The sequence below is a fragment of the Streptomyces sp. NPDC016640 genome (assembly GCF_043076215.1).
Lineage (GTDB): Bacteria > Actinomycetota > Actinomycetes > Streptomycetales > Streptomycetaceae > Streptomyces.
Window position 1 is genome coordinate 90,827 of the sequence record NZ_JBIBRG010000007.1, and the last position, 56,926, is coordinate 147,752.

The 56,926-nt window shown below is 71.5% G+C and carries 46 protein-coding genes, 5 pseudogenes and 1 riboswitch (1 of these 52 only partly in view); of the genes and pseudogenes, 30 read left to right on the forward strand and 21 right to left on the reverse strand.

Translation table 11 applies throughout. The features are described from left to right. The 3 genes from ACF07S_RS16295 to ACF07S_RS16305 all read left to right on the forward strand — a co-directional run. Positions 1–42, forward strand: partial view of an enoyl-CoA hydratase family protein gene (locus ACF07S_RS16295; protein ID WP_391964762.1) — the final stretch only. The gene continues 786 nt to the left of window position 1, outside the view; the window shows 42 of its 828 coding nt (coding positions 787–828); its start codon lies off the left edge, out of view; it ends in the stop codon at positions 40–42. Beyond that, positions 39–2,405, forward strand: coding sequence for a bifunctional salicylyl-CoA 5-hydroxylase/oxidoreductase (locus tag ACF07S_RS16300; protein WP_391974423.1), 2,367 nt, complete (start codon positions 39–41; stop codon positions 2,403–2,405). The genes ACF07S_RS16295 and ACF07S_RS16300 overlap by 4 nt, the downstream gene beginning before the upstream one ends. A gap of 443 nt (positions 2,406–2,848) precedes the next feature. Beyond that, positions 2,849–3,763: a YceI family protein gene (locus tag ACF07S_RS16305; protein ID WP_391964764.1), complete on the forward strand. Its 915-nt coding sequence runs from the start codon at positions 2,849–2,851 to the stop codon at positions 3,761–3,763. A gap of 500 nt (positions 3,764–4,263) precedes the next feature. Here the strand turns inward: ACF07S_RS16305 and ACF07S_RS16310 are convergent, their stop codons facing one another. Continuing rightward, positions 4,264–4,722 (reverse strand): MerR family transcriptional regulator, encoded by a 459-nt coding sequence (locus ACF07S_RS16310; RefSeq protein WP_391964765.1) that lies wholly within the window; start codon positions 4,720–4,722, stop codon positions 4,264–4,266. A gap of 133 nt (positions 4,723–4,855) precedes the next feature. On the opposite strand from ACF07S_RS16310, the gene ACF07S_RS16315 reads away from it, so the two are divergent. After that, the gene (locus ACF07S_RS16315; RefSeq protein ID WP_391964766.1) at positions 4,856–5,557 is read left to right on the forward strand and encodes an SDR family oxidoreductase; all 702 of its coding nucleotides are present in this window, start codon (positions 4,856–4,858) and stop codon (positions 5,555–5,557) included. A gap of 349 nt (positions 5,558–5,906) precedes the next feature. On the opposite strand, the pseudogene ACF07S_RS16320 reads toward ACF07S_RS16315, so the two are convergent. Further along, positions 5,907–6,497, reverse strand: a pseudogene (locus tag ACF07S_RS16320) (transposase); the annotation flags it as partial. A 165-nt stretch (positions 6,498–6,662) separates the two neighbouring features. Between ACF07S_RS16320 and ACF07S_RS16325 the strand changes: the two are divergent. Next, positions 6,663–7,067: a type II toxin-antitoxin system PemK/MazF family toxin gene (locus tag ACF07S_RS16325; protein ID WP_391964767.1), complete on the forward strand. Its 405-nt coding sequence runs from the start codon at positions 6,663–6,665 to the stop codon at positions 7,065–7,067. Positions 7,068–7,194: 127 nt separating this feature from the next. On the opposite strand, the gene ACF07S_RS16330 is transcribed toward ACF07S_RS16325, so the two are convergent. Next, a complete protein-coding gene (locus ACF07S_RS16330) occupies positions 7,195–8,205 on the reverse strand; it encodes an aldo/keto reductase (RefSeq protein ID WP_391964768.1) in 1,011 nt (336 codons plus the stop codon). 108 nt (positions 8,206–8,313) lie between these two features. Here ACF07S_RS16330 and ACF07S_RS16335 point away from each other — a divergent pair, with 108 nt between their 5' ends. Together ACF07S_RS16335 and ACF07S_RS16340 are read left to right on the forward strand one after the other, a co-directional pair. Continuing rightward, positions 8,314–9,357, forward strand: a complete 1,044-nt coding sequence (locus tag ACF07S_RS16335) for an AraC family transcriptional regulator (protein WP_391974424.1) — start codon at positions 8,314–8,316, stop codon at positions 9,355–9,357. 36 nt (positions 9,358–9,393) lie between these two features. Continuing rightward, on the forward strand, positions 9,394–9,699 hold the full coding sequence (locus ACF07S_RS16340; protein ID WP_391974425.1) for a hypothetical protein: 306 nt from the start codon (positions 9,394–9,396) through the stop codon (positions 9,697–9,699). 302 nt (positions 9,700–10,001) lie between these two features. On the opposite strand, the gene ACF07S_RS16345 is transcribed toward ACF07S_RS16340, so the two are convergent. Together ACF07S_RS16345 and ACF07S_RS16350 are read right to left on the reverse strand one after the other, a co-directional pair. Next, a complete protein-coding gene (locus ACF07S_RS16345) occupies positions 10,002–10,814 on the reverse strand; it encodes a PaaX family transcriptional regulator C-terminal domain-containing protein (RefSeq protein WP_391964771.1) in 813 nt (270 codons plus the stop codon). 34 nt (positions 10,815–10,848) lie between these two features. Continuing rightward, entirely contained in the window at positions 10,849–12,459 is a 1,611-nt protein-coding gene (locus ACF07S_RS16350) for an AMP-binding protein (RefSeq protein ID WP_391964772.1), read from the reverse strand. A 117-nt stretch (positions 12,460–12,576) separates the two neighbouring features. Between ACF07S_RS16350 and ACF07S_RS16355 the strand changes: the two genes are divergently transcribed. The 10 genes from ACF07S_RS16355 (at position 12,577) to ACF07S_RS16400 (ending at position 21,863) form a co-directional block, all read left to right on the forward strand. Then, positions 12,577–13,704, forward strand: a complete 1,128-nt coding sequence (locus ACF07S_RS16355) for an acyl-CoA dehydrogenase family protein (protein WP_391964773.1) — start codon at positions 12,577–12,579, stop codon at positions 13,702–13,704. Beyond that, entirely contained in the window at positions 13,701–14,099 is a 399-nt protein-coding gene (locus ACF07S_RS16360) for a RidA family protein (RefSeq protein ID WP_391974426.1), read from the forward strand. Before ACF07S_RS16355 ends, ACF07S_RS16360 begins: the two co-directional genes overlap by 4 nt. A gap of 135 nt (positions 14,100–14,234) precedes the next feature. Beyond that, positions 14,235–14,678, forward strand: a complete 444-nt coding sequence (locus ACF07S_RS16365) for a DUF6299 family protein (RefSeq protein ID WP_391964775.1) — start codon at positions 14,235–14,237, stop codon at positions 14,676–14,678. Between the two features lie 98 nt (positions 14,679–14,776). Beyond that, positions 14,777–15,115, forward strand: coding sequence for a hypothetical protein (locus tag ACF07S_RS16370; RefSeq protein WP_391974427.1), 339 nt, complete (start codon positions 14,777–14,779; stop codon positions 15,113–15,115). 195 nt (positions 15,116–15,310) lie between these two features. Next, entirely contained in the window at positions 15,311–16,105 is a 795-nt protein-coding gene (locus ACF07S_RS16375) for an SGNH/GDSL hydrolase family protein (RefSeq protein WP_391974428.1), read from the forward strand. Between the two features lie 251 nt (positions 16,106–16,356). After that, positions 16,357–16,493: riboswitch (cobalamin riboswitch) on the reverse strand. Between the two features lie 227 nt (positions 16,494–16,720). Continuing rightward, on the forward strand, positions 16,721–18,310 hold the full coding sequence (locus ACF07S_RS16380) for an ABC transporter substrate-binding protein (RefSeq protein WP_391974429.1): 1,590 nt from the start codon (positions 16,721–16,723) through the stop codon (positions 18,308–18,310). Positions 18,311–18,330: 20 nt separating this feature from the next. Then, positions 18,331–19,299: an ABC transporter permease gene (locus ACF07S_RS16385; RefSeq protein ID WP_391974430.1), complete on the forward strand. Its 969-nt coding sequence runs from the start codon at positions 18,331–18,333 to the stop codon at positions 19,297–19,299. 5 nt (positions 19,300–19,304) lie between these two features. Further along, positions 19,305–20,201, forward strand: coding sequence for an ABC transporter permease (locus ACF07S_RS16390; RefSeq protein WP_391974431.1), 897 nt, complete (start codon positions 19,305–19,307; stop codon positions 20,199–20,201). Next, positions 20,198–21,184 carry an ABC transporter ATP-binding protein gene (locus ACF07S_RS16395; protein WP_391964781.1) on the forward strand — a complete coding sequence of 329 codons (987 nt, stop codon included), beginning with the start codon at positions 20,198–20,200 and terminating at the stop codon, positions 21,182–21,184. The genes ACF07S_RS16390 and ACF07S_RS16395 overlap by 4 nt, the downstream gene beginning before the upstream one ends. Then, complete coding sequence (locus ACF07S_RS16400) at positions 21,177–21,863, forward strand: ABC transporter ATP-binding protein (RefSeq protein WP_391974432.1); 687 nt, start codon at positions 21,177–21,179, stop codon at positions 21,861–21,863. The genes ACF07S_RS16395 and ACF07S_RS16400 overlap by 8 nt, the downstream gene beginning before the upstream one ends. A 101-nt stretch (positions 21,864–21,964) precedes the next feature. On the opposite strand, the gene ACF07S_RS16405 is transcribed toward ACF07S_RS16400, so the two are convergent. Beyond that, entirely contained in the window at positions 21,965–22,987 is a 1,023-nt protein-coding gene (locus ACF07S_RS16405; RefSeq protein ID WP_391974433.1) for a hypothetical protein, read from the reverse strand. A gap of 315 nt (positions 22,988–23,302) precedes the next feature. On the opposite strand from ACF07S_RS16405, the pseudogene ACF07S_RS16410 reads away from it, so the two are divergent. After that, positions 23,303–24,174, forward strand: a pseudogene (locus ACF07S_RS16410) (class I SAM-dependent DNA methyltransferase); the annotation flags it as partial. Positions 24,175–24,199: 25 nt separating this feature from the next. On the opposite strand, the gene ACF07S_RS16415 reads toward ACF07S_RS16410, so the two are convergent. Further along, on the reverse strand, positions 24,200–24,649 hold the full coding sequence (locus ACF07S_RS16415) for an ATP-binding protein (RefSeq protein ID WP_391974434.1): 450 nt from the start codon (positions 24,647–24,649) through the stop codon (positions 24,200–24,202). Positions 24,650–25,634: 985 nt separating this feature from the next. Here ACF07S_RS16415 and ACF07S_RS16420 point away from each other — a divergent pair. From ACF07S_RS16420 to ACF07S_RS16440, 5 genes and pseudogenes are all read left to right on the forward strand, one after another. Beyond that, positions 25,635–26,189 carry a tyrosine-type recombinase/integrase gene (locus ACF07S_RS16420; RefSeq protein WP_391974435.1) on the forward strand — a complete coding sequence of 185 codons (555 nt, stop codon included), beginning with the start codon at positions 25,635–25,637 and terminating at the stop codon, positions 26,187–26,189. Continuing rightward, complete coding sequence (locus ACF07S_RS16425) at positions 26,186–26,515, forward strand: helix-turn-helix domain-containing protein (protein WP_391974436.1); 330 nt, start codon at positions 26,186–26,188, stop codon at positions 26,513–26,515. The genes ACF07S_RS16420 and ACF07S_RS16425 overlap by 4 nt, the downstream gene beginning before the upstream one ends. A 4-nt stretch (positions 26,516–26,519) precedes the next feature. Further along, positions 26,520–28,181: a hypothetical protein gene (locus ACF07S_RS16430; protein WP_391974437.1), complete on the forward strand. Its 1,662-nt coding sequence runs from the start codon at positions 26,520–26,522 to the stop codon at positions 28,179–28,181. A 365-nt stretch (positions 28,182–28,546) separates the two neighbouring features. Beyond that, positions 28,547–28,915, forward strand: coding sequence for a hypothetical protein (locus ACF07S_RS16435; RefSeq protein WP_391974438.1), 369 nt, complete (start codon positions 28,547–28,549; stop codon positions 28,913–28,915). 261 nt (positions 28,916–29,176) lie between these two features. Further along, a pseudogene (locus ACF07S_RS16440) lies at positions 29,177–29,761 on the forward strand (DUF4158 domain-containing protein); the annotation flags it as partial. 116 nt (positions 29,762–29,877) lie between these two features. Here the strand turns inward: ACF07S_RS16440 and ACF07S_RS16445 are convergent. Then, a pseudogene (locus tag ACF07S_RS16445) lies at positions 29,878–30,113 on the reverse strand (response regulator transcription factor); the annotation flags it as partial. 173 nt (positions 30,114–30,286) lie between these two features. Between ACF07S_RS16445 and ACF07S_RS16450 the strand changes: the two are divergent. Beyond that, complete coding sequence (locus ACF07S_RS16450; RefSeq protein ID WP_391974439.1) at positions 30,287–30,664, forward strand: hypothetical protein; 378 nt, start codon at positions 30,287–30,289, stop codon at positions 30,662–30,664. 412 nt (positions 30,665–31,076) lie between these two features. Here ACF07S_RS16450 and ACF07S_RS16455 read toward each other — a convergent pair whose 3' ends face one another. Then, a complete protein-coding gene (locus ACF07S_RS16455) occupies positions 31,077–32,441 on the reverse strand; it encodes a hypothetical protein (protein ID WP_391964786.1) in 1,365 nt (454 codons plus the stop codon). 287 nt (positions 32,442–32,728) lie between these two features. Between ACF07S_RS16455 and ACF07S_RS16460 the strand changes: the two are divergent. After that, a pseudogene (locus ACF07S_RS16460) lies at positions 32,729–33,316 on the forward strand (serine/threonine protein kinase); the annotation flags it as partial. Positions 33,317–33,824: 508 nt separating this feature from the next. Here the strand turns inward: ACF07S_RS16460 and ACF07S_RS16465 are convergent. From ACF07S_RS16465 to ACF07S_RS16475, 3 genes are all read right to left on the reverse strand, one after another. Further along, positions 33,825–34,199 carry a hypothetical protein gene (locus ACF07S_RS16465; protein WP_391964787.1) on the reverse strand — a complete coding sequence of 125 codons (375 nt, stop codon included), beginning with the start codon at positions 34,197–34,199 and terminating at the stop codon, positions 33,825–33,827. A gap of 224 nt (positions 34,200–34,423) precedes the next feature. Further along, on the reverse strand, positions 34,424–34,891 hold the full coding sequence (locus ACF07S_RS16470; protein WP_391974440.1) for a hypothetical protein: 468 nt from the start codon (positions 34,889–34,891) through the stop codon (positions 34,424–34,426). An 89-nt stretch (positions 34,892–34,980) separates the two neighbouring features. Continuing rightward, the gene (locus tag ACF07S_RS16475) at positions 34,981–35,205 is read right to left on the reverse strand and encodes a DUF397 domain-containing protein (RefSeq protein ID WP_004979976.1); all 225 of its coding nucleotides are present in this window, start codon (positions 35,203–35,205) and stop codon (positions 34,981–34,983) included. A gap of 320 nt (positions 35,206–35,525) precedes the next feature. Between ACF07S_RS16475 and ACF07S_RS16480 the strand changes: the two genes are divergently transcribed. Next, positions 35,526–36,413: a Scr1 family TA system antitoxin-like transcriptional regulator gene (locus ACF07S_RS16480; protein WP_391974441.1), complete on the forward strand. Its 888-nt coding sequence runs from the start codon at positions 35,526–35,528 to the stop codon at positions 36,411–36,413. Beyond that, positions 36,410–36,601 (forward strand): DUF397 domain-containing protein, encoded by a 192-nt coding sequence (locus ACF07S_RS16485; protein ID WP_391974442.1) that lies wholly within the window; start codon positions 36,410–36,412, stop codon positions 36,599–36,601. The genes ACF07S_RS16480 and ACF07S_RS16485 overlap by 4 nt, the downstream gene beginning before the upstream one ends. Positions 36,602–36,812: 211 nt before the next feature. Here ACF07S_RS16485 and ACF07S_RS16490 read toward each other — a convergent pair whose 3' ends face one another. The 5 genes from ACF07S_RS16490 to ACF07S_RS16510 all read right to left on the reverse strand — a co-directional run bounded on the left by ACF07S_RS16490 (position 36,813) and on the right by ACF07S_RS16510 (position 44,245). Next, a complete protein-coding gene (locus ACF07S_RS16490; RefSeq protein WP_391964791.1) occupies positions 36,813–38,078 on the reverse strand; it encodes an ABC transporter substrate-binding protein in 1,266 nt (421 codons plus the stop codon). Then, complete coding sequence (locus tag ACF07S_RS16495) at positions 38,075–39,097, reverse strand: hypothetical protein (protein ID WP_391974443.1); 1,023 nt, start codon at positions 39,095–39,097, stop codon at positions 38,075–38,077. The genes ACF07S_RS16490 and ACF07S_RS16495 overlap by 4 nt, the downstream gene beginning before the upstream one ends. Further along, entirely contained in the window at positions 39,094–40,482 is a 1,389-nt protein-coding gene (locus ACF07S_RS16500; protein ID WP_391974444.1) for a vWA domain-containing protein, read from the reverse strand. The genes ACF07S_RS16495 and ACF07S_RS16500 overlap by 4 nt, the downstream gene beginning before the upstream one ends. Before the next feature lie 84 nt (positions 40,483–40,566). Further along, the gene (locus ACF07S_RS16505) at positions 40,567–42,876 is read right to left on the reverse strand and encodes a tetratricopeptide repeat protein (protein WP_391964794.1); all 2,310 of its coding nucleotides are present in this window, start codon (positions 42,874–42,876) and stop codon (positions 40,567–40,569) included. Positions 42,877–42,922: 46 nt separating this feature from the next. Beyond that, positions 42,923–44,245 (reverse strand): serine protease, encoded by a 1,323-nt coding sequence (locus ACF07S_RS16510; protein ID WP_391964795.1) that lies wholly within the window; start codon positions 44,243–44,245, stop codon positions 42,923–42,925. 91 nt (positions 44,246–44,336) lie between these two features. Between ACF07S_RS16510 and ACF07S_RS16515 the strand changes: the two genes are divergently transcribed. Continuing rightward, entirely contained in the window at positions 44,337–44,690 is a 354-nt protein-coding gene (locus ACF07S_RS16515) for a trypco2 family protein (protein WP_391964796.1), read from the forward strand. Positions 44,691–45,067: 377 nt separating this feature from the next. On the opposite strand, the gene ACF07S_RS16520 is transcribed toward ACF07S_RS16515, so the two are convergent. The 3 genes from ACF07S_RS16520 to ACF07S_RS16530 form a co-directional block, all read right to left on the reverse strand. Continuing rightward, complete coding sequence (locus ACF07S_RS16520) at positions 45,068–45,544, reverse strand: hypothetical protein (RefSeq protein WP_391974445.1); 477 nt, start codon at positions 45,542–45,544, stop codon at positions 45,068–45,070. Positions 45,545–45,908: 364 nt separating this feature from the next. Further along, positions 45,909–47,438, reverse strand: a complete 1,530-nt coding sequence (locus ACF07S_RS16525) for a helix-turn-helix domain-containing protein (RefSeq protein WP_391974446.1) — start codon at positions 47,436–47,438, stop codon at positions 45,909–45,911. A 64-nt stretch (positions 47,439–47,502) separates the two neighbouring features. Then, positions 47,503–47,712, reverse strand: a complete 210-nt coding sequence (locus tag ACF07S_RS16530; RefSeq protein ID WP_391964799.1) for a DUF4236 domain-containing protein — start codon at positions 47,710–47,712, stop codon at positions 47,503–47,505. Positions 47,713–48,012: 300 nt separating this feature from the next. On the opposite strand from ACF07S_RS16530, the gene ACF07S_RS16535 reads away from it, so the two are divergent. Then, positions 48,013–48,879: a GyrI-like domain-containing protein gene (locus tag ACF07S_RS16535; RefSeq protein WP_391964800.1), complete on the forward strand. Its 867-nt coding sequence runs from the start codon at positions 48,013–48,015 to the stop codon at positions 48,877–48,879. Positions 48,880–49,322: 443 nt separating this feature from the next. Beyond that, a complete protein-coding gene (locus tag ACF07S_RS16540) occupies positions 49,323–52,136 on the forward strand; it encodes an aconitate hydratase (protein WP_391964801.1) in 2,814 nt (937 codons plus the stop codon). A 652-nt stretch (positions 52,137–52,788) separates the two neighbouring features. Here ACF07S_RS16540 and ACF07S_RS16545 read toward each other — a convergent pair. Continuing rightward, on the reverse strand, positions 52,789–56,592 hold the full coding sequence (locus tag ACF07S_RS16545) for a GH92 family glycosyl hydrolase (protein ID WP_391974447.1): 3,804 nt from the start codon (positions 56,590–56,592) through the stop codon (positions 52,789–52,791). Positions 56,593–56,926 lie beyond the last annotated feature (334 nt).

Below are 56,926 nucleotides of genomic sequence, written 5' to 3' on the forward strand. Positions count from 1 at the left end.
GCCTTCACCGAGAAGAGGTCACCCCGGTGGAGGGGGCGGTGAGGGTGCCGAACCGGGTGAGCGTGCCGGCCGACGCGGCGCGGGCGACCGCGCGAGGGGCCACGACGCGGCCGCCTCACGGGGCGGGCCGGCCGCCCCGGCGCATCGCGGTCATCGGCGGCGGCCCCGCCGGCCTGTACGCGGCGGCGCTGCTCAAACGCCTCGACCCGGCCCGCGACATCACCGTCTGGGAGCGCAACGCCCCCGACGACACCTTCGGCTTCGGCGTCGTGCTCTCCGACGAGACCCTCGGCGGCATCGAGCACGCCGACCCCGTGGTGCACGCGGCCCTCCAGCGGGACTTCGTGCGCTGGGACGACATCCACATCGTGCACCGGGGCGTGCGCCACACCTCCGGCGGCCACGGCTTCGCCGCACTCGGCCGGCACCGGCTGCTCGAGATCCTGCACGAGCGCTGCCGCTCCCTCGGGGTGGAACTGCGTTTCCGGGCGCAGGCACCCGATGCGGCCCTGCTGGCGCGGACGCACGACCTGGTGGTGGCCGCCGACGGGGTGCACAGCACCACGCGCCGGGCGTTCGCGGACGTGTTCCGGCCGCGGATCACCGCCCACCGCTGCCGCTACATCTGGCTGGCCGCCGGCGTCGCCTTCGACGCCTTCCGCTTCGAGACCGCCGAGACCCGGCACGGCGTGATGCAACTGCACGGCTACCCCTACGCGGCCGACGCCTCCACCGTGATCGTCGAGATGCGCGAGGAGGTGTGGCGCGCCGCCGGGTTCGACGCGATGGACGGGACGGAGTCGGCCGGACGCTGCGCGAGGATCTTCGCCGACGCGCTCGGCGGACGCCCGCTGAAGTCCGGCGACTCGGCGTGGACCACCTTCCGCACCGTGGTCAACGGGCGCTGGTCGTACGGCAACGTCGTGCTCCTGGGCGACGCCGCCCACACCGCCCACTTCTCCATCGGCTCCGGCACCAAGCTCGCCGTCGAGGACGCGCTCGCACTCGCCGCGTGCCTGCGCGAACAGCCCTCCCTGCGCGACGCGTTGACCGCGTACGAGACGGAACGCCGGCCGGTCGTCGCCTCCACGCAGCGGGCGGCCCGGGCCAGCCTGGAGTGGTTCGAGGACCTCCCGCTGTACCTCGGCCGGCCACCCCGCCAGTTCGCCTTCAACCTGCTCACCCGCAGCCGCCGCGTCACCCACGGCAACCTGCGGCTGCGCGACGCCCGCTTCACCGAGTCCGTGGAGCGCGAGTTCGGCTGCCCGCCCGGGACGCCCCCGATGTTCACCCCGTTCCGGCTGCGCGGCCTGACCCTGCGCAACCGGGTCGTCGTGTCCCCGATGGACATGTACTCGGCGGTCGACGGCGTCCCCGGCGACTTCCACCTCGTCCACCTCGGCGCGCGCGCACTGGGCGGTGCCGCACTGGTGATGACCGAGATGGTGTGCGTCGCCCCCGAGGGCCGCATCACGCCCGGCTGCACCGGCCTCTACACCGGCCGGCAGGCCGAGGCGTGGCGGCGGATCACCGACTTCGTGCACCGGCGGGCACCCGGCACCGCGATCGGTGTGCAGCTCGGCCACAGCGGACGCAAGGGCTCGACCAAGCCGATGTGGGAGGGCATGGACGAACCGCTCGACGAGGGCAACTGGCCCCTCGTCGCCGCCTCGCCGCTGCCGTACCGGCCGGGCGGCCGGACCCCCCGCGAACTGTCGCGGGCGCAGCTCACCGACCTGCGGCAGCAGTTCACCGAGGCCGCCGTACGGGCCGCGCGGGCCGGGTTCGACCTGCTCGAACTGCACTGTGCCCACGGCTATCTGCTCTCCGGGTTCCTCTCCCCGCTGACCAACCGCCGCACCGACGCCTACGGCGGCTCGCCGGAGAAACGGCTCCGCTTCCCGCTGGAGGTCTTCGACGCGGTGCGCGAGGCCTGGCCCGGGGAGCGGCCGATGACCGTCCGCATCTCCGCCACCGACTGGGCGGAGGGCGGCACCACCGCCGAGGACGCGGTCGCCCTCGCCCGCGCCTTCGCCGCGCACGGCGCCGACGCGATCGACGTGTCGACCGGACAGGTCGTGGCCGACGAGAGACCGGAGTTCGGCCGCTCGTACCAGACCCCGTTCGCCGACCGGATACGGCACCGGGTGGGCGTCCCGGTGATCGCGGTCGGCGCGATCTCCTCCTGGGACGACGTCAACTCCCTGATCCTGGCCGGACGTGCGGACCTGTGCGCCCTGGCCCGCCCGCACCTCTACGACCCGCACTGGACGCTGCACGCGGCGGCCGAACAGGGCTACGAGGGCCCGGGCGTCGTCTGGCCCGCCCCCTACCGGGCGGGCAGCAGGCGGCCCCGGACCGGCCGTACGGACGCACCCGGGCCCCGGCTCGGGCCGGGACCCTGACCCGGCCCGGCGAGCCCCGCCCACCGGGCCGGCCCCCGCCCGGCCGGCATCGCGCGGACCGCGTCCGCGGACTCCCGCGGGAGTCCGCGGCTCCGCGCTCCCGGCGACATGTGCGCGGAACGTGTGTGATGTGCACCGTAATCGTGCATGCTGCATGAATATCGCTCCACGTTCCCGGTCGTTCGCCGGAGCGCTGCTGCAAAGTTCCGCCCCTTCAAATACGCATATTTCCCTCTGTAACAGTCCGCTCCTGGTGGCTCGTGCGGCGCCGCACGGTACTCGTACCGGCCTTGGGAGCAGGCGTTCTGTCCTCCTGGCGGCTTTAGAATCAAGATCAGGCCACTCTCTCGTACTGATGTCCTGTTTTCCCGGTTCGTTGGCAGCCGCGAACGCGATGGGGAGTACGGACCGCGCGGAAACACGCGTGAAGAAAGGTGAACACCATGGTCCTCGGACTGCTTCGACGCCTGCGCCCGCACGGCGCCTCCGGCGCCGCGCCGGGCCTCGCGGTCCCCCTGCCGGCCGGCGCGGGGGCGTTCGGCTGCGAGGCCGTCGATGTCCTGGGGCAGCCCCTGGGCGGGGCCGAGGTCACGGTGACCGCGCTGGACAGCCACCGTGTCGCGGCCCGCGGCACCACCGACCCGTACGGCTACTTCGTGGCGACACTGCCCCCGGGAAGGTACAGCGTGATGCTGGCCGCGGAGGGCCTGGCCCCCGTCCGCGAGAGCGTCGACATCACCGCCGGGGTGGCTCTCGCCCCCGTGCGCGTGACGCTGGAACCCGGACGCCAGCCGGAGCTGCCGCCCGCCGGCACCTGGTTGTTCGACCCTCCGCACACCGCGATCCGGTTCATCGCCAAGCACGTGGGCATGGCCCATGTCCACGGCCGCTTCACCCGGTTCGAGGGCGGCATCCGGATCACGGAGAACATGAGCGACTCCCAGGTCTCGGTGCGCATCGACGCCTCCAGCCTCACCACGGGCAACCGGACCCGCGACAACCACCTGCGGTCCGCCGACTTCCTCGACGTCGAGAACTACCCGTACATCGACTTCACCAGCACGCGGTTCGCCTACCACGGCGGCTCCAGGTGGACCGTGCACGGCACCCTCACGATGCACGGCACCAGTCGCTCGGTGGGGCTCGACACCGAGTACCTCGGCACCGTGAACGGCGGCTACGAGCAGGAGCTGCGCTGCGCGGCCCTCGCGAAGGCCGAACTGCACCGCGAGGACTTCACCCTCAACTGGCGTTCCATGCTCGCCCGTGGCATCGCCGTCGTCGGGCCGACGGTCCAGCTGGAGCTCGACGTACAGGCCATGTACCGCACCCACGACACACCGGTCCCGCCCCAATGAGATCGTCTCATCTCGAGCTCGCAGGCCGCGGTACTGGTGTGAGCCCGTGATGCGGTCCTCGTGCCGGCAGGCGGAGTGATCGTCGTCGGGTGACCGTCTGCCACCGCTGGACTTCGCAGTTCGCCGGAACGAGCAGGGCTCGTAGCAGCATGGTGGCGTGATGGGCGTTCCTGCCGGCCTTGGTCGGGACGCGCCAGGTCTTCAGGTTCGCGAAGCCGTGCCCGACGGCGGCGCGTTCGCGGCTGACCAGCCGGTTCGCCTTCTTCCCGCCCCGGTGCGGCGGCGGGTGCGCACGAGGGCGCCGTCCAGCAGGACCACCCCGCCCCGCCGGGCGGTCTTCTTCAGGGCGCGGTCCAGACGTGGGGCCCGGGCGGGTCTTCGGATCCGCGGGTGGGAAGGATTTCCGCAGCGCGACCCGGGTGGTCCCTTCACGCCCTCGGAAACCGCAGGCCGTCGGCGACGGTGGGCGGCCGGCTCCGCGAGAGTTCAGGAACTTGTGCTCACGCGACGCGGACCTTGCGCGCAGGACGAAGTGACGTCCTCCTCGGCGTCGGTGCCCCATCAGTGACTGCCTCATCGAGGGACGCCGGGCACGACGCGTCGTCGGGGTGATCGACGAGGCCGATCAGTGCGGCGAGGCGGCGGCCGGCCGCCTGCAGATCGGCGACCTCCGACTCCAGCCGTGCGTGCTCGACCAGCAGTCGCGCCGACAACTCGGCATCGACGTGGCGGGCATCGATGGCCGGCAGGAGCGTGGCGAGCAGTGGGCTGTTGAGCCCGGCGGTGAACAGCTGCTGGATGAGCCGCACCCGCGCCACGGCCGAGGCCGGGTAGAGGCGCTGGCCGCTGGCGGTGCGCTGCGGCTCCAGCAGTCCCTGCTCCTCGTAGTAGCGCAGGGCGCGGGTGCTGACCCCGGCCCGCTGAGCCACTTGCCCGATGCGTAGGTGCTCGATCGGCACGGCTCACTCCTTTCGACTCACGACGGAACGGTCATCGACTTGACCTTCACGTCGACGTCAAGTCTTAGCGTACCCAGCGCCGGCGAGGGGACGTTCCCCCGCCACTCCCACGTACGACGTCGAGAGGACGATCATGCAGATCAACGGGTCCATCGCGCTGGTGACCGGTGCCAACCGGGGCATCGGCCGGCGCTTCGTCGAGCAGTTGCTGGCTGAAGGAGCACAGAGGGTCTACGCCGGCACCCGCCGGCCCGACCTGCTGGACGTCAGCGACTCCCGCGTCGTCCCGCTGCACCTGGACCTGCTGGACGAGACGTCGATCTCCCAGGCGGCGGTCACCGCCTCGGACGTCACCGTGCTGGTCAACAACGCCGGCATCACCACCGGGGCGAACTTGCTGACGTCCCCGGTCCAGGACATCCGCACGGACCTGGAGACGCACCTGTTCGGCACGCTGAGCGTCATCCGCGCCTTCGCTCCGGTCATGGCCGGCAACGGTGAGGGGGCCATCGTCAACGTCCTGTCGGTCCTGTCCTGGGTGGCCACCGCTGCCGGGTCGGGGTCGTACTCGGTGGCCAAGGCCGCGGAGTGGAACATGACCAACGGTGTCCGGGTGGAGCTGGCCGGCAAGGGCATCCTCGTCCAGGGAGTTCACCTGGGGGCTGCTGATACCGACATGATGGCCGGCAGCGACGGACCCAAGATCGACCCCGTCGAGGTCGCGAGAGCCAGCCTCGCCGGGATCGAGGCCGGAGCCGTCGAGGTCCTGGTCGACGACCCTGCGCGTTTCGTCAAGGCCGCCCTTGGGGGCGACCCTGCGCAGCTGTACAGCTGACTTCCCGAGAAACCGGCGACCGATCCCACGTTCCGGGAATCCGTCGGACTCGACGCGGCGAATCGTCTCCCTCGGCGGTCCGCGCAGCCCTTGGTTCTGGGCGTGAGGGCGGCCGCTGGGGGCTACGGACCTGGCCGACGCCGACGCCGGTGTTCAGGTGACGGCCGAGACAGGCGCGGTGCGTTCCACCGCGCAGTCACTGCACACCACCTGCGCCGCTGACCGTTCGCCCACGGCGCGCGCCATCGCTGACGAACTGCTGGGACTGAACGGTCCGCAGCTTGTTGCCGTTGACCGTTTCGATTCCGGCGCCGAGCACCCACGCGGGCTGCTGCGCCTGACAATCCAGACCCGTCCACCTGCTGTGGTTGCGTGCCGCGGCTGTGGGGTGGTCGCGGCCGACCACGGTCGTCGCGGGCACCGCCTGGCCGACGCGCCCTGCTTCGGCATCCCGGTGCGGCTGATCTGGCGCAAGCGCCGCCGGCGCTGCCGCGAACAGCGACGTCCGGTCGGGGTCGGAGGTCCAGGAGCGCGGGACGTACAGTTCCCGGTCCACTGCCGCGTGCCCGCGCCGGCCGGTGCAGACCGGGTAGACGGCGGCCTGAGTGTTCTCGGTCCTGCCCGCGGTGCCGGTGTACCGGCGCTGGACGCCGACCGTGCCGGTGCCCTTCTTCACGTCCCCGGTCTCGTCGACCACCAGCACCGCCTGGTCGCCGTGCGGGTGCTCCACCACGTACTCGCGCAGGCCGTCGCGTACCTGGCCGGCTTCCCACTTGGCCCGGCCGAGCAGGTGCTGCATGCCGTCCGGGGTGGCCTCCCCGGCCCACTCGGCGATGGTCCAGCGGTTCCTGCGCGGCAGGTCCGACAGCAGCCCGAGCACCAACTGCCCCGCTCGACACCGGGGTTCGACCCGCGCAAACCGCCCCGCTATCCGGCTCATCAGGTCCTCGAACGCCTCCTGCCGGCGGGCAGGGTCTACGCTGTGGCCTGCGGCCACCGCATGATCTTCAGTCCTCACACACCGATGATCAACGGTGGCCGCACCGTCTCCCCAGCGCGTCAGGGTCGCGCAGCGTCCGCCTGCCGTCCCGTGTCAGGAGGACATGTGCAACGTGGCGAAGTCTGGTGGGTCGAGTTCGACGAGCGGCGGCTGGTCGTACTGCTGTCGGGAGACGACGCGTCCGGGATCCGGGTGATGCAGGTCGTCGCTCCGGCGGGCGTCGACATCAGCGGTCTGGGCGTCGAAGTGGTGGTGGGCGCCATGGAAGGACTGCCCTTTGAAGGCGTGCTGCGGTTCGCGTTCCCGCGTCCAGGCCTTACCCCTTGCACGTGGCTGACCACCGTGTCCCGAGACGACCTGATCGAGCGGGCGGGCGTCCTGTCCTCAGCGAAGCTCAGCGAGATCGAGGATGCCCTCCGACTCGGTGAACAGGAGAAGGAGTGGACCCCGGCGACGACCGCGAAGCTCAGCGAGACAAGGGACGCCCTCCGCCTCGGCGGACTCGCGTAGGCCGAGAGGGAACGGACGCCCCCGATGGCGTGGCCGATCTCGTCCAGACGATCGACGCCGGCCACCCGTCTCCTCGGCGCCCCTCACCATCGACCTCACCATCGAGATCACGATCCGTGGATGGTTCTTACGGCTGGGCGAATCGATTCTTTTCTACCCGTTCGTGCTCTGTCCACATTCCGTGGGGGTATCCCAACTGTGGCGCGCTCACCTCATCCAGCCATTCAAGCTGACGCGCTGACACATCCAGATCGCCGGCCGCGAGGTTCGACGTGAGCTGATCCACGCTCCTCGGTCCGATGATGGGGATCACCCCCTTCGACATGGACCACTTGATCGCTACCCGCTCTGGAGTCGTATCGAGGTCCCGGGCGACGCTCTCGACAGCATCCAGGATTTTCGCCTTGGCGGGGTCGTCCTCCGTGTGAAGGAACTGGCTGATCGAACTCTGTGCGCGACCTGTTGCGCCCCGCCGATACTTTCCCGTCAGAAGACCACCGCCGAGAGGCGAGAACCCGAGGACGCCCAAGCCGAAGGCTTCTGCCATCGGCATCAACTCCCGGTCGGCGCCGCGTTCGACGAGACTGTACTCGGCCTGGATTGCCACGAGAGGGGCCCAGCCCCGCTGCTGCGCCAGGGTGACTCCCGTGGCCACACGCCATGCGGGGAAACTGGAGAGACCGGCATACAGAATCTTGCCGGCGCGAGTCAGATCATCGAAGGCTCGCAATATTTCTTCGATGGGTGTGGATGCGTCGGCCACATGGGCCCAGAGCATGTCCACCCGGTCGGTGCCCAGTCGGCGCAAGCTCTGCTCCAGGGACTGGACCATCGCTTTTCGGCTGTTCCCGGTCAACTGGAGGCCGCTGCTTGCTGAAGACCCCATGGTGTACTTTGTCGCCAGAATTATCTCCTCGCGATCCGAGGAGATGATATCCGAGAGGTACTCCTCGGCCTCCCCCGACTGATAGTTGGAAGCGGTGTCGATGAAGTTTCCTCCCGCTTCTCTGTAGGTGTCATACATCGCCTGAGCCTCGGGCGCATGCGCCCCGTGCCCCCAGCCCATGCCAAAATTACCTGTCCCCAGCGACAGTTCCGATACTCGCAGCCCCGATTTTCCGAGAAATCGATATCGCATACGTCTCTGTACTCCTCGCGTCGATCCGGCATGAGCAGGCTCCTCACGCCTGGCGGTTCCCGCCGCCAGACACCCATCATTCCCGTCGCTGAGCGTATGATCCATAACATGGAGTCCAGTGATGTTTACCGATCGTCCAGTGCTGAGGTCACCCTCGATGCACACGACCCCGTCCGGGACGTCCTCGCGCTGGCACGGCCCCAGACCGTCGCTCCCGTCCCGCTCCACGCGGCGGCGCCGTGGGGAGCCCGGTTCTCCCCCTTCCCGCACATCAAGCTCGGCGTGATAGTGGAAGGCGAGTGCTGGCTGTGCGTCGACGGTCTGGAACCTCTTTTCCTGAGCACGGGAGATTTCTATCTCCTTGGAAATCCACCCCCTTATGGCCTCGGAAGCTCGATTGAGGCAGCCCGGGCTCGCGACTCGAACGGGCCGCTCCACAAGGAGAATCCCGCGAGTGGACCCCATATCTCTCAAGGCTCCGTCACGTACACGTGCAGCGTCGACTTCGAGTTTCAGGATTCCGATGCGTCGACCCTCTTTTCATCGCTCCCCCCGGCTATGCTTGTCAAAGCAGACGATACCGGCGGAAGGGTGCTCTGGAATATTGCGGCCCTCCTCGTCCACGAGATTGAGACGCAGAAGGCGGGCCAGTCTCTCGTCCTTGAGCATCTAGCCCAAATTCTTCTGGTGCATATGCTGAGGTCGCACGCCGATTCGTCCCACGAGCCCCTGGGATGGCTTGCGTCGGTTGCCGACGACGGGATTGGGGCAGCGCTACGAGCTGTACATGCCGACCCGCGCCATCGCTGGACGCTCGAAGAGCTCGCTAAAATTGCGATGATGTCGAGGTCGGCTTTCGCTGTGAATTTCAGAAACAGAGTAGGGAGACCTCCTGCAGATTACCTCATTGAGTGGCGAATGCAGCTGGCGCGTGCCGCACTGCGTACAGGGGACTCCCTCACGACCATAGCGAGGGCCATCGGATACCAGTCCGAAAGTGCTTTCAGTACCGCTTTTCGGCGCATTGTCGGGATGTCGCCACGAGATTTCCGCGTCTCACTGCGTGCGCAGCCGAGGGACCGTAGGTCCGGTGATTCCGTGCAGACGGGGTCGTCCGAGGTTCACAATCCGGAGTCCAGAGACGACGACTGAGCCCGGATCGGGAGCCGGCTTACCTCTGATCGTCAAGTGACTCTTCGCGTACGCCGGCGCCGCAAGCAGATGGGCACGCGCCGGCGCAAGGCCGCTCCGGGCACGCAGGCGAGCGTCGTGCCGGCCGTCCTGCGCCACGGCCGGCGCCTGACCGACAGGGCCGGCGGCAACTCCGTCTCGGCCGCAACCGTCCGCCGCCGGGTCCTGGAAGTCCTCGACCTGCTCGCCGCCCGGGCCCCACGTCCGGACCGCGCCCTGACCAAGGCCGGCAGGAACGCCCATCACGCCACCATGCTGCTACGAGCCCTGCTCGTTCCGGCGAACTGCGAAGTCCAGCGGTGACAGGCGGTCACCCGACGACGATCACTCCGCCTGCCGGCACGAGGACCGCATCACGGGCTCACACCAGTACCGCGGCCTGCGAGCTCGAGATGAAACGACCTCGATGACGGACGGACCGGCGGAACGGGAGCGGTGTCCCGCCCGCGGCGGCCGGCGCGGGGCGCCGAGCCGCTCCGCCCGTCCGCTCCGCCCGTCCGCACCGCCCGTCCGCACCGCCCGTCCGGGCGAGGGAAGCGGGAAGACGGGGCGCGAACGGCTGAGGGTGCGCCGGGCGGACCCCGCACACGGGCGGGGTCGTGCCGTCACAGGCCCGCGAACACCGCCCCCGCGTCCCGCAGCCGCTCGTGCAGGGAGTGGAAGACGGTCGCCGAGCGGGTGCCCGGCCAGCCGGCGGGGAGCAGGGCGGCGGGCAGACCCGGGTCGGCGTAGGGGAGATGGCGCCAGGAGTCCAGGGCCAGGAGGTAGTCGCGGTAGGCCTCCTCGGGCGGGGTGTCCGTGCGCGCCTGCCAGGCGCGCAGCACCACCGCGTGCCGGTCCAGGAACGCCTCGTGCCGCTCGGCGATCCCCGCCAGGTCCCACCAGCGGGCGACCGCCTCGGCGGTGGGCGCGAAGCCGAGGTGCTCACCGCGGAAGAAGTCGACGTACGTGTCGAGCCGCAGCCGCTCCAGGGTGTGGCGCGTCTCCTCGTACAGCCGGGCGGGGGCGATCCACACCCCGGGCGCCGCCGTGCCGAAGCCGAGGCCGGACAGCCGGGAGCGCAGGACGTGCCGCTTCTGCCGTTCGGACTCCGGCACGGAGAACACGGCGAGCACCCAGCCCTCGTCCCCGGGCGGTGCGCCGGCGTAGACCCGCCGGTCGCCGTCGTCGAGCAGCTGGCGTGCGGCCGGTGACAGTTCGTATCCGGCGGCGCCCCGCGCGGTGCGCGCCGGGACGAGCAGCCCGCGCCGTTTGAGCCGGGACACCGAGGAACGGACGGAGGGGGCGTCCACGCCGACCGCGGCCAGCAGCCGGATCAGCTCGGCGACGGGCACCGGGCCCGGCACGTGGCGGCCGTAGGCGCCGTAGAGCGTGACGATGAGGGACCGTGGAGCATGATCGTCGGACACGTTGATCATCTTAGGTCGTGCGGACGGGTGCGGTTCCCCGGCATCACCCCTGGTCATCTCCCGTCCCCGCGGCGGCGCGGAGCCGGAACCGCTGGAGCTTGCCGGTGGCCGTGCGCGGCAGCGCGTCCATGAAGACGATCTCGCGGGGGCACTTGTAGGGCGCGAGTTCGCACTTGACGAAGGCGCGCAGCGCCCCGGCGTCGCGCTCGGCGCCTTTCCTGAGCACCGTGTAGGCCACCACGACCTGGCCGCGTGCCGCGTCGGCCCGCCCGACCACCGCCGCCTCCACGACGTCCGGGTGGCGCAGCAGGGCGTCCTCGACCTCGGGGCCCGCGATGTTGTACCCGGCCGAGACGATCATGTCGTCGGCGCGGGCGACGTACCGGAAGCAGCCGTCGGGGTCGCGGACGCAGGTGTCGCCGGTGATGTTCCAGCCGTCGCGCACGTACTCCCGCTGACGCGGGTCGGCGAGGTAGCGGCAGCCGACCGGGCCGCGCACCGCGAGCAGTCCCGGTACCCCGTCGGGCACGGGCGTGCCGTCGGTGTCCTGCACGCGCGCCTGCCATCCGGGCACCGGGACGCCGGTCGTGCCCGGCCGGATCCGCTCGTCGGCGGCGGAGAGGAAGATGTGCAGCAGTTCGGTGGCGCCGATGCCGTTGATGACGCGCAGCCCGGTGCGCTCGTGCCAGGCGTGCCAGGTCGCGGCCGGCAGGTGCTCGCCCGCCGACACGCAGCGCCGCAGCGACGAGACGTCGTGCGAGTCCAGCGCGCCGAGCATCGCCCGGTAGGCGGTGGGTGCGGTGAACAGCACCGACACCCGGTGTCCGGCGATCGCGGACAGCAGCTGCTCGGGACGCGCCTGCTCCAGGAGCAGCGCGCTCGCGCCGGCGCGCAGCGGGAACACCACGAGACCGCCCAGGCCGAAGGTGAAGCCGAGCGGGGGACTGCCGGCGAACACGTCGTCCGCGACCGGCCTCAGGACGTGCCGGGAGAAGGTGTCCGCGATGGCCAGCACGTCCCGGTGGAAGTGCATGCAGCCCTTGGGGCGTCCGGTGGTGCCGGAGGTGAAGGCGATCAGCGCCACGTCGTCGGCCGCGGTGGGCACCGCCTCGTACGGGGTGCCGGGCGCCGGGAGGTTCAGCAGGTCCTCGGGGGAGCCGCCGCCGTACGTGGTGATCCGCAGGCCCGGGACCCGGGACCGGGCGAGGTCGTCGACGGCCCGGATGTCGCACAGGGCGTGGCGGACCCCGGCGATCGAGCAGATGGTGCTCAGCTCGCGCGGGCGCTGCTGGGCCAGCACGGTCACCGCGATCGCTCCCGCCTTCAGCACCGCCAGCCAGCAGGCGGCCAGCCAGGGCGTGGTGGGGCCGCGCAGCAGCACCCGGTTGCCGGGGATCACCCCGAGACCGCCGGTGAGGACGTGCGCGAGCCGGTCCACCCGGGCGCGCAGCTCGCCGTACGTCCACGAGGTGCCGTCGGGCGTGTGGAACACCGGGCGGTCGCCGGGCGGGCCGTGCAGCAGTTCGGCCGCGCAGTTCAGCCGCTCGGGGTAGCGCAGCTCCGGCAGGTCGAAGCGGAGCTCGGGCCACTGGCCGGGCGGCGGGAGGTGGTCGCGGGCGAAGGTGTCGACGTGCGCGGTGGCCCCTGGCTTCATGGCGGTCCGCCCCCTCGGCGTGGTGGGCTCGCACCAGGAGCGTATCGCGTCGGTGACGGCAGTCAACGGTTCGCGATAGTCTCGGGAGTGGCCCGGCGGCGAGGGAAGGGACCGGCGATGACCGCATTCTCGCTCGAACCGGCACACGCCGCCTGGTGCGCCGAGCTGCGCGCGCTGGCCGCACAGCGCCTGCGCCCGCTCGCCGGGCAGGGGGAACCCGGCCGGGTCAACCGCGCCCTGGTCGCGGAACTCGGCGCCCTCGGCCTGCTGACCCGCCTGTTCACCTCCGGCGCGCTCGAGCTGTGCCTGATGCGGGAGTCCCTGGCCCGCTCCTGCACCGAGGCCGAGACCGCCCTCGCCCTCCAGGGCCTGGGCGCCCACCCCGTGCACGCCCACGGCACCCCGCCCCAGCGTGCCCGCTGGCTGCCCCGGGTGAGCGAGGGCAGCGCGGTCGCGGCGTTCGCGCTCAGCGAGCCGGGCGCCGGCTCCGACGCGGCGGCGCTGTCGCTCACCGCCCGCCCCGACGGCCCGTCCGGCTGGCGGCTGACCGGGGAGAAGCGCTGGATCTCCAACGCCCCCGAGGCCGACTTCTACACCGTCTTCGCGCGCACCACCCCCGGCGCCGGCGCCCGCGGCGTCACCGCGTTCCTGGTGCCCGCCGACCGCCCGGGCCTCACCGGAACGGGCCTCGACATGCTCTCCCCGCATCCCATCGGCGCCCTCGCCTTCGACGCCGTACCGGTGGGTGCCGACGACGTCCTCGGCGAGCCGGACGGCGGTTTCCGGGTCGCCATGGACACCCTCAACCTGTTCCGGCCCAGCGTCGGCGCCTTCGCGGTCGGGATGGCCCAGGCCGCCCTGGACGCGACCCTCGGCCACACCGCGCGGCGGGACGCCTTCGGCGGCAAGCTGAGGGACCTGCAGTCCGTCGCCCACCAGGTCGCCGAGATGGCCCTGCGCACCGAGTCGGCCCGGCTGATGGTGTACGCGGCGGCGACGGCGTACGACGAGGGCGCCGACGACGTCCCCCGGCGCGCCGCGATGGCGAAACTGCTGGCCACCGAGGCCGCGCAGTACGTCGTGGACCGGGCGGTGCAACTGCACGGCGCGCACGCCCTGCAACGCGGGCACCTGCTCGAACACCTCTACCGCGAGGTCCGCGCGCCCCGGATCTACGAGGGCGCGAGCGAGGTCCAGCGGGGCATCATCGCCAAGGAGCTGTACAGGAACCTGGAGGACCGGTGAGCGCCGAGCGCGTCAACCCGCCCGGGCTCGCCCCGCCGGCCGGTTTCTCGCACGCCGTCGTGGCGACCGGCTCCCGGCTGGTGTTCCTGGCCGGCCAGACCGCCCTCGACGCGGACGGCGAGGTGGCCGGGGACACCCTGCCCGAACAGTTCACCCGGGCCCTCGCCAACCTCCTCGCCGCCCTGCGCGCCGCCGGCGGCACCCCGGCCGACCTGGCCCGCGTCACCGTCTACGCCACCGATGTCGGCGCGTACCGCTCCCACGCCCGCGAACTCGGCCGTGTCTGGCGGGAGCTGGCCGGACGCGACTACCCGGCGATGGCCGTCGTCGAGGTGGTCCGGCTCTGGGACGAACGGGCGCTGGTGGAGCTCGACGGCTTCGCGGTGCTGCCCTGAGGATCTCCGGGATCGGCCGGTCCGGTGCGTCGGGCGTCCGGCGTGGCCGCCGAAGGGGTGACGTCGAGTGGTCCGGGAGTACCGCGCCGGGTACGAGTGGAAAGCCTCATTCCCGTCTCTTTCCGGAGGTTTCCCATGTCCCCAGGTCCCCTTCTCGGCGCGGTCGCCGGTGCCGCCCTGCTGCTCGGCTCCGCCGTGGCGGTCCCCTCGGCGGCGGCCGCGACCGCCCCCTCCGTCCCCTCGGCGTCCGTGACGGTCGACGCGGAAGGACGGATCGCCGGCGGCACCGTCACCCTCTCCGGCACCTACCGCTGCCAGGACAGCACCGGCCGGGTCTTCGTCAGCTCGGCGGTGAACCAGTCCTCCTCCCCGGTCCACTACGCCATCGGCGGCACCAGCGCGGTGTGCGACGGCAAGGAGCACCGCTGGGAGAACACCGGGAGGGCGCCCGCCGGCGCGGTGACGGCCGGCCCGGCCCGCGTCGAGATCACCCTGATGGAACTGCGGCCCAGCGGCATCGTCCTGCTGCCCGTCCCGCACGCCGTCCACCGTCAGGACATCACCCTGGTCGAGGGCTGACCGGCAGCGGCCCGGCGGCTCACCCCGCGCCGAGCCGCCGTTCCGGCTCCGGGGCTCCCGTCGCGACACGAACGGGATCGCCCGGCGGCCGGCCCGTGATGAACGACGCCGAACCGGCCGCCGCCGTCGAGGAGCACCGCACGGCCGGGGCCCGGACCCTCACCGGCGGCGCCGGGGCGAGCCCGCTGAAGCTCGCGGAACTGCGCGGCACGCTCACCGCCGGCCGGTCCGCCCGCTGGAGCGAGCCGAAGTCCGCCCACGTCCGCACCCTGGCCCCCGGCGGCCCCGACGAGGCCGCCCCGCCCCGCGCGGTGGCCGCCCCGGCCCTCCTCGCCGGCCGCGTCGCCGCCGTGGAGCCGGCCCCCCACCGCACGGCCGGCCCACGCCGTCGTACGGCCGGCCCCGGGGGCCCGCCCGACCAGGGGACGGGGCCCTGAAGTACGACTGGAATTCCTGCGTTTGACGGTCCGCCGGGGGTTTGTCTACGCGCGGAGCACGGTCGGCGGAACGATCATTCGGGCATTCCGGATGACTTTCCGTCCGGGTGTTACCGGCTGGTACCGGAGCCTGCTACAACCATGGCGGCTCCATCGGTCACCCCCACATCCCTCACCTGTGAAGGACGGATTGTCATGTCCATGCGGTCATTTGGGACATCCCTCGCGGTCTTCGTGCTGGGCGCCGCGACCGTGCTCGGCCTGGCCCAGCCGGCCGCCGCGGCCGGCGACAACTACGTGGCGCTCGGCGACTCCTACTCCTCCGGAGTGGGTGCGGGCAGCTACACCTCCGAGAGCGGTGACTGCAAGCGCAGCACCCAGGCGTACCCGTCCCTGTGGGCGGCCGCCAACGCACCGGCGTCGTTCCGGTTCGTCGCCTGCTCGGGCGCGACGACGTCGAGCGTGTCCAGCGGCCAGCTGGGCGCGCTGACCTCGTCGACCACGCTCGTCAGCGTCACGGCGGGCGGCAACGACGTCGGCTTCGCGGACGTCATGCAGACCTGCGTGCTGCAGAGCGAGGCCACCTGCGTCAGCAGGGTCGGCACCGCCGTCTCGCAGATGCGCAACTCCCTGCCGGGCAGGCTCGACTCGCTGTACGCCGGGATCCGCTCCCGCTCCCCGCGGGCGCACGTGGTGGTGCTGGGGTACCCGCGCTTCTACAGACTCTCGGGCAGCTGCATCGCGGGGCTCAGCGAGACCGAGCGCGGCGCGATCAACGACGCCTCGGTCGTGCTGAACGACGTGCTCGCGAAGCGGGCGGCCGACGCCGGGTTCACCTTCTCCGGCGTGGCGGACGAGTTCACCGGGCACGAACTGTGCTCGGGCGACGCGTGGCTGCACAGCGTGACGTTCCCGATCGGCAACTCCTACCACCCGAAGGCCGTCGGCCAGTCGAACGGGTACCTGCCCGCCTTCCGGTCCGTGGCCTAGGGGCCGGCGAGGCTCCTCACGGCCGGGCGGACCGCCGGTCGCCCGGCCGTGAGGCCGCTGTCCGGACCCGGGCAGTGGCAGCGCCGCCGCGCCGAGGCGGAGGCGGCCGGCCGGTACGCCCGGTCCTCCTCCCGCCCCGTGGCCTCCGGGCGCCCCGGCCGCGGGCGCGGCGTCGGCGCTCCGCCACCACCGTCGCCGCCGGTTCCTCCGGAGTGCGGGGGCCGACGGCCGTGCCGGTCGGCGCGGCCCCCGCGTCCTGGCTGACGGGTACCACCCGCCCGTGCTCCGCCTTCCCGGGTCCCGAAGGACCCGGTGGCCGTCCGTACGGACCGGAGCCGGACTTCCCGGTCGCAGTGGCGAGGGCCGCACCGGTGCCGCACCGGTTTCCCGTCACCGAGGCGTGGTGACAGTGGTGCGCGTTCCGGTCCGGTGGCAAGCGGTCACAGGGGACGCGCGGACCACGCCCGGCAGCTCGCGCCCCGGCGCACACCTGCGCCCTTGACGCGGAGGGCGCCGCCCGGCGGAGCCGGGGACTGAGGGGGTGCCGTCCTGGGTAGAGCCCTGCTGCACTTAATATGCAACAACGATTTTCGGGCAACAGGGATGTGAGGTTCGATGACGACCCGAGGTATACGGGGCGCCGCCGTCGCACTCGCGACGGCCGGCGCGGTCGCCGCCTGCTCGGCGCCGGGCGACGGCGGCGCGGACAGCGGGGCCCCCGCCGAATCCGTCGTGATCGGGGTCCCCTCCGAACCGGACACCCTGAGCCCCCTGCTCGGCTACGGCAAGGACGGCAACTCCAAGATCTTCGACGGCCTGCTCGCCCGGGACGCCGGCCTGGAACTGAGACCAGCCCTGGCGAAGGCGCTCCCCGAGGTCACCGACGGCGGCCGCACCTACACGTACACCCTGCGCGACGGCGTGAAGTTCAGCGACGGCGAACCGCTCACCGCCGACGACGTGGTCTTCACCTACCGCACCGTGCTGGACGAGAAGACCAACAACACCGCCAGGAGCGAACTGGACGCCGTCAAGGACGTCCGCGCCGAGGGCGACGACAAGGTCGTCTTCACCCTCGACCACCCCTACGCGGCCTTCGCCGCCCGCACCGTCCTGCCCATCGTCCCCGAGCACGTCGCCGGCGGGCAGGACCCCAACACCGGCTCCTTCAACACCGAGCCGATCGGCACCGGACCGTACGTCCTCACCGGCTGGAGCAAGGGCGAAAAGCTCACCTTCAAGGCCAATCCGCACTACTGGGGCGGCGTGCCCGAGGTGAAGAAGCTCACCATGGCGATCATCGCCGACGACGACGTCCGCGCCACCCGGCTGCGCTCCGGAGACCTCGACGGCGCGACCCTCCCGCCCAGCCTCGCCGCCACCTTCAAGGGCGACGACGACAGGAAGACGTACCGGGCGACGTCCTACGACTTCCGCGCCGTCACCCTCCCCACCGGCAACCCGGTCACCGGCGACACCGCCGTCCGCCGCGCCCTGGACCTCGCCGTGGACCGCCGGGCCATGGTCGACAAGATCCTCGACGGCGCGGGCCGCCCCGCCTACGGTCCGCTGCCCCTCGACGACCCCTGGTTCGCGAAGGACGTCGAACGCCCGCAGGACCTCACCAAGGCCCGGGACATCCTCGACGAGGCGGGCTGGAAGCCCGGCGGGGACGGCATCCGCGCCAAGGCCGGCCGGCCCGCCCGCTTCACCCTCTACTACCCCTCGGGCGACAAGGTCCGCCAGGACCACGCCCTCGCCTACGCCTCCGACGCCAAGAAGGCCGGCATCGACGTCCGGGTGGAGAGCGCCACCTGGGAGGTCATCGAACCCCGGATGAAGCAGGACGCCGTGCTCGCCGGCTTCGGCAGCACCGGCGACCCCGACTTCGGCCTCTACACCCTGCTGCACTCCTCCCTCGCCGGAGACGGCTTCAACAACATGGCCCGCTACGACAACCCGGCCGTCGACCGGGCCCTCGACACCGGCCGCCGGGGCCAGGACCCCGAGGACCGCAGGGCCGCCTACCACGACCTCCAGCGCGAACTGGTGAAGAACCCCGGCTACACCTTCCTCACCCACATCGACCACGTCTACGTCCTCGCCGACCGCTGGAAGGACCTGACCACCCAGACCGAGCCGCACGAACACGGCTTCGCCAGCGGCCCCTGGTGGAACGTCGAGGACTGGCAGCCGAGCACATGACACCCCCGCCCTGGGGAGCGATGGCACGACTGGCGGCACGGCGGGCCCTGTCCGCCGTGCCGGTCCTCCTGATCGTCACCTTCGGCGTGTTCGCCGTCGCCGCCGCGTCCCCCTTCGACCCCGTCAAGGCCTACGCCGGCACCGCCGCGCTCGGCGCCGACCAGGAGACCCTGGACCGGCTGCGCGACAACCTCGGCGTGGACCGGCCGTTCGCGGCCCGCTGGTGGGACTGGCTGACCTCCGCGCTCGGCGGCGACCTCGGCCGGTCCACCGTCATGCGGCAGCCCGTCGCCGAGGTCATCGGCGAACGCCTGGTCTGGTCGGCCCTGCTGTGCGCCGTCGCGTTCGCCGCCGCCGTCCTGCTCGGGACCGTGCTCGGCGTCCTCGCGGCCCGCCGCCCCGGCTCGCTCCTCGACCGCACGGTCACCTCCCTCGCCTACGCCCTGGAGGCGGCGCCGGTCTTCTGGATCGCCCTGCTCGCCATCTGGCTGTTCGCCCTGCACCTGGACGTCCTGCCGGCCGGCGGCCTCACCGACACCGGCAGCGACCACGTCAGCGCCGGACAGGTCGTGAGCCACCTCGTGCTGCCCGCCGGCGTCCTCGCCGTCTCCCAGCTGCCCTGGTTCACCCTCTACGTCCGTCAGGGCGTCGGCGACGCCCTCGCGGAGGACCCGGTGCGCGGCGCCCGCGCCCGCGGCCTGGGCGAACGCACCGTGCTGCTCGGTCACGCCCTGCGCTCCGGGCTGCTGCCCGTGCTCACCCTGATCGGCTCCCGGGTCCCCGAACTCATCACCGGCGCCCTGCTGGTGGAGACCGTCTTCAGCTGGCCGGGCATCGCGGCGGCCACCGTGGAGGCGGCCACCGCCGTCGACTTCCCGCTGCTCGCCGCGCTGACCACCCTCGCCACCGCCGCCGTCCTCGCCGGGAACCTCCTCGCCGACCTGCTCTACGGGCTCACCGACCCGAGGGTGAAGCTGAATGAGATGTGACCCCCATGGCTGACACCACCGCCGGGAAGGCGCCCGCCACCACCACGGCATGGCGCTCGCACGGCACCGCCCGCCGCTCCACCCACACCCTCCGGCTGCGCGTCAGCGCCGCCCTGGTCGCCGTGACCGTCCTCGCGGTCCTCCTCGTACCCCCGCTGGTCCGGCTCGACCAGCAGGCCGTCGACCTGGCCGCCAAACTCCTGCCGCCGTCCTGGTCCCACCCCTTCGGCACCGACGACGTGGGCCGCGACCTGCTGCTGCGCTGCGTCTACGGACTGCGGGTCTCCCTGCTCGTCGGCGTGGTGGCCGCGCTCACCGCCACCGTGATCGGCACCGCCGTCGGCGCCGCCGCCGGGGCGCTCGGCGGCTGGGCCGACCGCCTGGTGATGCGGCTCGTCGACACCTTCTCCTCCGTCCCGCACCTGCTGCTCGGCATCTTCATCGTCGCCATGTTCCGCCCGGGGGTCTGGCCGGTGGTGGTCTCCGTCGCCCTCACCCACTGGTTGTCCACCGCCCGGATCGTCCGCGCCGAGGTCCTCTCGCTGCGCTCCCGCCCCCACATCGACGCGGCCGTCTCCGGCGGCGCCTCCCGGTGGCGGGTGGCGGTACGGCACCTGCTGCCCGCCGTGCTGCCCCAGGCCGGGCTCGCCGCCGTACTGATGGTGCCGCACGCCATGTGGCACGAGTCGGCGCTGTCCTTCCTCGGCCTCGGCCTGCCCACCCACACGGCCAGCCTCGGCACCCTCATCCAGGGCGCCCGCGGCTCCCTGCTCGCCGGACAGTGGTGGCCGACGCTCTTCCCCGGTCTCTTCCTGATCATCCCCACCCTCGCCCTCGCCGGTCTCGCCGGCGTCTGGCGGGAGCGGATCAGTCCCCGCCGCCGATCGGAGCTCATGCTGTGACCGAGCGACCCCCCGTCCTGTCGGTCCGCGGCCTGTCGGTGCGCTTCCTGCTGCCCGGCGGGCGCCGGATCGCCGCCGTCACCGACGCCCACTTCGACGTGGCGCCCGGCGAGTGCCTCGCCCTGATCGGCGAGAGCGGCTGCGGCAAGTCGGTCCTCGCCTCCGCCCTGCTCGGACTCCTCCCGGCCAACGCCCAGACCGCCGGGCACGCCCTGCTCGGCGACCTCGACCTGCTCACCGCCGGCGAACGCACCCTCGCCCGCGCCGTACGGGGCCGCAGGGTCGGCCTCGTCCCGCAGAGCCCCGCCGCCCACCTCACCCCGGTACGCACCATCCGCTCCCAGCTGGAGGAGACGGTCGCCGAACTGACCGGCGTCCGCGGCCGCGCGGCCCTGCGCACCGCGGCCGAACAGGCCGCCGAGCGCGCCGCGTTCCCGCCGGACCACCTCGACCGTCACCCGCACGAACTCTCCGGCGGCCTCGCCCAGCGCGCGGCCACCGCGCTCGCCCTCGTCGGCGAGGCACCCCTGCTGCTCGCCGACGAACCCACCACCGGCCTGGACCGCGACCTGGTGGACCGCACCGTCGACGAACTGCGCCGCCACGTCGACGCCGACGGCGACCGGGCGCTGCTGGTGATCACCCACGACCTGGCGGCGGCCGAACGCATCGCCGACCGCGTGGCCGTCATGTACGCGGGCCGCATCGTCGAACTCACCGACGCCGACTCCTTCTTCGGCGCCCCCGGCCCCCGCCACCCCTACAGCCGGGGCCTGTTGGAGGCACTGCCCGACCGGGCCTTCACCCCCATCCCGGGGATGCCCCCCGAACTCGGCGCGCTCCCCGCCGGCTGCGCCTTCGCCGCCCGCTGCGAGCGGGCCGACGAGGCGTGCACGGTGCTCCCGCCCCTCACCGGACCGGTCGCCTGCCACCACCCGGTCCCGGCGGCCCACACCCCCGCGACGGAGGACCTCCGTGCTTGAACTGCGCGCCGTCACCGCCGGCTACGACCGCCGCGCCCCCGCCGTACGGGACGCCTCCCTCACCGTCGCCCCCGGCGAGGCCGTCGGCCTGCTCGGCCCCAGCGGATGCGGCAAGTCCACCCTCGCCCGCGTCGCCGCCCTCCTGCACCGCCCCGACGCCGGAACCGTCCTCCTCGACGGCACCGCGGTACGCCACTGGCGCCACCGCGCCCCCCGCTCGCTGCGCACCGCCTTCGGCGTCGTCTTCCAGCAGCCACGCCTCTCCGCCGACCCCCGGCTGCGCCTGGCCGACCTGATCGCCGAACCCCTGCGCGCCACCGGCCGGCGCGCGGCCGTCCCGGACCGGGTGGCCGAACTGGCCGGAACCGTCGGCCTGACCCCGGACCTGCTCACCCGCCGCCCCCACGAGGTCAGCGACGGCCAGCTGCAACGCGCCTGCCTGGCCCGCGCGCTGGTGCTGCGCCCCCGCTGGCTGATCTGCGACGAGATGACCGCGATGCTGGACGCCTCCACCACGGCCGCGCTGGTCGCGGTGGTCGAGGACTACCGCGCGTCGACGGGCGCGGGCCTGCTCGCCGTGGGCCACGACCAGACCCTGCTGAACCGCTGGTGCGACCGCACGGCCCACTGGGACACGGTGGCGTCCACCGCCGCCGCGGAGCCGGCCGCCGGAAGGTGAGGCCGCGCCCCCGAACACTGCCCGGGTGCCCCCGCCCGCCGGACGGCCGGACCGTCGGCCCGGCCGTCCGGCGGGTGCGAGGGTGGTGTGCCCGCCGGGCGTCAGCCCTGCGGCACGTCCGTGAACTCCTCCTCCGCGAAGCCACCGCCCGCCGCACCGCCGAAGAAGCCCTCCATGAGCTCGTCGATGCGCACCTCGGTAGCTCCCGCCGGAGCCGTGGCCTGCTCGCCCTCGCCCAGGCGCAGCACCAGCGCGAACTTCTTGACCTTCGCCTTCTCCGCCAGCTTGGCCAGGTCCACGGAGACCTCGGACAGCTCGCCGTTCTTCAGCGTGAAGTCGGCCGTGACCTTCTCGTCCGGCGCGTCCTTGAAGTCCTTGGCGGTCGGCAGCTCGGCTCCCGGCGGCAGTTCGTCCGCCAGCGGGCGCAGCTTGTCGAACAGCTCGGTCAGCAGGGTGCGGAAGGGGGCCGTGGCCTCGATGTGCTCCGTGCCGTCCTCTCCGCCGGAGGTCTTGAAGTCGACCTCCCGGGCGATGACCTGCCGCAGCGCCTTCACGAGCTTCTTCTGCGTCCCGGCGTCCAGCGTGGGCTCGGCCGAAGACGTCCCACCCCCGGCCCCCGCCATCTGCTCGCCGGTCTCCTCGATCTCCTTCGTCGAGACCTTGATCCAGTCACCGGTCAGGAGCTTCTTGAACGCCCCGGCGCTGTCGGGCAGTTCGTCGGCGGACGGCATGGGGCTGCCCGACATCTCGGCGAACGCGTCCACGTCGGCGCGGACATAGGTGTAGTCGCCGACCAGCCGGTACTCGAACAGGGCGCCGTCCGGGCCGCCGAACTTCACCGCCATGGCGGTGAAGTCCTTCTCACCGGACTTCTCGAGCGGCTTCCTGGACTGCACGGAGACGGAGATCCGCGCGTCGCTGAGCCACTCGGCGACCCCGTCGGGCATCTGCTCGCCGGGCTCCGTCTCGGCGCCCATCGCCTTCAGCGTCGCCGCGTCGGTGTCCAGGGCCAGCTCGAGGGAGAGGGAGCGCTCCTTCCCGAGCTTGTCGAAGGCACGGTCGAGCTTCTGGCCGGCGGACAGGTTCTCCACCGTGCCGCAGGCGGCGGAACCGGCCAGGACCACGGTGGCGACGGCGGTGGCGGTGAGGGTCTTGCGTATGGCGGTAATGACGGTCTCCTCGTAAATGCGACCAGGGCGGTCGCTGAAGAGACCGGCCGACTCCCCAGAAGGTTGTACGTCTCGAGGAGACCGCCGGTCGGCCCCCTCGTCACCGGGTCCGAGATCGCCCGGTTGGCCGGGGTCACCCGGGCTGCCGTCTCCAACTGGCGTCGGCGCTACGACGACTTCCCCGTGCCGGCGGGAGGCGCCGTCAACAGTCCGCTCTACGCGCTCGCCGAGGTCCAGGAGTGGCTGGACAGGCAGCGCAAGGGCCAGGAGGTGTCGCCCGGGGTCGAGCTGTGGCAGGCCATGCGGGCCGCGTTCGGGGAACAGATGGTCACGGGCCTGGCCGGGGTGGCCGCGATGCTGGCCGGAGAGCGTGAGCCCGGGCTGCCGGACGAGGTCGCCACCCGGCTGCGGAGACTCGCCCGGACCGAAGCGCCCGTCGATCTGGTGAAGGGGCTGACCGAACGGTTCATGGACTCCGCCCGGCGGGCCGGATCCGAGCAGGTGACTCCCGAGTGCGTGGTGCGCGCCGTGCGCCACTTCGCCCCGACCTGCCGGCCGGCGCCACGGTCTTCGATCCCGCCTGCGGAATCGGGGTGCTGCTCCTGTCCGTCGCCGCCGAAACGGGAGTGCGCTGCCACGGCCAGGAGGCGGACGCCGACAGCGCCCGGTTCGCGCAACTCCGTGCCGGCCTCCTGGGCCGCTCGGACGTGCGCATCGTGGCGGGCGACTCCCTGCGCGCGGACGAGTGGCCGGACCTCAGGGCGGACCTGGTCGTCTGTGACCCGCCGGCCGGAGTGACCGAGTGGGGACGGGAGGAACTGCTGCTCGACTCCCGCTGGGAGCTCGGAACCCCGTCGAAGGCCGAAGGAGAGCTCGCCTGGCTCCAGCACGCCTACGCGCACACCGGGCGCGGCGGCCAGGTCCTCATGGTGATGCCGGCCTCGGTCGCCTACCGCAAGGCGGGCCGCCGTATCCGGGCCGAGCTCGTGCGCCGGGGCATCGTGCGCCAGGTCGTCGCCCTCCCGCCGGGGACGGCGACCTCCCACGCGCTGCCCGTCCACCTGTGGTGCCTGCGGCGCCCGGAGAACACGGAGACCGCGGAGGCGAACCGCACCGTGCGCATGGTCGACCCGACCGGCAACAGCCGAAGCGCTCGGGCCGCCGCCGTCACGCGTCGGCCGATGTCGTCAGCACCGCCCGGACGGTCTTGCCGCTGGGTGGGTAGGGGACGCAGTCCCAGTGGTCGGCGAGGGCGGCGACGAGGGTCAGGCCGCGTCCGCCGGTGGAGAGTGCGTCGAGTGCGGTGGCCGTGGGGCAGGGGAGCGGGCGGAGGTCTCCGCGGGCGTCGCTGACCTCGATGCGGAGGCGGCGGGTGGACGGGTCGAGGACGAGGGTCAGCCGGAAGCAGCGGCCGGGAACGCGGCCGTGCAGGACGGCGTTGGCGGCGAGCTCCGCGACGACGAGTTCGGCATGCTCCGTGAGCTCCTGCGAGGCGCCCCGGGAGCGCAGCTCGGTCACCGCGAGGAGCCGGGCGAGACGGGCGCCGCGCCGCGTGGACGACAGCAGCTGGGTGAAGGTGCCGGCGGGGGCGCCCGCTTGGGGTGTTGCGTGGTTCATGCCGTCAGAGTGGCGGCCGGGCGCGGGCGGGGGCGAGTGCCGCGCCCCGTACGGAGAGTAGGCGTACGGGGGGGAAGCGGGCGGTACGCCGGATTCCCGCGACGCTGTGTGAGGAACGCGGGAAGACGGCAGAGGGTTCCCGACGCCCCGGAGTGCGTCCGCGACCGGGGCGGTCGAGCGGTCCGGCGGTCGGTGGGGAGCCTTCGCGGCACCGCGGCGCGCCGACCGACCCGCCGTCCACGGCCCACTCGTGCGGCACCCCGTCCGGAGCGTCCGCCCCGGCGCGGCGGACGGTATGTGCGACATCCCGTGGGTTGCTCTGAGCCACGCTGAGTCCACGACCTCGTGGCCAGGGGGTTCCTCTTCTCTCCGGCAGTGGTTCGCGGGCTGACGTAACTTCGGGATTCCTGAAGCGTTCTCACCATGCCTGATCGGTTCACGATCGGGGTGAAGGTGAGGGGGCTCGGGTTGGCGCTGGCTGTCGTACGAGACCTACGCGATGTCCGGCTGCCGGCCACGGCGGAGGAGCTGGAGCAGTTCGAGACCGACGTGCTGGCAGGGTTCGTGCTGGCGCGGGCCTCAGCCAGGCTGGCGGACGGCACGATCCGCGGCGACGTCGGGCACCTGGAGCAGATGCGGTCCTGGTTCGGCCGACCGCTGTGGGAGATGGAGCCGCCCGACGCCGACGCGTACTTCGGGAAGGTACTGCGAGCATCGCCGAGCGGCACCCGGCTGGGGCGCTCTCAGGCGCTGACCACGTACTTCCTGTTCCTGGAGCTGCGGCACAAGGTCGAGGTCCACCGGATGACCGGCCGGGTGATCGAGTGCCCGATCGACGAGATGAACCGGCCGCGCGGGTCGAAGGATGCGGCACTGCGGATTCCGCCGTCCGGGCCGGAGGTCAAGACGCTGTTCACCGGGGGGCGAGCTGGCAACCTGCCGGAAGTTCGCCCCGACCGCCCGGAACTACACCGCCGCCAAACTGATGTCCCAGGTCGGGCTCCGGGTCAGCGAGGCGTGCAAGCTCGATCTGGCGGACATCAAGTGGGACCTGGGGCGCTTCGGCAAGCTCCACGTCCGGCACGGAAAGGGAGCCCGGGGTTCGGGCCCGCGCGAGCGGATGGTCCCCCTGATCAACGGCGCCGACCGCACGCTCCGCTGGTTCGTCGAGGACGTCTGGGGCCAGTTCGACGACGACCACACCCGCCCCGGCGCTCCGTTGTTCCCCTCCGAACGCAGACGCGCCGACGGCTCCTCGGGCCGGGTCGGCGACGATGCTCTGCGCAATGGGCTCAAGGCCGCGGCCATGGCGCATCTGCCGGGCTGGGGTGACAAGCTCACCCCGCACGTCCTGCGGCACTTCTGCGCGTCCGAGCTCTACCTCGGCGGACTCGACCTGATCGCGATCCAGGAAGTCCTCGGACATGCCTGGATCGCCATGACCATGCGATACGTCCACGTCCAGCAGACCCGGGTCGAGGACGCCTGGGTGGCCGGGCAGCAGCGGGCCGCGAAGCGGTTGGAAGGACTTCTGCGATGAAGTGGAACCTGCGGCTGACCGCCGCGAACAAGGGGATCTGGAAAGCCTCCGAGCTCCAGCGGAGCCTGGCCGAGCACGGCCTGGTGATCTCGGCCGGGAAGATGTCCGGGTTTTGGTCCGGCCAGCCGGTCTCCCTGAAGCTGGAGGACCTGGACGTCATCTGCGTCGTCCTCGGCTGCGAGATCGGCGACCTCCTGATCTCGGAGCCGGAGAAGGTGCACCGTCCTGGCCAGGAGGAGACGGTCCGGGCGGCTGTCGGCTCGGGGGCCGCCGCACCGAAGGTGATCCCCAAGCGCCGGGACGGCCGGTCGCTGCCGCCGGAGTGATCCGGTGGCACGCTTCCCGAAGGGCTACGTCAAGCCCACCAGTTCCTGCCCTGGCTGCCTGGCCTGGGGCGACTTCCGCGGACGACTCTGCCACACCTGCTACATGTTCAGCCGCGGGCACGACGCGGCGGAATGCACCGACTGCCGTCGCGTCCAGCCGCTGAAGTGGAACTACTGCCGCTTGTGCTGGTGCCAGGCCCGTCTCAGTGCGAAGACGGCTGACGGCCGACCCTCAGACGAGGCGGACGTGCGGGAGCGGCTCGCCGGCGTCCGGCACCATCAGCTGTTCTTCGTTCAGATGCACTACCGCAGAAGACGGACGCCCCTGGCCCGGCGGAAGGGAGGACGGCGTGGTGCCCCGCGCAAACCACCTCCCGCGCCGGCCTGGCGCCCGGACCCCGGCTGGCGGCAGCCGCCGCTGTTCGAGCAGATCCTCCGGGACTTCGGCCGACTCGACCCGGCCGACGCCGACCTGGCCAGCCCGTGGCTGGCCTGGGCGAAGTACCTCGCCCACCGATTCGCCGAGGCCCGCGGCTGGGGACGCAACATCCGCTTCGCCGTCAACCGGGGCCTGGCTGTCGTCCTCACCGGCCACGTCGAAGGCGACGTGATCCGGCACACGGAGATCTTCGCCCCGCTACGGGCCTGGGACCTGCCCGTCGGCCACGTCGTCACGGTCCTGGAGGAGATGGGGATCTTCGAGGACGACAGCGAACCGTCTTTCGAACGCTGGCTCGTCGGGCGCCTGGAAGGACTCGCACCCGGCATCCGCTCGGAAGCTGAGCCCTGGACCCGCGTCCTGCGCGACGGCGGCCCCCGCAGTCTCCCGCGACGGGAAGGAACCGTCTGGCTCTCCCTCAACCAAGTCCGCCCAGCCCTGCTGGAGTGGTCGAACCGCTATCACCACCTGCGGGAAGTAACCCGCGACGACGTCCTCACCTACGTCAAGACACTGCACGGTCACCAGCGGCATGACCAACTCGTCGCCCTGCGCTCGCTGTTCACCTGGGCCAAACGGCACGGGCTGGTCTTCCGCAACCCCATCAGCCGCATCAAAGTCGGGCAGAACGAGTACAGCGTGCTCCAACCGCTCCTTCCGGAGCAGGTCGAGAGCTCTGTCGCGGCGGCCACCACCCCGGCGGCACGGCTCGTCCTCGCGCTCGCGGCGGTCCACGCCGCCCGGGTCGCCCAGATCGCCACCCTCACACTCAACGACGTCGACCTCGGTAACCGCCGGCTGACCATCGCCGGACGCGCGCGCCCGCTCGACGACCTCACCTTGAAGCTCCTGACGGACTGGCTGGACCACCGACGCCGCCGGTGGCCGAGCACAGCGAACCTCTACCTACTGATCAACAACCAGACCGCCAACACCACCAGCCGGGCCAGCAACCACTGGATCAGCGCTCCGATGCGTGGGCAGGACGCCACCCTGGAGCGGCTTCGCGTCGACCGGCAGCTCGAAGAAGCCATGGTCCATGGCCCTGACCCCCTCCACCTCGCGGAGGTCTTCGGGCTCGACGAGAAGACCGCGATGCGTTACGCGGACTCCGCACGGGCCCTGTTGGAGCAGGTTGCCGAGACCGCCCCAGAGACTCCACTACCAGGCCGACGTCCCCCTGACATCGAGCCACCGAACTCGCGGGCTCCCTCGAATCACACCTGACTGTCAACGGATTCGAGACAATGCGCCGTACGGGAAAATAGGCTCCGAGAGAGGCTGATATGCCTGAGGACCCAAATGCATCAACGCCACAGCCTGACAGTGACGCAAGGCAGGAACCGGAACCGCAGCCTGAGCCGGGCCCAATACAGCCATGGGCGCCGTTACGCGACCGGACGCATTGGGCGACGCTCGTAGTTCTGCCGCTGCTAGGGGCCATCTCATTCTGGGCAGTTCAAGGCCTGTGGGGATGGGTCTGGGGCGAGATCTCCGGACCACCCGGGCTGACCGCGTACACATCAGGCCCCACCCCCTGCACACCAGCCACGCTTCCCCTCGTACTGCAAGCGAAGACCGATGAGGCCATCGTGGTCACCGGCATCAGAGTCAACGTCCTGTCCGCAGAGGCTCTCCCGAAGGACGAAGAAGAGCATTCCCATCCGGACAATTGTGCAGTTACTGCACATGAACCCACGTTTGATGTGAACCTCACGCAAACCCCTGTCTCGGTTGTGCCAACGGCCAGAAGGGCCGAACCCGATCGCACAGACTTCCCCTTCACGGTTTCCGCCGACCATCCGAAACAACTGACACTCAGGATCAATCCTGGAAAGCATGATGTCCGATTCTCCCTAAGGGTCGAGTGGGTCGCCGACGGTGAGTACGGCAGCGCAATTCTCGACAACAGCTCTGATCGTGATCCCCGCAAAGGCCACGGCTACCGCGTAACAGGGTGAGACGATCGGCTACGGGACGCGCCCCAGCGAGTTGATCGCGAACCTGCGGGTTCATCCCCGGAAGCGGAGCATCGCACCTGCGGGTTCGGGCTGAAGGGCCTTCAGTTTCCTTGAACCCGCGGGTCTCTCCGGGTGTGAGTAATTGAGGTACAGGAAATCCCGGTGAAATTGATCTTGATCGGATAGCACACCGGCCGGGGACACCGCTGGAGTTCGATGGAAGCGCGTCGGGCGGACTTCGGCGGTGGCTACCGTCCGGGCGTGCCGATGGAATTTCTGACTGATGAGCAGGCCGAGGCGTACGGGACGTTCACCGAGGTGCCCACGCGCCCGGAGCTGGAGTGGTTCTTCTTCCTCGACGATGATGACCGTGATCTGATTGCGCTGCGGCGTACGGACGCGCACCGGCTGGGGATGGCGGTGCAGATCTGTACGATCCGCTACGTCGGCCGGTTGCTGGGCGAGGACCCCCTCGCCGTACCGTGGGAGGCCGTGGAGTGCCTGGCTGGGCAGCTCGGCATCCAGGACGTCTCGTGCGTGAAGCGGTACCCGGAGCGCAGGTCTACGGTGTACGAGCACCCGGCGCAAATCCAGGAACGATTTGGGTACCGGGACTTCACCGATCGGCAGTGGGGCCGGGAGTTCCGCGGCTTCCTGTACGGGCAGGCGTGGACACACGCCGAGGATCCGGTGGCGCTGTTCAACCACGCGGTGACGTGGCTGCGGAAGAACCGTGTGCTGCTGCCGGGCGTCTCGGTGCTGACCCGGCAGGTGTCGGAGGCCCGCACGGCGGCCGAGCGGCGCCTGTACGAGGCGGTGGCCAGGGCCACCGACCGTGCTGATCCAGGAAGACGACGGCATCCTGAACTGACAGGCCCGGCCCGCCTCGTCAGTAGACCGATCGGCATTCACCCCGAGGAACAGGGCGACGAACGATACAGCCGCCGGTCACAACCCGATCCTCAGCCCGGGGAGACAAAGCCGGACTCGTATACCGCGATGACCGCCTGGGTGCGGTCCCGTGCGCCAAGTTTCGCCAGTAAGGAGCTGACGTGCGACTTTACGGTTTCGGTCCCCACCACCAGACGCGCGGCGATCTCCGCGTTCGACAGGTCTTGCGCCAGGAGACGCAGCACCTCCCCCTCGGCTCGGTCAATGCGGCACGTTCCATGGCGGTCCGGGCCGCGGTATTGCCACCGGCCGTGGGTCGCGCCCTGGAAGGCGCCGTAGTCGGCCGTGCGGTCGATGCGCCACATCTTCTGATCCGGCCTTGGGGAACATCGGTACAGCGCTGCCGTGCGCGCTTCCAAGCAGACCGTTGTGGGGCACCATACCCAAAAGTGCACATTTTGGAGCGTACGGAGGGATTACGTGGAACCCATCACAGCAGGACTGCTCGTGGCTCTCGCTTCGGGGGCGGCCGGCGCGGCCGGGGAGCAATTGTGGACCTCCCTGCGTGACCTGGCCACCCGAAGGGGGTCCCATCCCGGCGAGAGCGAGCTGGAGGTGTCGGCCGAGCCTCCGCCCACCGAGGAGCGGGCCGGGCAACTCGCCGCGCTGCTCAACGAACGTGCCCGGCAGGACCCGGACTTCGCAGCCGCGTTGGAGGTCTGGCGACGGCGGGTGAACGCGGAAGTAGCCACACGGTCCGGGGACGTCACGAACGAGATCTCGGGCGGTACCCAAGGAACGGTCGTCCAGGGCCGGGACTTCCACGGCGGCATCACGCTCGGCGGCAGTCACCCTTAGGTTCCGGGCCGGGCGGGGAGGAAGCGGGCGTCGCTACGCCCGGCGCGGGCCCGGCGCCGGGGCTGCTGCTCGGCGGTGGACCCGGAGTCCTTGCCCCGCCGCTCGCCCGGTCCCGGTCGCGCTGGAGGGTCTCGACGGTGTAGGCGAAGTCCTCCGCCGGCTCGCGCGGCTGCTCACCACGGCCGGACATGTTCTCGCCGCGGACGTCGTCCGCCACGCCGCCGCGCTGCCGCGCACCGACGAGGGCCCCTCCCCGGGGTGTACGGAGAACTGAGGCGGTCCGTGCATCCCGGGGGCCACCCCTCCCGCACCCGCGGTTCAACCCCGTCCGCCTACGCCTACCGGGTGGTGGGGGCCGGTGCTCGGCGGGGACGTCGTGGTGATGGTGACCCATCTGGCCGCACTCAATGACTCAGCCGGGGTCCGCGTCTCTGGCGGACGGCAGGGGTGGCATCGGCTGTTCGTGGACGTGCACGTCCCCGTGGATGGTCCCGGCCTGGAGGATGGTCCCGGCCGACGTGTGGTGTACCGCGTTCCCCCCGGCACCGATCGTACGGCCGCCACGCCGCTGCGGGCCGTTTTGCTCCGCTGGGACCAACACCTCGACCGGCCAGGTGAGTTCTCGCCAGGCTGGTACGTTCACGGTGGTGGTGGTGGGGGCCAGGCCGAACCGTTGTGCGGCGGCGACGACGGCGGATCCCAGGTACAGGCGCCGCCCCAGATCGTCGATCTCCGCCTTCAGCTGTCCGATCCGCGTCTCGACCGCCCGCTCCTCCGCGGCATACGCCACCTGCTGGGCCGCCAGTTCGGCGTTGCCGAAGTCTCCGGCCCTGTGTACGGCGAGTGCACGCCGCAGTCGCCGCGGCAGGCGGCGGTGATCTCCTGAGCGGGCGAGGAGGTGTGCGAGGGTTTGCGCCGACCGATCCTCCTGCTCTGTCAGCGGCCCGTGGTCAGGGAGCCGCGAGGCCATCCAGCGGCACAGTTCGGCCTCGTTGTCGGGAAGTCGGTCCGCGATACCGCTCAGGTCGGCGGCGAGGCGCTTCATCCGCACCGACCACTGCCACTGCTGCGCGCGGGATCTGGCAGGCAGGTTGCTGCGGGCGCCGGCCGAGCGCAGGGCACGACGGGCCTCCCGTGCTCGAGCCAGTTCCGCATCCCGGCGGTCGATCTCCGTGGTAACCGGCTCCAGCTCGACACGCACCCGTTTCAGCAGGGCGTATAGGCCGGGGACGTCGTCCAGCGCCACGGCGTACGCTCGCTTCTCCAGCAAGGAGACGACGACGGCACACGGCAGCAGCTCCTCGGAGACGCCGAAGAACCTCCGCATCTCCCCGGCCGCTGCGGTCAGCGCGTCCTGGTGCTCCCGCAAGGGGTGGGTCAGGGCCGGAAGGAGGGTCACGTCCTCCATGACGGCACCGTCAGCCGGGCCCCCACCCTCCACGTCCCTGCGCGGCGGCCACGCGTCCATGCGGAGCGTCGACCTCGCCTGCGGCCACGGCGTATCCAGCCTGCTGCTCTCCCCCAGGCACGACACACCCTCGACGGCGGTCGCGTAGTCCTCGGATCGCCAGTGGCCTGCGTCGATGACCAGCCCGGAGCGGGGGGCCGGGGTGATTACGCCGAGGTAGCGGCACGTGACGTCGTGAGTGTCCGGCCACTCCCGGAACAGCCTTCGGTGCAACTCCGGATTGTCGGCCGAGCGCGCCAGCACGAAGACCAGACCTGCGTAACCGCCATCGCCCAGCGAACGGAACGGCCGCCGCAGGAAGGCGCCCACCGTCATCCGCCCCATCGCGTAACCCACTGCGGCCTCCCCCGGTCGACACCGGTTCTCTTACGAAATCTGCCCGATCTGCGCTGCCGCGCCCGTCTCCAGGGCCGCCCACGTCCCGCTGTCCGGGTCGGCCGAGACCCCCCTCTCTGCCTAGGCGGCCCGATCACTGAGGGGAGTTGTTCGGTCACGGTATCCCGGTCGCGCAGGAGCATGACGGTGGTTGCGGGGATCTGGGCGCGTCCGGGACGGCGGCGGCATGCGGGATCCGCGCGTAAAATCCACGCGACCACATCGGGGCCGGCAGGCCCGAGTTGCTGCACCTGGGGCCGGGGGACGTCGTCGACTTCGGTCGCGGTCTGCCCGGTGGCGGGGGAGTGGCCGTTCCCCTGACCGATCCCGGCGTCTCACGCCGGGCGGGGCGGCTGGAGGCGGCCGGGGATTACTGGCGGCTGTCCAACTTCAGCCGGAGCGTCTCCTACGTGGTGGAGAACCTGGAGGGCGCCGGCGAGTACATCACCGTGGCCCCGGGACGCCTCGGCGCGCCCGTGCCCTTCGAGTTCTCCCGAGTGGTGCTGCCCTCGCTGTCAGGGACCGCCACCTTCAAGGTGTTCGCCCCGCAACACGCCTACCTCAGCCACGAAGTCGCCGACGGCGCCGGGCAACAGGCCGTCCACCCCTTCGCCCTGGACCCCACGGCCAAGTACTTCCTCGTCCTGGTCGCCCTGTGCGAACAACGGCTGCGTGACGCCTCGGACACCGCCCTGCCCGGCGTCGGGGACATTGTGGAGCGACTGCGTCCGCTGGCGTCCTGCCGCGATCTGACGCGCTCGGCGGTCAACTACCACATCGACTACCTGGCCTCCGTCAAGCTGCGCCTGCCGGGACGGTCGTGCTCGGCGGCGGTGACTCCGGTGACGACGACGGCCGCGGCGTCCCCGCCGTCGTCACCGGCGTGCACCTCGCGGCGCCCGGCCACCGACGAGTACGGCATCGCCATGTGGACGCCGTCGGTGTTCCGGGCCTGGGCCGTGGACGGGGACGGCGACAAGGACCACATGTCGCCGCCGGACGCGATCGCCACCATGAGCGGGTACGTGTGCTGGCTCGACCAGCGGTTCAAGGAGGCGGGGATGCCGAAGGAGGACCTGCCCGCACTGGTCGCGGCCGGCTACCGCACGAGCGACCGCGCCGTCATCGAACAGGGCGGCGTGCCCGAGCAGGCCCGGCCGCACGTCGACGAGGTGCTGCGCCACCTCGCCGCGTACGGCGGGTGAGCCGGCCCCCGTGCCGGCTCACCCGCCGTCGTTCTCGCCGGCGCCCTCGTCGGCGTCCCCGTCCCGGTGAGGACCAGCGGCAAGGCGGCTACGGCCGCCGTGCGGGGTCTTCTCAGGTCGGCCGCCACTCGGAGAGCGTGACCGAGTTGATGGGATCGAGGTTGAAGTACAGGCCTTCCTGGGAGTTGATGCTGTCGTGGCAGTCCGTGCCGACGCTCTTGCAGAGGTAGGCGAGCGCGTAGTCGGACTGGTTGTTGAGCACCCAGTGGTAGCCGAACTGGTTGTAGATGCGGTGCGGCCCGTACGCCCAGAACACATGGCTGGGGCTGACGGCGGGGTTCTGGTTCTGCGGGTAGATGCACACTGCTCCGTACGGGCAGTTGGCCCACGAGTCGGCGGCATGGGCCTGGGTCGCACCGCCTGTCGTCACGGCGGCGGTCGCGAGAGCCAGCGCGGCGGCCCCGCGGAGGAGTTTGCGCACGGTCATGCCTTTCGAGAGTCGCTGTGTCGTCGCAGCCCGGTGGCTGTGACGACACAGTAGGAGGAGGAGCGACGGGAGCGGTCCTGACGGATGTCAGGGGCGGGCGGTGCCGGGTCCGCCGTGCCGCACCCGCGGAGACCGGCTCGGCTCAACCCGCTCGCCGAAGCCGAGGCGCCTTCGCGGGGCGGTGCGGGGGGCCGCTCCGCGCGGTACGTGAAGACCCCGGCCGGCTACGCGCATGGGCAGGGCAGTTCGGGGACCGCGCGGTTGGGGGAGCACGTGACCACGGCCAGGGTGAGGTAGGAGGGCCGTTCGAGGTAGTGGCCGTACGAGATGTCGGCGCCCCACTGCAGGCGTTCGGCGGCGGCGTCCACCAGCCGGGCCAGGCGTGCGGTGTCCCGGTCGGCCTCCGTCGCGAACCGGGGTGCGTACTCGGCCAGTCGCTCGCCGAGCCAGGCCGCCGCCTCCTTGGCCTCGTCCCAGGTGCCCCGCACCAGTGAGCGGGGCTTGACGAGCCAGTACGCCGTCTCCAGGGGCGGGAGGTCCGATGTCCGGAACTCCGCGGCCACCTGGCGGTAGCGCTCGACCAGTTCCGGCCTGCCTCCGGCGGGGGGCGGATCGGGGTGCGGGGGCCGCCGCAGGGCCTCGTCGTCGAAGCGTTCCTTCGGGCCGGTCCAGAGGTAGGCGTGGTGGTGCATGGGCTGTTCCCGCTTCGAGGAGCGCCGGCCGGACGCGGGAGGGCCCGGTCCGGCCGGCGGTGGGGAAGGGAGGGGGAGGGGAGGGAGGGTCAGGCGCCGAGGCCGAAGCGCGCCGGGTCGATACCGGCCGCGTCCAGCTCCTCGGTGGTGAACCGCAGCGGCTGCGCGTCCGGCCGCTTGCTGTCGCCCAGCGCCCAGGCGTCCTCACCGATCCGGGCCAGGGTCACGCACCCTTCGGTGCAGGGGCCGCCGCACGCCTTCGTGAACGAGGCCCCGCTGATGTCGAGCGCGTACAGGTTGGTTCCGTTCTGCATGACTGCACCTTCCAGCTCGTCCGACGCGGCCGGGTCCGGCCGCCGCCGCCCGCGGTGGGCGGCAGTTCACGGGAGGGGAGGTGGCCGTCCGGTTGTTTCCGCAGGTGAGCGGTGGACGCGGACGGTCTCTCCTGGCTCTCCGTGACCTCAGAGTGGCGGTCGGACGGGGCGGGGACGAGTGTGGCACCCCGTACGCTGAGTCAGCGTACGGACACGAAGAGTGGACGGTACGTCCGATGATCCGCCAGCCTGGAGGCGGGCGCGGGCGGCGTGAGGAGCCGTCGTGGTGCGCGGCACGCAGGAGAGGAAAGGGGCGGCGGATGGACGTGGTCGGGGTCGAGGGGGAGGCGGCCGGAAGCGCCGGCGCACGGGCGGTTCCGGTGGGGGAGTGGGAGCGGGAGCCGCATCCGTCGGACAGCCTGCGGACGTTCGGCGCCGTCGTCCAGGCGTTGCGTGAGCACGCGGGGCTGAGCCGGGTCGACCTGGGCGCCCGGGTCCAGTACTCCAAACACACTGTGGAGTCGGTGGAGTTGGGCCGCCGGATGCCGGACGAGGCGTTCGTGGAGCGCGCGGAGGAGGCGCTGGGCAACACGGGTGCGCTGCGGAAGGCCGCGCGGCACCTGACGCGGGGGGAGGCGGGGCTCGCGGTGTGGTTCCGGCGGTGGGCGCGGCTGGAGCGGGAGGCGGTGAGCCTGTGCACGTACGAGTGCCGGTTGGTGCCGGGGCTGTTGCAGTCGGAGGCGTACGCGCGGGCGGTGTTCGACAACAGCATCCCGCTGCTGACCGACGAACAGACGGAGGCACAGGTCGCAGCCCGATTGGAACGGCAGGCGATGATGCGTGAGCGGCCGACCGTGCCGTTCGGCTTCATCGTGGAGGAGTCGGTTTTCCGGCGCGGGCTGGGTGGGGCGCAGGTTCAGGCGAACATGTTGGATCATGTGCTGGAGCTGTCCGCGCCGCGCAATGTGACGCTGCAAGTGGTGCCGGTTGAATTGGAGTTCCATGGGTGCCTGGACGGGCCTATGCGGATTTTGGAAACCCCGGAGGGGCGTCGCGTGGGCTACTCCGAGGGGCAGCAGAATGGACGGCTGATCTCCGACGCGAAAGAGATGAGTCTGCTCTGCCGACGCTATGACACACTGCGCTCGCAGGCCCTGAACCCTGGAGAATCCCGGGACCTGCTGGAGCGACTGCGAGGAGAGCTATGAGCAGTGGTATGTCGGAACTCGCCTGGTTCAAGTCCAGCTACAGCGGCACCCAGGGCGACGACTGTGTCGAGATCGCGGTCGCCGAACACGCCGTCCACGTACGGGACTCCAAGGACGTGACCCGTCCGGCCTTCGAAGTCGGCCGCGAAGGCTGGGGGCAGTTCGTACGGTTCGCGTCCGAGGGCTGAGCGGGCTTGGGGGCGTGCCGTCCGCTGGAGCAGGGGACGGCACGCCCTCACCGCGTTCGGGAGCCCTTGGTTTCGTCCGTGGAGGCGTGGCCAAAGGTCACGCGGTTGGTGAATCGACTGCATAACCTCTGTGTTGACATTGTCAACGCACCACGATCTCTGTGAGGTTCGAGGTGTCGACGTAGGGCGCGGGGCCGCGGGCACCGCCCGCTCACCGCCTGCTGCACACCGTCTTCGGAGCCGCCGTGTTGTCGGCGCCCCTCGCGGACTGTGTGTCCTGCACCTCCTGCACGTCCTCGAGGAGGTCCGGTACGTCGACGTCCTCACCGGCGGCGGCCCTCGCGATGGTCAGGAGAACGGCCTCGTAGAAGGCGTCCCGCACGGGGGGTGCCATGACGTCCGAGGCGTCCAGGCAACGGGGTCCCGCACCGAGCCGTCGTGCGATCTCGCGTCCGACCGCGCCGCCCTGCGGCTTCACCTGACGGTTCGCCGAGAAGACGTGCGCCTCGTCGGCCAGCTTCTGCTGGCCCTCCTTCGAGGCCAGTTTCCTGATCAGTTCCTCGGCCTGGGGGCTGTCGCTGAACAGCGCCGCGAAGTCGCCCGTCACCTCGTGGGCCCGGACCCGGCTGCCGCCTCCGGGCAGCAGCGGAGCGGAGTCCATCAGGCGTGCGTCCTCGGCCTTCTCCTTGTAGAGGGAGGGTGCGAAGGAGCCCTGGTGCTCCAGGGCGCACCCGTCCCGGCCTCCGAACAGCAGCCCGTTGCTGTCCGTCTCACCGCGATGGTCGGTGAGCAGGGCGTGCCGGGCCGCGTTCCTGTCCTGCCGCAGCAGATCGGCCCATGCCTCCCAGGCGGTGCGCACCGGCTCCCCGCGCCACCACTTGGTCCGGCCCGTGCCCAGCGCCCACTTCTCGTACACGTCCGGGCCCTCCCGCTGCAGCACGAGGTCCTCGATCCAGTCGGTGCCGGGCCAGCCGGAGGCGCCGTCGTCACCCATGCCGATGCACCACTTCCGCAACGGCGCCGGCGACGTGGCCGGCTCGTGGCCCTCGCGGTACCAGACGATGCTCTTCAGGTCCGCCCTGACCGGGATCCAGTGGACGCGTTCGGAGGGCGACCCGGTCGACTTCCAGGGAGCGCCGTACGCCTTCGGGTCGTAGAGACCGTTCAGCGGTTCGAGGAGGCCCTGCTCGGCGTACTCGGCGAGTTCGCCGATGCCCGGCATGATCACGATGTCCGGCGGTTCGCCCGACTGCACCTTGGAGAGCAGCACCTCCCGTTGGGCCGCGGTGCCCTCGTAGCGGTGGGGGATGCCGAAGTCGTCCAGCACGCCTTCGAACCGCTCCTTCTGCGCGGCCGTCCACGTCCCGAGGATGGTCACCGGCTCCTCGTCGTCCTGCGCCCACACGACCACCATGCCGCACGTGGTGATCAGCACCATGACCACGACGAAGAGCAGCACCTTGAACCGCCGGGTCACCGTCGCCTCCAGTAGTCGTTGTCGAGCCGGAGACCGAGCCCGAGCGCGGGCAGGACGATGACCAGCAGGCCGCCGACGAAAGCGCCCCGGTACACCTGGCCGGTCCAGACGCCGCCGTCCAGTTCCTCCCGGACCCTCTCCGACCGCTCCGTGACGTGCCGCTGCGCCTCGGTCAGCTCCATGTCCCCGTCCCAGGACACCGCGGTGATCTGCTGCAGGGCCCTGACCACCGCGTCGAGGTCGTCCGCGGTGGAGCGCGCCGTCATCAGCGGGACCACGGCGAGCAGCACGGTGAGGACGAGGGCCGCGAGCAGGTAGGGGTTCCAGTCGCGGCCGCAGCGGTCGCGCAGCACGAACAGCGCCGAGAACAGCGTCAGTGCCACCATGACGAGGGCGATCTCGGCGAGCCACCACCCGGCGCGCTGCCACGGCCCCGGAGTGACCGTGGCCTCGGCGTGCTCCAGCTGCTCCCGCTGCAGTTGCCCCAGGCGGGGTACGAGTCCCACCGCCTCGCGGGTGAGCAGCGAGTCCGCCTCCTTGAGCTTCTGTTCCCGCATGAGGGGCTGGTCACGGTAGAGGGACGTGCCGAGGCCGAGCGAGGTGCTGTAGGTGTCGAGCAGACCCCTGACCGTGCCGAGATCCAGGTCCGTGCGGTCGGCGATCCGGGACAGGCCCTGGTCGGCGGCCAGGAGCTGGGACCGGTAGGTCTCGCCCGAGCCCGCGATGCCGATGAGGTTCATGCTCACCACGGTGTGGGCCTCCTCGTCGGCCCGCAGGGCCGCGAGCCGGGCGGCGGCGAGCCCCTGGACGGCCGGCGCCTCGCGGGACGCGAGTTCCTCGGCGCCGCGCTGGGCCTGACGGCAGGAGAGGAACAGCGCGGTCGACGCCACGGCCGTGAGCAGGAACAGGACCAGCAGGTGCACCTCCAGCACCCGCCGGGTCCGCCAGCGGCTCAGGACCCCGCGCCAGAAGGCGGCGGGGGAGTACCGGCGCCGGGCGGCGTCGCGTCGGGGCGTCACAGCAGCTTCTCCCCGCACCCGATGCAGTAACGGGCCTCGCTTCCGGCCGGCGTACCGCAGCCGCCGCAGCGCGGGCCCGGCCGCGCACCGACGGCGTCGGCCAGGGGACGGCCGGGACGGGACCCGGCACGCAGGATCATCGGGCCGAGGGTCCCGGCCTCGAAGGCACGCAGCCGGACCCGCCCCGCGGACGCGTCCTCGATGTCGGCGACCGCGCTGATCTCGTTCAGCACCCAGTCCACGCGGAACTGCGCCGCCAGCCGGGCGGCCTGCCCCAGGCGGTCCGCGGCGGTGTCCAGCTGGTGTTTCTCCAGAGCGACGAGTCCCTGGCGCAGCGCACCGCGCATCCTGGCGGTGGCGGTGAGCTCGCGCACGCTGTCGCCGCCCGCAGGCGCGGGGGGCGGCGACCGGTCGGGGAGGTGCCAGCGGGCGGTGACGGGCTCATGGACGTCACCGACGGAGACCATGGCGAACTGCAGCTCGGTCTCCAGCGGGTCGGTGCCGGAGTCGGCCACCAGGGTGAGCAGGTAGTCGCGTGCGCCCTGCTGCCACTGGTACGTCGGAAAGCTCCAGCAGTTCGGCCGGCCGGGCTGGGGCAGTCCGCCGAGGCGGTGCGGCCGGGGCGCCTTCTCGCTCAGCGAGACCTGGCGCACGGAGGGCCGCACGGTCACCTCGATGGGCAGCTGGGGAGTGTGCACCCGGCGCAGCCGGTGGATGGCGGCGGTGATCGCCCCGCCCAGTCCGTCGTCCACGAACTCGGCCGTGCCGTGCAGCCGTTCGGCGAGAGTCAGCAGGGGGTCGGGGGTCCAGTCCGCGCCCACGGCGAACACGTCGCAGGTGAACTGCCCCGCACAGGCGTCCAGTTCCTCTTCGAGGCGGGTCTCTCCGGCGGCGCTGCTGCCATCGGTGATCAGCACCAGATGGCGCACGGACACCGGCCGGCCGTCGAGCAGCGCGCGCGCCCCGGCCACCCAGGCGGCGTACCCGGCGGGACGCGGCCCCTCCCGGTGCAGCGGGAGCGAGCCCGTGACGAAGGCGGCCCGGCGTCTCTCCTCCCGGTCGGCGACGGCCCACTCGGCGTCGCCCCGCGGATAGCACCGGACCGGCTGCGGGCCGCTGCCGAGCACGGCGAAGGAGATGCGGTCGGGCAGGGCGCGCAGCGCCGTCGGCAGGGCGTGCCGGACGGCCGCCCGGTTCGATTCGGCGACGTCCACCGCGATGATCACGGCGAGCTGGACCGCGGGCAGGTCGCCGGGAGCGCCGTCGGCGGCCACGTCGACCCGCAGATGGGCCTCGATCTTCGCGCTGCGGTGCGGGCGCGGATCACCGCCGAGGTCGACGCGCAGTCGGATGCCCGGCTGCGACGGCCGGGTGTGGGCGCTCATGTCGTACGTCACCGCTCCTTCACGTCGTCGCCGCGCACTCCGTGTGCCCGGTGCCGATTCGGTCTGTCGTGCCGTGCCGTGCGGTCAGATCAGGGTCTGGGGCCGTACCGCGTGCATGAGGTCCACGAGGTGTTCGTGGGCGGCGGCCGAATGCTGGGGGTGCGCCGCCAGCCGCCGGTAGAGCGAGGCCAGTTGCTTGCGCAACGCGCGCTCCGGCGGGCTCAGGCGCCTCAGGCCGCGCGCGTCGAGCCGTTCGGCGCCCCTTCCCGGGGAACCGGGCCGGTCGCCGAGGCCGTGCACCGCGTCCAGTTTCCACTCGTGGAGCTCGGTCCTCAGGCGCAGCGCCTCGTCGTCGGACAGGCTCGGCTCCCCGGCGCCCGGTCTCCGGCCCACGAGGCCGTGCAGTTCGGCCAGTGCCGCGTCGACCTCGGCGGGCGCGGGCAGCGGATCGCCGTCTCCGGGCAGCCGCGCCGCGCGGATGCGCAGCGCGGCGATCCGGGCGACGGTGTGGTCCAGCGTGCCGGGCCGGACCCGGCCGAGCACGTCGATGGCGGCTCGGCGGTCGTGCGCGCGGAGCGCGATCCTGGCCAGGCCGAGGGCGGCGCCGCCGTGCGCGGGGTTGCGGGCGAACACCGCCTCGTACAGTTCCTCGGCCGTGGGCCCGGCGGTGTCGTCGCCGAGCCGCTCCGCGCAGTAGGCGAGGGCCAGCTTGGGCGCGTACTCGCCGGGCAGTTCGAGGTGGACCTGGGTGAAGTGGGCCGCGGCCTCGGCGACCTGCCGCGGGTCGTCGTCGAGACCGGCGCTGCGCAGGGCGAGCAGGGCGCGGTGCCACTCCAGCCGCCACCGGCGCACGGCGGACGGCCCGGGGATGGAGTCGGCCGTGTCGAGCTCCTCCTGGGCCCGCTCCAGGTCCTTCCGGGTGTCCCGGCCCAGCAGCACGCGCACGTTGTGCAGGCAGATCTCCACCGAGCGCGGCTTCTCGTCCTCCTGTCCGAGGAGCTGGCCCGGGTCGTAGCCGCTGCTCACCTCGAACCGCGCGGTCTGCGGATCGCCCGGATACGGCCTCGGCACCGGCAGACAGCCGGCGATCTCGGTGGGGGTGGGGGCGCCGAGGTCGAGGGCCGGTGCCACGGGGGGCTCGTACCGGTCGCGGCGGGGCCGGCCCAGCCAGTGCTGGATGCCCGGCACCGTGCCGAGCCGGGCGCCGAGCAACTGGGTGGACGGCCGGAAGTAGTCGGAGGGCTCGGGCGGGTCGCTCTTGCCGCGCAGCGCGCGGATCTCCCGCAGGGCCCCACGCAGTTGGCCGACCATCTCACTGGCGTCGGCGAAGCGCCGGCCCGGATCGGTCCGCACGGCACGGTCGACGACCCGGTGGAAGGAGGCGGCGCCGAGGCCGGGTACCTCGGCAACGGCCCAGCGGGCGAGTTCCCGCAGGGTGGCACCGACGGTGTGCAGGTCGTGGGCGACGGTGGGCACGGCCGACGTCCCGGTCTCGGGCGCCATGTAGTCCGGCGTGACATGGGCGGGCGGCTGGCTCTGCCCCTGTTCCCGCATGCCGCCGAGATCGATGACCTTGACGCCGTCCCGGTGGTGCACGACGTTGGAGGGCTTCATGTCCCCGTACACGAAGACCCGTTCGCCGTCGGCGTGCAGGTGGACGAAGGCCTCGAGGATCTGGCAGCCGTACGCCGCGACGTGCTCGATGTCCAGGACGGACTCACCGCGCCGGACCTCCTCGACGACTTTCGCGAGGGTGCCGTCACCGACGTCGTCCATGACGATGTAACCGCCGGTGATCTGACCGGTCCCGTCGCTGCGGGCGACGAAGTCGCGGATCTGGACGATGCGGGGGTGGCGGATGGCGACGAGGTTACGGCGTTCGACGTCGGCGAGCCGGGCGCCGTCGTGCTCGTAGCGGTTGAGCAGTCCCTTGACGGCGACGACGTCACCGAGATGGGTGTCCTCGGCGAGGTAGACCCAGCCCTGGCCGCCGTGCGCGATGGGGCCCATGATCCTGTACTGGTCGCGCAGCAGGTCGCCCTCGGCGAGTTCGGGCTCGTAGGAGTAGCGCTCGCCGCAGGCCGGACAGAATCCCGTGACCGGCACCGGGCCCTCGGTGTAGGGCGGGGCGAAGGTGATGCCGCAGGTGCCGGACGAGCAGCCCATGTGGATGCTCAGGGGAGCCTCGGGACGGATGAGGCGTTCCCCGGCGGGGCGTGGTTCACGCGCGGGGAGCGCGAGGAGGTCGCGGGGGCCGCGTTCCCGCGGGTCCTCGGGCAGGGCGGGCAGCCCGGGGGCGTTCGCCGCGCGGCCGCATTCGGCGCAGTAGCCGGTGGGCAGCACGGCGCCGCCGCAGGAGGATCCGGTGAAGCGCCGGTGCGCGCAGGCCGTCATCCTCGCGTGGTCCCCCTCCCGTGCCCGGACCCGGCGGGACACCGCGTCACCGCCGGCCATGGCGGCTCAGGTCGGCGCGCAGGGCCCTGATCAGCGCGCGCAGCCGGGTGAGCTGCTGCTGCGGGTCCCGCACCTCGTCGATCAGGCGGCGCGCGTCCCGGTGCCGGTCGGCCGTCTCGGTGACGGAGCCGAGGGAGGCACTGTCGACGATGTCGCGGCGGATCGCCTGGCTGAACTCCGCGCGCTGCAGACGGTTCAGGAGCCTGTCCGCGTGGTCCAGGAGGGCGGGCCGCAGCAGCCGGTCGCGGGACGCGGTCCAGCCGGGGCCGCCCTCGTGACGGAAGACGAGCAGCAGCCGGAAGCCGAACACCCGTAATCGGACCAGGAGTTCGATCAGCGGTGCGGGCTGGGGCTCCTCGTCGAGGCCGTCGACGAGAACCGTCACCGGTCGCAGCGGCGCACGGTCGGCCGCCTGCGCGGGCCGGGACTTGACGCCGCGCAGCCAGTCCCAGTACGCCAGGTACTCGCCGGCCGGGAAGGCGACCTGGTTCAGGGCGTGATCGATGAGGTCGGGCCTGCTGGCGCCGCCGCGATGGACGACGTGGGCGCGGTGCGTCAGATGACGCAGCGAGCGGTCCTTGCCGCTGCCCGGAGGCACCACGGTGATCTTCACCGGGTCCTCGTCCGGGTCGTCGAACCACCGGGTCAACCGCTCCTCGAAGTCGTGGTCCCAGGCCTGCGGACTGCTCAACTCCTTGACTACGGGCGACAGTTCGGCGATGCGGTCGACGGGGATGAGATACGAGAAGGAGAGCCGGTTGTCCTCGGGCAACCGCTCGCCCAGGTCGCCGCGCCAGCTGACGACGAGGCCGACCACACGCGCGGGACGGCCTTCCTGGGGCCGGGTGCACACACCGGCGCCGCTGAAACCGGCGCGCACCACCTCCGTCTTGGTGACGGCGTCGAGCTGCACCCGCTCACCGCTGGCGCCGCCGATGCGCCCCCACAGGCTCATGCCGTCGTCGAAGCCCTCCGCGTAACCGGTCGCGTACACCTCCATCCCGCCCCACAGCCTGGCTTCCAGCGGGGCGCGGCGCGCCTGCGGACGAGGGCTGTCCAGGCGCAGCACGGCGACGTCCTCGCCGCCGGGGCCCTCCCGCAGCCAGCCGCCGGGCATGACGCGCGCGGCCACCGGTTCGAGTGCGCCGTTCTCGGCGAACTCCAGCCACATCACGGCGTCCGGACGGCCCACCACATGGGCACAGGTCAGTGCCGTGTACTGGTCGACGAGCACGCCGGCGCCACAGACGGGGCCGTGCGCGCCCCCGCGCCGCAGCCTGAGTCTCCAGTCCGCACGCAGTTCCCCCATGCCGTCTCACATTACGTGCAAAGTCCCGTGTGTCCCTAGACTCGTGTGCAGGGTGGATCGGTCGAGCGACGGAAGACGGCGGTGTGTTGACATGAGGGAGCTGCAACCGATCGGTCTGGCGGAGGCCATCGGCGCCGTCCGCGCGGAGCTGGCGCAGGCTCAGGCCGAAGGCGCGCACAGCGACTGGCGGTTCACGGTGGAGCAGGTCAGCCTGGAGTTCTCGGTGCAGTTCCACCGGTCCGGCGAGGGCGGGGCGGGTCTGCGCCTGGGCGTGGTCGAGGCGCGTCTGGGCGGCTCGGTGAGCCACGACGCCACCCACCGCATCGAGGTCGCCCTCAAACCCCTGCCCCGCGCCGACGGCACCCACCACGAGGTGAGCCGCGAGACCCCCGCCGTCCCGCCCCGGCCACAGCCCCACGACGGCTCCCTCGCACGGGGCGAGTGACCGCCGGCCCCGGCTCGACCACGCCGGAGCCGGGCCCGGCGCGAGGACGGTCGGGCCCGCCGGTTCCGGCCCAGGTCATCTGACGGCCCTCGAGGCAGAAGACCGGCTCCCAGCTCCGCGGAGGCACGGCCGGACAGCTTCCTCCGGAACCTCCAGATCCCGGTCTCCGGGTGTCCTCGATCAAGGGGAAGCTCCACATCGGCGGACAGCGGTAGCCATCGTTCCGAGGAGGAGGGGCTCGGATGCCACATGAGGGGTGCGGTGTGCTGGCCATGCGGCCGAGCCGATCCGGACACCCGCCGGGCGGTGCTGTGCTGCAGGCGGTCACGTGCAGGAACTGCCGCCCTGCACGGCGAGCCCTCCCCGGCGGGCCTGTCTCAGTCCGAGCAGCTGGTCGCGGACCCATCGGCCGAGGCGGTGACGGACACTCGGTAACCGGCTCCGGTGTCGAACTCGGGGCCGGCCTTGCTCTCTTCCGCGTCGAGGATCTCTTCGGTCAAGAAGTAGACGTCCAGCATTGCGGCGTTGTCCGCTTCGCCGCGGGTGAAGCACAGGTTCGTGGACCGAATCGCCTCTGACGATCGCCGGGTGGCCGGAGAAGGCGTCCAGCCTTCGCGCTTCGCTGCGGCCCGGTAGTGCTGTGTCACGTCGGCTTTGTCGCCGGGGAAGACGTAAGTGCGCTCTGCGTACAGCTGCGCCTCGCCGCTGTCCTCCCAGCAGCCGGCATCGAGGCCCTCGAAGCCGTGGGGCTCGACCGTCCCCCGAGGGCGGGAGCCGAGGACGCCGTAGGACTTCAGCTCGTCGACCCGGCTCCCGGTACCCTCGCAGCCCGAGGTGGAGGCGGCGTCAGCCATGACCTGGCATCCGGTGAGTGCTCCCGTTGACGCGATCGTCAGCAGGAGAACGGCACGCAGGCTGGCTCCCTTACGAGGTGTCAAGTCGACTCCTGTGGTTGGCCCGGCAGGGCAGGCGACTGCGCCATTCGATGCCTGATGTGTGCGGTTGGCGACACCCACACCAGTTCCATCGACGGCGAGGCGCGCCGACTTCGGTGTCGTCACGTGCAGTTGCTTCTCCCGAGACGTCAGACGCTGACTCCGCCCGGGTCGTCCGGTCGATGAGGTCGGGAAGATCCTCGCCGCGTCCGCGAGCCGAACCCCCTCCTGGCTCACATACATGCAGGTCAGGAGGGGGTAGCGGCGTCGCTTCCGAAGACGTTCAGATGTCCCGGAAGATCTCGATCTGCGCGCCGATCGAGTTGAGGCGTTCCGCCAGGTCCTCGTAGCCGCGGTTGATGACGTACACGTTGCGCAGCACGGACGTGCCCTCCGCCGCCATCATCGCCAGCAGGACGACCACGGCCGGGCGCAGGGCCGGCGGGCACATCATCTCCGCGGCGCGCCAGCGGGTCGGGCCCTCGACCAGGACGCGGTGCGGGTCGAGCAGCTGCAGGCGGCCGCCGAGGCGGTTGAGGTCGGTCAGGTAGATGGCGCGGTTGTCGTACACCCAGTCGTGGATGAGGGTCTTGCCCTGGGCCACCGCCGCGATCGCCGCGAAGAACGGGACGTTGTCGATGTTCAGGCCGGGGAACGGCATCGGGTGGATCTTGTCGATCGGCGCCTCCAGCTTGGAGGGCCGGACGGTGAGGTCCACCAGCCGGGTGCGGCCGTTGTCGGCGAAGTACTCGGGGCTGCGGTCGTGGTCGAGTCCCATCTCCTCCAGGACCGCCAGCTCGATCTCCAGGAACTCGATGGGCACGCGCCGCACGGTCAGTTCCGACTCGGTCACCACGGCCGCGGCCACCAGGCTCATCGCCTCGACCGGGTCCTCGGAGGGGGAGTAGTCCACGTCGACGTCGATGGTGGGCACGCCGTGCACGGTGAGCGTGGTGGTGCCGATGCCGTCGACCTTGACGCCCAGGGCCTCCAGGAAGAAGCACAGGTCCTGGACCATGTAGTTGGAGGAGGCGTTGCGGATGACGGTGATGCCGTCGTGCCGGGCGGCGGCGAGCAGCGCGTTCTCGGTGACCGTGTCCCCGCGTTCGGTCAGCACGATCGGGCGGTCGGGAGCGACGGAACGGTCGACCACCGCGTGGTACTGCCCCTCGGTCGCGGCGATGTCCAGCCCGAACCGGCGCAGCGCGATCATGTGCGGCTCGATGGTGCGCGTGCCGAGGTCGCAGCCGCCGGCGTACGGCAGCATGAAGCGGTCCGTGCGGTGCAGCAGCGGGCCGAGGAACATGATGATGGAGCGGGTGCGGCGGGCGGCCTCCGCGTCGATGGCCGACAGGTTCAGCTCGGCGGGCGGCGCGATCTCCAGGTCGACACCGTCGTTGATCCAGCGGGTGCGCACGCCGATGGAGTTCAGCACCTCCAGGAGGCGGTAGACCTCCTCGATGCGGGCGACGCGGCGCAGCACCGTGCGGCCCTTGTTGAGCAGCGAGGCGCACAGCAGTGCCACGCACGCGTTCTTGCTCGTCTTCACGTCGATGGCGCCGGAGAGCCGGCGCCCGCCCACCACACGCAGGTGCATCGGGCCCGCGTAGCCCAGGGAGACGATCTCACTGTCCAGGGCCTCGCCGATACGGGCGATCATCTCAAGGCTGATGTTCTGGTTGCCGCGCTCGATGCGGTTGACGGCGCTCTGGCTGGTGCCGAGCGCCTCGGCGAGCTGCGTCTGCGTCCAGCCGCGGTGTTGCCGGGCGTCACGGATGAGCTTGCCGATGCGTACGAGGTAGTCGTCTGCCATGGGGCTGAGGGTATCTCAGATATGAGATGGCACCTCCTGGGGGGTCCATTCGGGTGACATGGCGTCAACGTTCCCCGGTGTGGCGGGTCCGGCTGGTCCGGCGCCATCCGAAAGGTCCCGGCAAATCCATCGATGTCGTACGACGTCCCGTGCTGGAGCGTGTGTACCGGGGGCCGTTCTTGCCGCCGCCGGTGGTGATGGACCACGACCGCTTGTTGATGTTGAGCCGCACCCCCGGAAGGATCCGGAAGCTCTTGCGGAACGTGAGCGGCATCCCTGCCCTCCTCCGTCTCGAAGTACTGCTCGAACTGATCCCGTACCGGTCGCTTACCCCGTCCGGCCGCCCTGATGGCGCCTAGTGCCCGGTGAACACCCGACAAAGGCGGTGCGGGGAATGTCGGGTGGCCGGGACCGCGCCGCCGCGACGATGGGGGCACGGACGACACGGCCCCGGTGTCCCGGTTCCTCCGCGAGGCTTCGTGGAGGTGGCGGGCGCCGACGTGCCGGACGGAACACGCCTCGTCCGGTCGTCCGGGGGACGGGGAATCCACAGTCAAGAGGCAGGGGACCGGGCATGCTGGAGCGGCTGAACCAGGCTCTGGAGTACATCGAGTGCCGTCTCGACCAGGACGTCGAGGTGGAGGAACTGGCGCGTGTCGCGGCCACCTCGGAGTACCACCTGCGCCGGATGTTCTCCGCGCTCGCGGGGATGCCGCTGTCGGAGTACGTCCGGCGCCGCCGGCTCACCCTCGCGGGCGCCGAGGTGCTCTCGGGGCGCGGGACGCTGCTGGAGATCGCGGTGCGCTACGGCTACGGCTCCGGTGAGGCGTTCGCACGGGCGTTCCGCGCCATGCACGGCGTCGGACCGGGTGAGGCCCGGCGTACCGGCGCCGCGCTCAGCTCGCAGTCCCGGATGGCCTTCCGCCTCACCATCGAAGGGAGCAGCAGTATGCGATACCGCGTCGTGGACAAGGCCGGCTTCACCGTCGTCGGGCTCAGGGCCCGGGTACCACTGGTGCATGCGGGACCGAACCGGGCGATCATGGACTTCGTCCGCGGGATCGACCCGCGGACCCTGGAGCGCCTGGAGGAACTGTCGGACCAGGAGCCGCACGGCATCGTCGCGGTCTGCGACGACCTGGACCCCAGCCGCGCCGAGGGCACCGAACTCGACTACCACCACGGTGTGATCACCTCCGCGGCCGCTCCGGAGGGCATGACCGCGCTGGCCGTCCCGGCCGGCACCTGGGCGGTCTTCACCACCTCCGGGCCGGCGCCGCGGGCCATCCAGGAGCTGTGGCGGGACGTGTTCACCGAGTGGTTCCCGTCGAACCCGTACCGCACCCGCACCGGCCCCGAGATCCTGCGTACCCGCCTGTCGCCGGACGGGACCGAGGCCGACGCCGAACTGTGGCTCCCGGTGGAGCCCGAACGCGGCTGACCGCGGCGGCAAGCCCTCCGGGGCAGGTGTGCGAGCGCTCCGGCCGGCCCCTCCGGCCGGCCGGAGCGCTCGGCCGGCCGTACGAAGCGGTCCGGGGCGTGGCGCCGTTTCCTCCCGTCCCCCCCCGTCCCCGCGCCGGTGGCCGGAACGGGCGGGAGGCGATCCCGGCCACGCCGCGCGGGGCCGGGCGTGCCGCTCCGGTTCATGACCCGTCCCGACGGCCACCCGGCCTTCGCCGGGAGCGCTCGCCCCCACTGCGAGGCGTCACGGGCCGGGCCCGGGCATGACCATTCGGCCCCGGTGTACTAGAGTTATCTCGACATCGAGATATCTGCCGAGGCGCACCGCAGCCGCCACCCCGGTAAGGCATGCCTAACTTAGTCTTACCTTAGCGGATCGGTCAGGATGGCGTGGCGGCAGGATGCGGTGGTACGCGCACATCAATGAAGGAGACTGTCGTGTCGGCGAACAGCTTCGACGCCCGCAGCACGCTGCAGGTGGGCGACGAGTCGTACGAGATCTTCCGGCTGGACAAGGTCGAGGGCTCCGCGCGCCTTCCCTACAGCCTGAAGGTGCTGCTGGAGAACCTGCTCCGCACCGAGGACGGCGCGAACATCACCGCCGACCACATCCGCGCCGTCGGCGGCTGGGACTCCCAGGCCCAGCCGTCGCAGGAGATCCAGTTCACGCCGGCCCGCGTGATCATGCAGGACTTCACCGGCGTGCCCTGTGTCGTGGACCTCGCCACCATGCGTGAGGCCGTCAAGGAGCTGGGCGGCGACCCGAACAAGATCAACCCGCTCTCCCCGGCCGAGATGGTCATCGACCACTCCGTGATCGCCGACAAGTTCGGCACCAACGACGCCTTCAAGCAGAACGTCGACCTGGAGTACGGCCGCAACAAGGAGCGCTACCAGTTCCTGCGCTGGGGCCAGACCGCCTTCGACGACTTCAAGGTCGTCCCGCCCGGCACCGGCATCGTCCACCAGGTGAACATCGAGCACCTGGCCCGCGTCGTCATGGTCCGCGACGGCAAGGCGTACCCCGACACCCTGGTCGGCACCGACTCGCACACCACCATGGTCAACGGCCTCGGCGTCCTCGGCTGGGGCGTCGGCGGCATCGAGGCCGAGGCCGCCATGCTCGGCCAGCCGGTCTCCATGCTGATCCCGCGCGTCGTCGGCTTCAAGCTGACCGGCGAGCTGACGCCCGGCACCACCGCCACCGACCTGGTGCTCACCATCACCGAGATGCTGCGGAAGCACGGCGTCGTCGGCAAGTTCGTCGAGTTCTACGGCGAGGGCGTGGCCGCCACCTCGCTGGCCAACCGCGCCACCATCGGCAACATGTCGCCGGAGTTCGGCTCCACCGCCGCGATCTTCCCGATCGACGGCGAGACGCTGAGCTACATGCGCCTGACCGGCCGCTCCGAGCAGCAGGTCGCGCTCGTCGAGGCGTATGCCAAGGAGCAGGGCCTCTGGCTGGACCCGAAGGCCGAGCCGGACTTCTCCGAAAAGCTCGAGCTGGACCTGTCCACCGTCGTCCCGTCCATCGCAGGCCCGAAGCGCCCGCAGGACCGCATCGTCCTCGCCGAGGCCGCCCAGCAGTTCGCGAAGGACATCCTCAACTACGTCGAGGTCCCTGCCGCGCAGCAGTCCGGCACCGCGGCCTCCCCGGTCGACGAGGCGAGCGACGAGTCCTTCCCGGCCTCCGACGCCCCGGCCTACGGCAGCCAGGAGAACGGCGCCGGCGCCCCGCAGCACGCCGACGGAACCGGTGCCGCGATCCCGTCGAACCCGGTGGTCGTCACCGCCCCCGACGGCTCGACCTACGAGCTGGACCACGGCGCCGTGACGGTCGCCGCCATCACCTCCTGCACCAACACCTCCAACCCGTACGTCATGGTCGCCGCCGCGCTGGTGGCCAAGAAGGCGGTGGAGAAGGGCCTGACCCGCAAGCCGTGGGTCAAGACCACCCTCGCCCCGGGCTCCAAGGTCGTCACCGACTACTTCGAGAAGGCGGGCCTGACCCCCTACCTCGACAAGGTCGGCTTCAACCTCGTCGGCTACGGCTGCACCACCTGCATCGGCAACTCCGGCCCGCTGCCGGACGAGGTCTCCAGGGCCGTCAACGACCACGACCTCGCCGTCACCTCGGTCCTGTCCGGCAACCGCAACTTCGAGGGCCGGATCAACCCCGACGTCAAGATGAACTACCTGGCGTCCCCGCCGCTGGTGGTCGCCTACGCCCTCGCGGGCTCCATGAAGGTGGACATCACCAGGGAGGCCCTCGGCACCGACACCGACGGCAACCCGGTCCACCTGAAGGACATCTGGCCGACCGAGGCCGAGGTGAACGAGGTCGTCGCCAGTGCCATCGGCGAGGACATGTTCTCCAAGTCCTACAGCGACGTCTTCGCCGGCGACGCCCAGTGGCAGGCGCTGCAGGTCCCCACCGGCAACACCTTCGAGTGGGACACCGAGTCCACCTACGTCCGCAAGCCCCCGTACTTCGAGGGCATGACCATGGAGACGACGCCGGTCGAGGACATCGCCGGCGCCCGCGTCCTGGCCAAGCTGGGCGACTCGGTCACCACCGACCACATCTCCCCGGCCGGTGCCATCAAGGCCGACACCCCGGCCGGCAAGTACCTCACGGAGCACGGCGTCGAGCGCCGCGACTTCAACAGCTACGGCTCGCGCCGCGGCAACCACGAGGTCATGATCCGCGGCACGTTCGCCAACATCCGCCTGCGCAACCAGATCGCGCCGGGCACCGAGGGCGGCTACACGCGCGACTTCACGCAGGACGGCGGGCCGGTCTCCTTCATCTACGACGCCTCGCAGAACTACCAGGCCGCCGGCATCCCGCTGGTCGTCCTGGCCGGCAAGGAGTACGGCTCCGGCTCGTCCCGCGACTGGGCGGCCAAGGGCACCGCGCTCCTCGGCGTCAGGGCCGTCATCGCCGAGTCCTACGAGCGCATCCACCGCTCGAACCTCATCGGCATGGGCGTCCTGCCGCTGCAGTTCCCGGAGGGCCAGTCCGCCGACTCCCTCGGTCTGACCGGTGAGGAGGCCTTCTCCATCTCCGGTGTCACCGAGCTCAACGACGGCACCACCCCGCGCACGGTGAAGGTCACCACCGACACCGGCGTCGAGTTCGACGCGGTCGTCCGCATCGACACCCCCGGCGAGGCGGACTACTACCGCAACGGCGGCATCATGCAGTACGTGCTGCGCAGCCTGATCCGCAAGTAAGCGGTACGGCACGGCAGTTCAGGGCCGCATCCCCGGCGACGGGGGTGCGGCCCCCGCCGTCGTCCCCGATGCGACGCCGGGGCACCGCGAGGCCGCGGGGGCGGTGGTGAGCGGACCCCGGCACAGACGTGGTCCGCGGCCCCGGAGGGGCGGCGGACGACGACGTCGAGTGGCCGATCGGCGACGCCGGCCGGCCACGCGGCCCAACTGCCCTTCGCGTCAACCGTTTACAGCCGCGCCACTCGGCGCTACCGTGCCCTCACGGACGAGTTGGGAGCGCTCCCATGCTTCGGTGGACCGGAACCCGCCGCCGGGGCGCTCCCACTCGTCCGCCCTCCACGCACCCCTGCGCACGGCCGTTGACCCGCCGCGACGGACAGAGCCCTGCCGGGCCGGCCGAACCGGCCCGCGGGCGGATCCGGAGGTCCGGCACACCACCGGGTCCGCCCGGCTCGGCGGCCCGCAGCCCCGCCCGCCCGGCCGGTCGAACCGGCGCCGCCCCCGCGCACCGGGCCGCCCGGCACAGGAAAGGCTCCGGGGAGGCGCCGGAGAGGTTCTGGAGAGGCTCCGGAAAGGCACCGGCCGACCCGGGGGCGCCCCATGGAAAAGGCGGGCCCGGGGCATGCCCCGGGCCCGCCTTCGTCAGCGGGCGTCAGCTCAGCAGTTCCACCTCCGTCAGCGCCGCCTCACCGCTCAGCACCAGCCGGTAGTGGCCGTACGCCTTCGGCGAGCCGACGGAGAAGGCACGCGTCTGCCGGTCCCAGCGGAACGATTCCTCCGCCCGGGCGTCCAGGTCGGTCCACGTCCGTCCGTCGGCCGAACCCTGCAGCACCCACCCGGTGGGCGCCTTGGTGTGGTCCCCGGAGGTCAGCGTGTACTGCGCCGCCTTCGTCTCCCCGGTGACGGGCAGCTCCACGGTGGACACCGTGGAGCCGGTCGCCGACGTGTCGTCGAACAGGGCGCCCTCGCCCTCGATCGCGTCCTTGCGGGGGGCCGGCACCTCGTCGTCCTGCGTGATCGACACGGGTGCGGCGTTCTTGCCGGTGCCCCACGAGGAGGGACGCGGGCCCATGTCGAACTCGAGGACCCCGCCCTTGGCGATCAGCGAGTGCGGCAGCGAAGTGGAGTTCCAGCGCTTGCCGTTGACCTTCAGCCCCTGCACGTAGACGTTCTCGGCGCTGTTCCTCGGCGCCTTGACGACCAGTTCACGGCCGTTCTCCAGGTGCACGGTCGCCTTGGTGAACAGCGGGGAGCCGATGGCGTACTCGCCGCTGCCCATCACCAGCGGGTAGAAGCCGAGCGAGGAGAACAGGTACCAGGCCGACTGCTCGCCGTTGTCCTCGTCGCCGTGGTAGCCCTGCCCGATCTCGCTGCCGGTGTACAGGCGGGAGAGCACCTCGCGCACGTTCTTCTGCGTCTTCCAGGGCTGCCCGGCCGCGTCGTACATGTACAGGGCGTGGTGGGCCACCTGGTTGGAGTGGCCGTACATGCCCATCCGGACGTCCCGCGCCTCGGTCATCTCGTGGATGACACCGCCGTAGGAGCCGACGAACTCCGGGGAGGCCGTCTCGGGCGTGGAGAGGTACTCGTCGAGCTTGTCGCCGAGGCCGTCCCGGCCGCCGTAGAGGTTGGCCAGACCGCGGCTGTCCTGCGGGGCGGTGAAGGCGTAGCCCCAGCCGTTGGTCTCGGTGTAGTCGTGGCCCCACACCCGCGGGTCGTACTTCGAGGACTCGACCCGCCAGTCGCCCTTGGCGCTCTTGCCCTGGAAGAACCCGGCCTCGGAGTCGAACATGTTGACGTAGTCCTGGGCGCGGTCCAGGAAGTACGCGGACTCCTCCTTGTACCGCTTCTCGCCCGTCTTCTCGTAGAGGGCCTCGCCCATCTTCGCGATGCCGTAGTCGTTGAGGTAGCCCTCCAGCGCCCACGACAGGCCCTCGTGCGTGTCGGTGCTGGTGTAGCCGAGGAACGGCGAGGTCGCCATGCCCTTGCGGCCCACACCCGACGACGGCGGCACGACGGTGGCGTTCTTCACCGCCGCGTCGTACGCGGCCTCCGCGTCGAAGTCGACACCCTTGACGTAGGCGTCCGCGAACGCGACGTCCGAGGAGGTGCCGGTCATCAGGTCGGCGTAACCGGGGGAGGACCAGCGCGAGGTCCAGCCGCCGTCCTTGTAGTGCTGCACGAACCCGTCGACCAGCTCACCGGCCTTGGACGGCGTCAGGAAGGAGTACGCCGGCCAGGTGGTCCGGTAGGTGTCCCAGAAGCCGTTGTTGACGTACACCTTGCCGTCGACGATCTTCGCGCCGGTGTGCGTCGGGGTGTCCGGCTGAGGCATCTTCGAGAACGGCGAGGCGTACTTGTACGCGCCGCCGACCTTCTCGTGGCCCGCGTTCGGGTACAGGTACAGCCGGTACAGGCTGGAGTAGAGCGTGGTCAGCTGGTCCGGGGTGGCACCCTCGACCTCGACCTTGCCGAGGATCCTGTCCCACTGGCGCTGGGCGCTCTTCTTGACCGCCTCGAAGCCGCGGCCCTCGGGGATCTCCTGGCGCAGGTTGTCCTTCGCCTGGTCGACGCTGATCAGCGAGGTGGCGAGGCGCAGCGTGACCTGCCGGTCGTCGCCCGCGTCGAAGCGCAGACGGCCCTTGACGCCGCTCGCGTCGCCCTCGGTGACCTTCTTGTCGAACTCGCCGTACACGAACAGCCGGGTGGCGCCCGTGGACAGCCCGGACTTCACGTCCGAGTAGCCGGTGAAGGTGCCGTTCTCCTCGTCGAGGGTCAGGCCCGCCTGGTCGGTGACGTTGTCGAACAGCACGCTCGCGTCGTCACCGGGGTAGGTGAAGCGCATCATCGCCGCGTGGTCCGTCGGCGTCACCTCGGCCTTCAGGCCGTTCTCGAACCGCACCCCGTAGTAGTACGGCCGCGCGGTCTCGTTCTCGTGCCGGAAGGCCAGCTCGCGCGCCTCACGCCCGAGGTCGGGGGTGCCCGCGGCGGCGGACGGCATCACCTGGAAGGTCTGCCGGTCGCCCATCCAGGGGCTCGGCTCGTGGCTCGCGCTGAACGCCTGGATCGTCGGCAGGTTGTCCGCGTTGTTGCCGCGCGCGTAGTCGTACAGCCAGCTCAGCGAACCGGCGTTGGTGACCGGGGTCCAGAAGTTGAACCCGTGCGGCACGGCCGTCGCGGGGAAGTTGTTGCCGCGCGAGAAGCCGCCGCTGGAGTTGGTGCCCCGGGTGGTCACCGCGTAGTCGGAGAGGTGGGCCTTCGGCCGCTCGGGCGCCGCCTGCCGCAGCGCCACGTCGTCCAGCCAGCCCCGGAACTTGGTCTCGCCCTTGGGGGAGTCGTACGCGACCAGGATCCGGTCGACGGTCTTGCCGGCGGCCACCGAGCCGATCCGGGAGACCACGTTGTTCCACTGGTTGACGTACAGGACCTTCGAGGCGCCCTGCCCCTGCGGGGTGAGCGGGAACCCGTGCTGGTCGCTCGCGCGCAGGTCGCTCAGATAGGTGCCGTCGGTGAAGGCGAGGTCCACGGAGACGTTGGTGGCGTCGTAGTCGAGGTCGCCGTCCGCCATCGAGGGGAAGACGCGGTACGACAACTGGGTGTTCCGGCCGACCGCCACGTCGACGTCGAAGACCTTGTTGTACGAGTACGCCCGCCCCTCGGCGGTGTGGCGGCCGGCGTAACGCAGGGCACGCTTGCCGGTGAACCCGGCGCCCGCCTTGGCCGTCGGCGAGCCGCTGGGGCCGCGGTCGACCAGCGAGAGCATGTCCTGCGGTATCGGCGCCTCGCTGTCGCCGGTGGAGAACTGGACGTCGGCGAGCTGTATGAGTCCGCCGCTGCCGTTCTTGGTGATCTCCAGCCGGAAGTGCCGGTACTCGGCGACGGCGGAGGCGTCGATGTCGTACAGCTTGGTCTGGAACCGCTCCGGGAACGTCTCACCGGAACGGGTGTCGAGGGTCTTCCAGTCCTCGCCGTCGGTGGAGCCCTTGAGCGTCCAGTCCCTCGGGTCCCGCTCGGCGTGGTCGTTGGCGGAGGTGAGCGCGTAACGCAGCGCCTTCACCGGCGCGTCCAGGTCGAACTCGACCCACGCGGTGGACTCGAAGGCCAGCCACTTGGAACTGGGCTCGCCGTCGACGAGGTTCTCCTTCACCTCCCCGCCGCCGGGGTTCTCCGCGCTGGCACGGACGTCCGTGACGTGGTCGGTGACATTGCCCGGAACGCCGGAGCTGTAACCGCCGTCCACGCCCGAGGCGCGCTTGTCGCCGCCCGGGGTCGTGTCGACGGTGTTCAGCCAGTCCGGGACGGGCTCCCCGGACTCGAACGACGAAGCGAACTCCCGGTCGGCCTTGGCCGGTTCCGAGGGCAGGGCGACCGCGGCGCCCTGGGAGCCCGCGGCCAAAGCGAAGGCGGTCGTCGCGACGACCGCCGTCCCCCATCTGTGTCGAACTCTGTGTTGCATGCGTAGCACCCTCCCTGCGCCGGACAACGTTGTCAATCATGAAGCGCAAGCACCAGTAGTGGGTCAAGTGGCCCATGGTGTCAAGAGGGTGGAATGTGGCATTCAGGTCCGGGGCGGGGATTTCCTCTCGGGGAAGGCGCCGGGGCCCGTATTCCCGCGAGGTCTCAACTCGGAAAAGACCGGAGGCGAACCTTGTATTCGATCTTGCTCCGTCGGCGTGAAGTGGACTATACCTGTCGGCACTCCGGGGGCGTCTTCACCGCACCCGACCACGCACCAGCCGCACTTCCTGCACGACCCAGCTTGACCCGAACGCGGTGCCGGGGAGGATCCG

Bases quoted from the DNA above. Each gene is read 5' to 3' on its own strand.
- ACF07S_RS16345 (WP_391964771.1), bottom strand. From the start codon at position 10,814: ATGATCAACGTGTCCGACGATCATGCTCCACGGTCCCTCATCGTCACG.
- ACF07S_RS16350 (WP_391964772.1), bottom strand. From the start codon at position 12,459: ATGAAGCCAGGGGCCACCGCGCACGTCGACACCTTCGCCCGCGACCAC.
- ACF07S_RS16535 (WP_391964800.1), top strand. From the start codon at position 48,013: ATGCTGGAGCGGCTGAACCAGGCTCTGGAGTACATCGAGTGCCGTCTC.
- ACF07S_RS16520 (WP_391974445.1), bottom strand. From the start codon at position 45,544: ATGGCTGACGCCGCCTCCACCTCGGGCTGCGAGGGTACCGGGAGCCGG.
- ACF07S_RS16510 (WP_391964795.1), bottom strand. From the start codon at position 44,245: ATGGGGGAACTGCGTGCGGACTGGAGACTCAGGCTGCGGCGCGGGGGC.
- ACF07S_RS16390 (WP_391974431.1), top strand. From the start codon at position 19,305: ATGGCTGACACCACCGCCGGGAAGGCGCCCGCCACCACCACGGCATGG.
- ACF07S_RS16540 (WP_391964801.1), top strand. From the start codon at position 49,323: ATGAAGGAGACTGTCGTGTCGGCGAACAGCTTCGACGCCCGCAGCACG.
- ACF07S_RS16330 (WP_391964768.1), bottom strand. From the start codon at position 8,205: ATGCGATATCGATTTCTCGGAAAATCGGGGCTGCGAGTATCGGAACTG.
- ACF07S_RS16305 (WP_391964764.1), top strand. From the start codon at position 2,849: ATGGTCCTCGGACTGCTTCGACGCCTGCGCCCGCACGGCGCCTCCGGC.
- ACF07S_RS16385 (WP_391974430.1), top strand. From the start codon at position 18,331: ATGGCACGACTGGCGGCACGGCGGGCCCTGTCCGCCGTGCCGGTCCTC.
- ACF07S_RS16365 (WP_391964775.1), top strand. From the start codon at position 14,235: ATGTCCCCAGGTCCCCTTCTCGGCGCGGTCGCCGGTGCCGCCCTGCTG.
- ACF07S_RS16500 (WP_391974444.1), bottom strand. From the start codon at position 40,482: ATGAGCGCCCACACCCGGCCGTCGCAGCCGGGCATCCGACTGCGCGTC.
- ACF07S_RS16420 (WP_391974435.1), top strand. From the start codon at position 25,635: ATGTCCCAGGTCGGGCTCCGGGTCAGCGAGGCGTGCAAGCTCGATCTG.
- ACF07S_RS16505 (WP_391964794.1), bottom strand. From the start codon at position 42,876: ATGACGGCCTGCGCGCACCGGCGCTTCACCGGATCCTCCTGCGGCGGC.
- ACF07S_RS16545 (WP_391974447.1), bottom strand. From the start codon at position 56,592: ATGCAACACAGAGTTCGACACAGATGGGGGACGGCGGTCGTCGCGACG.
- ACF07S_RS16485 (WP_391974442.1), top strand. From the start codon at position 36,410: ATGAGCAGTGGTATGTCGGAACTCGCCTGGTTCAAGTCCAGCTACAGC.
- ACF07S_RS16470 (WP_391974440.1), bottom strand. From the start codon at position 34,891: ATGCACCACCACGCCTACCTCTGGACCGGCCCGAAGGAACGCTTCGAC.
- ACF07S_RS16415 (WP_391974434.1), bottom strand. From the start codon at position 24,649: ATGAACCACGCAACACCCCAAGCGGGCGCCCCCGCCGGCACCTTCACC.
- ACF07S_RS16380 (WP_391974429.1), top strand. From the start codon at position 16,721: ATGACGACCCGAGGTATACGGGGCGCCGCCGTCGCACTCGCGACGGCC.
- ACF07S_RS16530 (WP_391964799.1), bottom strand. From the start codon at position 47,712: ATGCCGCTCACGTTCCGCAAGAGCTTCCGGATCCTTCCGGGGGTGCGG.
- ACF07S_RS16465 (WP_391964787.1), bottom strand. From the start codon at position 34,199: ATGACCGTGCGCAAACTCCTCCGCGGGGCCGCCGCGCTGGCTCTCGCG.
- ACF07S_RS16475 (WP_004979976.1), bottom strand. From the start codon at position 35,205: ATGCAGAACGGAACCAACCTGTACGCGCTCGACATCAGCGGGGCCTCG.
- ACF07S_RS16335 (WP_391974424.1), top strand. From the start codon at position 8,314: ATGGAGTCCAGTGATGTTTACCGATCGTCCAGTGCTGAGGTCACCCTC.
- ACF07S_RS16515 (WP_391964796.1), top strand. From the start codon at position 44,337: ATGAGGGAGCTGCAACCGATCGGTCTGGCGGAGGCCATCGGCGCCGTC.
- ACF07S_RS16375 (WP_391974428.1), top strand. From the start codon at position 15,311: ATGTCCATGCGGTCATTTGGGACATCCCTCGCGGTCTTCGTGCTGGGC.
- ACF07S_RS16370 (WP_391974427.1), top strand. From the start codon at position 14,777: ATGAACGACGCCGAACCGGCCGCCGCCGTCGAGGAGCACCGCACGGCC.
- ACF07S_RS16355 (WP_391964773.1), top strand. From the start codon at position 12,577: ATGACCGCATTCTCGCTCGAACCGGCACACGCCGCCTGGTGCGCCGAG.
- ACF07S_RS16480 (WP_391974441.1), top strand. From the start codon at position 35,526: ATGGACGTGGTCGGGGTCGAGGGGGAGGCGGCCGGAAGCGCCGGCGCA.
- ACF07S_RS16525 (WP_391974446.1), bottom strand. From the start codon at position 47,438: ATGGCAGACGACTACCTCGTACGCATCGGCAAGCTCATCCGTGACGCC.
- ACF07S_RS16425 (WP_391974436.1), top strand. From the start codon at position 26,186: ATGAAGTGGAACCTGCGGCTGACCGCCGCGAACAAGGGGATCTGGAAA.
- ACF07S_RS16315 (WP_391964766.1), top strand. From the start codon at position 4,856: ATGCAGATCAACGGGTCCATCGCGCTGGTGACCGGTGCCAACCGGGGC.